The organism is Rothia nasimurium (genome assembly GCF_928381415.1).
In the GTDB taxonomy this organism is placed as follows: Bacteria; Actinomycetota; Actinomycetes; order Actinomycetales; family Micrococcaceae; genus Rothia; species Rothia nasimurium_H.
This window is the reverse complement of sequence record NZ_CAKMSF010000002.1, coordinates 1-57,671: the sequence shown is the minus strand read 5'-3', so window position 1 is coordinate 57,671 and position 57,671 is coordinate 1. Positions and strand designations below refer to the sequence as shown.

Annotated in this window: 53 protein-coding genes (1 of these 53 running past the window's edge); 43 read left to right on the top strand and 10 right to left on the bottom strand. The window is 57.3% G+C overall.

Going from position 1 to position 57,671, the window contains the following annotated elements; all coding sequences use genetic code 11:
• From L7A20_RS02135 to L7A20_RS02090, 10 genes are all read left to right on the top strand, one after another.
• Positions 1-366: the 3' portion of a DapH/DapD/GlmU-related protein gene (locus tag L7A20_RS02135; RefSeq protein WP_237222251.1), read on the top strand. Its footprint begins 177 nt before the window's first position; 366 of the gene's 543 nt are visible here — the last part of the coding sequence; its start codon lies beyond the left edge, outside the window; its stop codon occupies positions 364-366.
• 194 nt (positions 367-560) lie between these two features.
• The gene (locus L7A20_RS02130; RefSeq protein ID WP_237222250.1) at positions 561-1,691 is read left to right on the top strand and encodes a glycosyltransferase; all 1,131 of its coding nucleotides are present in this window, start codon (positions 561-563) and stop codon (positions 1,689-1,691) included.
• On the top strand, positions 1,691-2,971 hold the full coding sequence (locus L7A20_RS02125) for a hypothetical protein (RefSeq protein ID WP_237222249.1): 1,281 nt from the start codon (positions 1,691-1,693) through the stop codon (positions 2,969-2,971). The genes L7A20_RS02130 and L7A20_RS02125 overlap by 1 nt, the downstream gene beginning before the upstream one ends.
• Before the next feature lie 90 nt (positions 2,972-3,061).
• Positions 3,062-4,318 (top strand): nucleotide sugar dehydrogenase, encoded by a 1,257-nt coding sequence (locus tag L7A20_RS02120; protein WP_237222248.1) that lies wholly within the window; start codon positions 3,062-3,064, stop codon positions 4,316-4,318.
• Between the two features lie 28 nt (positions 4,319-4,346).
• A complete protein-coding gene (locus tag L7A20_RS02115) occupies positions 4,347-4,925 on the top strand; it encodes a hypothetical protein (protein ID WP_237222247.1) in 579 nt (192 codons plus the stop codon).
• Positions 4,926-4,956: 31 nt separating this feature from the next.
• The gene (locus L7A20_RS02110) at positions 4,957-6,495 is read left to right on the top strand and encodes a polysaccharide biosynthesis tyrosine autokinase (protein WP_237222246.1); all 1,539 of its coding nucleotides are present in this window, start codon (positions 4,957-4,959) and stop codon (positions 6,493-6,495) included.
• Positions 6,496-6,582: 87 nt separating this feature from the next.
• On the top strand, positions 6,583-8,010 hold the full coding sequence (locus L7A20_RS02105; protein WP_237222245.1) for a flippase: 1,428 nt from the start codon (positions 6,583-6,585) through the stop codon (positions 8,008-8,010).
• Between the two features lie 12 nt (positions 8,011-8,022).
• On the top strand, positions 8,023-8,901 hold the full coding sequence (locus tag L7A20_RS02100) for a glycosyltransferase family A protein (RefSeq protein ID WP_237222244.1): 879 nt from the start codon (positions 8,023-8,025) through the stop codon (positions 8,899-8,901).
• Between the two features lie 15 nt (positions 8,902-8,916).
• The gene (locus L7A20_RS02095; protein ID WP_237222243.1) at positions 8,917-9,930 is read left to right on the top strand and encodes a hypothetical protein; all 1,014 of its coding nucleotides are present in this window, start codon (positions 8,917-8,919) and stop codon (positions 9,928-9,930) included.
• A gap of 103 nt (positions 9,931-10,033) precedes the next feature.
• Entirely contained in the window at positions 10,034-12,163 is a 2,130-nt protein-coding gene (locus L7A20_RS02090) for an acyltransferase family protein (RefSeq protein WP_237222242.1), read from the top strand.
• Positions 12,164-12,219: 56 nt separating this feature from the next.
• Here the strand turns inward: L7A20_RS02090 and L7A20_RS02085 are convergent, their stop codons facing one another.
• Positions 12,220-14,163: a Rib/alpha-like domain-containing protein gene (locus L7A20_RS02085; RefSeq protein WP_272879204.1), complete on the bottom strand. Its 1,944-nt coding sequence runs from the start codon at positions 14,161-14,163 to the stop codon at positions 12,220-12,222.
• 206 nt (positions 14,164-14,369) lie between these two features.
• Between L7A20_RS02085 and L7A20_RS02080 the strand changes: the two genes are divergently transcribed.
• Positions 14,370-15,701 (top strand): M16 family metallopeptidase, encoded by a 1,332-nt coding sequence (locus L7A20_RS02080; RefSeq protein ID WP_237222240.1) that lies wholly within the window; start codon positions 14,370-14,372, stop codon positions 15,699-15,701.
• Positions 15,702-16,033: 332 nt separating this feature from the next.
• Positions 16,034-16,951 (top strand): DUF559 domain-containing protein, encoded by a 918-nt coding sequence (locus L7A20_RS12055; RefSeq protein WP_423817416.1) that lies wholly within the window; start codon positions 16,034-16,036, stop codon positions 16,949-16,951.
• A 156-nt stretch (positions 16,952-17,107) separates the two neighbouring features.
• Here L7A20_RS12055 and L7A20_RS02075 read toward each other — a convergent pair whose 3' ends face one another.
• Positions 17,108-19,066 carry an acyltransferase family protein gene (locus L7A20_RS02075; RefSeq protein ID WP_237222239.1) on the bottom strand — a complete coding sequence of 653 codons (1,959 nt, stop codon included), beginning with the start codon at positions 19,064-19,066 and terminating at the stop codon, positions 17,108-17,110.
• 337 nt (positions 19,067-19,403) lie between these two features.
• Here L7A20_RS02075 and dapB point away from each other — a divergent pair, with 337 nt between their 5' ends.
• The 12 genes from dapB (at position 19,404) to L7A20_RS02015 (ending at position 32,548) form a co-directional block, all read left to right on the top strand.
• The gene (gene dapB, locus L7A20_RS02070) at positions 19,404-20,159 is read left to right on the top strand and encodes a 4-hydroxy-tetrahydrodipicolinate reductase (RefSeq protein ID WP_237197216.1); all 756 of its coding nucleotides are present in this window, start codon (positions 19,404-19,406) and stop codon (positions 20,157-20,159) included.
• 3 nt (positions 20,160-20,162) lie between these two features.
• Positions 20,163-20,768 (top strand): hypothetical protein, encoded by a 606-nt coding sequence (locus L7A20_RS02065; protein WP_237222238.1) that lies wholly within the window; start codon positions 20,163-20,165, stop codon positions 20,766-20,768.
• Between the two features lie 95 nt (positions 20,769-20,863).
• On the top strand, positions 20,864-21,796 hold the full coding sequence (gene dapA / locus L7A20_RS02060; RefSeq protein WP_237222237.1) for a 4-hydroxy-tetrahydrodipicolinate synthase: 933 nt from the start codon (positions 20,864-20,866) through the stop codon (positions 21,794-21,796).
• Between the two features lie 103 nt (positions 21,797-21,899).
• Complete coding sequence (locus tag L7A20_RS02055) at positions 21,900-23,615, top strand: ribonuclease J (protein WP_237186852.1); 1,716 nt, start codon at positions 21,900-21,902, stop codon at positions 23,613-23,615.
• Between the two features lie 87 nt (positions 23,616-23,702).
• Positions 23,703-27,008, top strand: a complete 3,306-nt coding sequence (locus L7A20_RS02050; protein WP_237222236.1) for an FtsK/SpoIIIE family DNA translocase — start codon at positions 23,703-23,705, stop codon at positions 27,006-27,008.
• A gap of 81 nt (positions 27,009-27,089) precedes the next feature.
• The gene (pgsA, locus tag L7A20_RS02045) at positions 27,090-27,692 is read left to right on the top strand and encodes a CDP-diacylglycerol--glycerol-3-phosphate 3-phosphatidyltransferase (RefSeq protein ID WP_237222235.1); all 603 of its coding nucleotides are present in this window, start codon (positions 27,090-27,092) and stop codon (positions 27,690-27,692) included.
• A 6-nt stretch (positions 27,693-27,698) separates the two neighbouring features.
• The gene (locus L7A20_RS02040; RefSeq protein WP_237222234.1) at positions 27,699-28,241 is read left to right on the top strand and encodes a CinA family protein; all 543 of its coding nucleotides are present in this window, start codon (positions 27,699-27,701) and stop codon (positions 28,239-28,241) included.
• Between the two features lie 204 nt (positions 28,242-28,445).
• Positions 28,446-28,895, top strand: a complete 450-nt coding sequence (locus L7A20_RS02035; protein WP_237222233.1) for a helix-turn-helix domain-containing protein — start codon at positions 28,446-28,448, stop codon at positions 28,893-28,895.
• A 102-nt stretch (positions 28,896-28,997) separates the two neighbouring features.
• The gene (locus L7A20_RS02030; RefSeq protein ID WP_185173269.1) at positions 28,998-29,219 is read left to right on the top strand and encodes a DUF3046 domain-containing protein; all 222 of its coding nucleotides are present in this window, start codon (positions 28,998-29,000) and stop codon (positions 29,217-29,219) included.
• 204 nt (positions 29,220-29,423) lie between these two features.
• A complete protein-coding gene (recA, locus tag L7A20_RS02025; protein ID WP_185173268.1) occupies positions 29,424-30,530 on the top strand; it encodes a recombinase RecA in 1,107 nt (368 codons plus the stop codon).
• A gap of 94 nt (positions 30,531-30,624) precedes the next feature.
• Entirely contained in the window at positions 30,625-31,620 is a 996-nt protein-coding gene (locus tag L7A20_RS02020) for a regulatory protein RecX (RefSeq protein WP_237222232.1), read from the top strand.
• A 145-nt stretch (positions 31,621-31,765) separates the two neighbouring features.
• Positions 31,766-32,548: a GIY-YIG nuclease family protein gene (locus tag L7A20_RS02015; protein WP_237222231.1), complete on the top strand. Its 783-nt coding sequence runs from the start codon at positions 31,766-31,768 to the stop codon at positions 32,546-32,548.
• Positions 32,549-32,620: 72 nt separating this feature from the next.
• On the opposite strand, the gene L7A20_RS02010 is transcribed toward L7A20_RS02015, so the two are convergent.
• Positions 32,621-33,676 carry a hypothetical protein gene (locus L7A20_RS02010; RefSeq protein ID WP_237222230.1) on the bottom strand — a complete coding sequence of 352 codons (1,056 nt, stop codon included), beginning with the start codon at positions 33,674-33,676 and terminating at the stop codon, positions 32,621-32,623.
• A 34-nt stretch (positions 33,677-33,710) separates the two neighbouring features.
• Between L7A20_RS02010 and miaB the strand changes: the two genes are divergently transcribed.
• Genes miaB through L7A20_RS01990 form a run of 4 tightly spaced genes read left to right on the top strand, consistent with a single transcriptional unit; the run spans position 33,711 to position 37,826 of the window.
• On the top strand, positions 33,711-35,225 hold the full coding sequence (gene miaB, locus L7A20_RS02005; RefSeq protein ID WP_185173265.1) for a tRNA (N6-isopentenyl adenosine(37)-C2)-methylthiotransferase MiaB: 1,515 nt from the start codon (positions 33,711-33,713) through the stop codon (positions 35,223-35,225).
• A 3-nt stretch (positions 35,226-35,228) separates the two neighbouring features.
• Complete coding sequence (gene miaA / locus L7A20_RS02000) at positions 35,229-36,191, top strand: tRNA (adenosine(37)-N6)-dimethylallyltransferase MiaA (RefSeq protein WP_237222229.1); 963 nt, start codon at positions 35,229-35,231, stop codon at positions 36,189-36,191.
• A gap of 36 nt (positions 36,192-36,227) precedes the next feature.
• Positions 36,228-37,184 (top strand): diaminopimelate epimerase, encoded by a 957-nt coding sequence (dapF, locus tag L7A20_RS01995; protein ID WP_237222228.1) that lies wholly within the window; start codon positions 36,228-36,230, stop codon positions 37,182-37,184.
• Positions 37,185-37,826, top strand: coding sequence for a class I SAM-dependent methyltransferase (locus tag L7A20_RS01990; protein WP_237222227.1), 642 nt, complete (start codon positions 37,185-37,187; stop codon positions 37,824-37,826).
• Here L7A20_RS01990 and L7A20_RS01985 read toward each other — a convergent pair.
• Positions 37,803-38,408, bottom strand: a complete 606-nt coding sequence (locus L7A20_RS01985; protein ID WP_237222226.1) for a class I SAM-dependent methyltransferase — start codon at positions 38,406-38,408, stop codon at positions 37,803-37,805. The two genes, L7A20_RS01990 and L7A20_RS01985, sit on opposite strands and share 24 nt — an antisense overlap.
• A gap of 87 nt (positions 38,409-38,495) precedes the next feature.
• On the opposite strand from L7A20_RS01985, the gene hflX reads away from it, so the two are divergent.
• Both hflX and L7A20_RS01975 read left to right on the top strand, forming a co-directional pair.
• On the top strand, positions 38,496-40,100 hold the full coding sequence (hflX, locus tag L7A20_RS01980) for a GTPase HflX (RefSeq protein WP_237222225.1): 1,605 nt from the start codon (positions 38,496-38,498) through the stop codon (positions 40,098-40,100).
• The gene (locus L7A20_RS01975; RefSeq protein ID WP_237222224.1) at positions 40,097-42,133 is read left to right on the top strand and encodes an ATP-dependent DNA helicase; all 2,037 of its coding nucleotides are present in this window, start codon (positions 40,097-40,099) and stop codon (positions 42,131-42,133) included. Before hflX ends, L7A20_RS01975 begins: the two co-directional genes overlap by 4 nt.
• 14 nt (positions 42,134-42,147) lie before the next feature.
• Here the strand turns inward: L7A20_RS01975 and lexA are convergent, their stop codons facing one another.
• Entirely contained in the window at positions 42,148-42,864 is a 717-nt protein-coding gene (gene lexA / locus L7A20_RS01970) for a transcriptional repressor LexA (protein WP_237222223.1), read from the bottom strand.
• 218 nt (positions 42,865-43,082) lie between these two features.
• Between lexA and L7A20_RS01965 the strand changes: the two genes are divergently transcribed.
• The 7 genes from L7A20_RS01965 to L7A20_RS01935 all read left to right on the top strand — a co-directional run bounded on the left by L7A20_RS01965 (position 43,083) and on the right by L7A20_RS01935 (position 48,122).
• On the top strand, positions 43,083-43,676 hold the full coding sequence (locus L7A20_RS01965) for a LysM peptidoglycan-binding domain-containing protein (RefSeq protein WP_237222222.1): 594 nt from the start codon (positions 43,083-43,085) through the stop codon (positions 43,674-43,676).
• A gap of 75 nt (positions 43,677-43,751) precedes the next feature.
• Complete coding sequence (locus tag L7A20_RS01960) at positions 43,752-44,861, top strand: histidinol-phosphate transaminase (protein WP_237197186.1); 1,110 nt, start codon at positions 43,752-43,754, stop codon at positions 44,859-44,861.
• A 54-nt stretch (positions 44,862-44,915) separates the two neighbouring features.
• The gene (gene hisB / locus L7A20_RS01955) at positions 44,916-45,548 is read left to right on the top strand and encodes an imidazoleglycerol-phosphate dehydratase HisB (protein WP_237222221.1); all 633 of its coding nucleotides are present in this window, start codon (positions 44,916-44,918) and stop codon (positions 45,546-45,548) included.
• The gene (gene hisH / locus L7A20_RS01950; protein WP_237222220.1) at positions 45,548-46,228 is read left to right on the top strand and encodes an imidazole glycerol phosphate synthase subunit HisH; all 681 of its coding nucleotides are present in this window, start codon (positions 45,548-45,550) and stop codon (positions 46,226-46,228) included. The genes hisB and hisH overlap by 1 nt, the downstream gene beginning before the upstream one ends.
• Before the next feature lie 2 nt (positions 46,229-46,230).
• Positions 46,231-46,401: a hypothetical protein gene (locus L7A20_RS01945; protein WP_237206800.1), complete on the top strand. Its 171-nt coding sequence runs from the start codon at positions 46,231-46,233 to the stop codon at positions 46,399-46,401.
• Positions 46,402-46,470: 69 nt separating this feature from the next.
• The gene (gene priA, locus L7A20_RS01940) at positions 46,471-47,202 is read left to right on the top strand and encodes a bifunctional 1-(5-phosphoribosyl)-5-((5-phosphoribosylamino)methylideneamino)imidazole-4-carboxamide isomerase/phosphoribosylanthranilate isomerase PriA (protein ID WP_237206801.1); all 732 of its coding nucleotides are present in this window, start codon (positions 46,471-46,473) and stop codon (positions 47,200-47,202) included.
• A complete protein-coding gene (locus L7A20_RS01935; RefSeq protein WP_237222219.1) occupies positions 47,202-48,122 on the top strand; it encodes an SseB family protein in 921 nt (306 codons plus the stop codon). The genes priA and L7A20_RS01935 overlap by 1 nt, the downstream gene beginning before the upstream one ends.
• On the opposite strand, the gene L7A20_RS01930 is transcribed toward L7A20_RS01935, so the two are convergent.
• The gene (locus L7A20_RS01930; RefSeq protein ID WP_237197178.1) at positions 48,119-48,538 is read right to left on the bottom strand and encodes a DUF1844 domain-containing protein; all 420 of its coding nucleotides are present in this window, start codon (positions 48,536-48,538) and stop codon (positions 48,119-48,121) included. The two genes, L7A20_RS01935 and L7A20_RS01930, sit on opposite strands and share 4 nt — an antisense overlap.
• Positions 48,539-48,823: 285 nt before the next feature.
• Between L7A20_RS01930 and infC the strand changes: the two genes are divergently transcribed.
• The 3 genes from infC (at position 48,824) to rplT (ending at position 50,455) form a co-directional block, all read left to right on the top strand.
• A complete protein-coding gene (gene infC / locus L7A20_RS01925; RefSeq protein WP_423817200.1) occupies positions 48,824-49,558 on the top strand; it encodes a translation initiation factor IF-3 in 735 nt (244 codons plus the stop codon).
• 204 nt (positions 49,559-49,762) lie between these two features.
• Entirely contained in the window at positions 49,763-49,957 is a 195-nt protein-coding gene (gene rpmI / locus L7A20_RS01920; RefSeq protein ID WP_135011425.1) for a 50S ribosomal protein L35, read from the top strand.
• A gap of 114 nt (positions 49,958-50,071) precedes the next feature.
• Positions 50,072-50,455 carry a 50S ribosomal protein L20 gene (gene rplT / locus L7A20_RS01915; RefSeq protein WP_135011424.1) on the top strand — a complete coding sequence of 128 codons (384 nt, stop codon included), beginning with the start codon at positions 50,072-50,074 and terminating at the stop codon, positions 50,453-50,455.
• Positions 50,456-50,881: 426 nt separating this feature from the next.
• Here rplT and L7A20_RS01910 read toward each other — a convergent pair whose 3' ends face one another.
• The gene (locus tag L7A20_RS01910) at positions 50,882-51,547 is read right to left on the bottom strand and encodes an NAD(P)H-dependent oxidoreductase (RefSeq protein ID WP_237209424.1); all 666 of its coding nucleotides are present in this window, start codon (positions 51,545-51,547) and stop codon (positions 50,882-50,884) included.
• Between the two features lie 359 nt (positions 51,548-51,906).
• On the opposite strand from L7A20_RS01910, the gene L7A20_RS11970 reads away from it, so the two are divergent.
• Positions 51,907-52,041: a hypothetical protein gene (locus tag L7A20_RS11970; protein ID WP_272879203.1), complete on the top strand. Its 135-nt coding sequence runs from the start codon at positions 51,907-51,909 to the stop codon at positions 52,039-52,041.
• A gap of 397 nt (positions 52,042-52,438) precedes the next feature.
• Entirely contained in the window at positions 52,439-52,672 is a 234-nt protein-coding gene (locus L7A20_RS01905; protein WP_237222218.1) for a hypothetical protein, read from the top strand.
• A gap of 38 nt (positions 52,673-52,710) precedes the next feature.
• Here the strand turns inward: L7A20_RS01905 and L7A20_RS01900 are convergent, their stop codons facing one another.
• Both L7A20_RS01900 and L7A20_RS01895 read right to left on the bottom strand, forming a co-directional pair.
• Complete coding sequence (locus L7A20_RS01900) at positions 52,711-55,284, bottom strand: DEAD/DEAH box helicase family protein (protein ID WP_237222217.1); 2,574 nt, start codon at positions 55,282-55,284, stop codon at positions 52,711-52,713.
• A gap of 184 nt (positions 55,285-55,468) precedes the next feature.
• Positions 55,469-56,245, bottom strand: coding sequence for a transposase (locus tag L7A20_RS01895; protein WP_237222216.1), 777 nt, complete (start codon positions 56,243-56,245; stop codon positions 55,469-55,471).
• A 527-nt stretch (positions 56,246-56,772) separates the two neighbouring features.
• Between L7A20_RS01895 and L7A20_RS01890 the strand changes: the two genes are divergently transcribed.
• On the top strand, positions 56,773-57,066 hold the full coding sequence (locus L7A20_RS01890; RefSeq protein ID WP_237222215.1) for a helix-turn-helix domain-containing protein: 294 nt from the start codon (positions 56,773-56,775) through the stop codon (positions 57,064-57,066).
• A gap of 21 nt (positions 57,067-57,087) precedes the next feature.
• On the opposite strand, the gene L7A20_RS01885 is transcribed toward L7A20_RS01890, so the two are convergent.
• Positions 57,088-57,671 (bottom strand): IS256 family transposase (locus tag L7A20_RS01885; protein ID WP_237222214.1); only part of this gene is annotated, 584 nt, incomplete at its 5' end.

Sequence of the window (57,671 nt, the reverse complement as noted above, 5' to 3'; positions counted from 1 at the left end):
CGTCACGGTGTGACTATTCATTGGCCCTGGAAACTAGAGATCAAGAAGAACTCTTGGGTTGGCGTGGGCACCTGGATTCTGAACCTTGAACAGGTCACTATCGGTGAGAACAGCTGCCTGAGCCAGGACACCTATATCTGCACTGGCTCACATCTGTTCAACCACGATAATTTTGAGTTTGATAATGCTCCTATCGTGATTGGTGACCGTGTATGGGTTGCTTCACGCGCATCAATTTTGCGTGGGGTAACTGTGGGCGACGATAGTGTGGTCGGTGCTATGGCACTGGTGACTAAAGATGTGCCGGCAGGGTCTAAGGTGCTTGCGCCTTTGGGCGATGTAAGCCCTTACCAGCCTAAGAAGTAGGCTGTGTAGAAACATCTGTGTGGCTGCTCTGAAATGGGCAGCCACACTTGTCTAGCCGGTGAGAGCAAAAGCTCAGTGGCAAGGTATAGGAAATAGGCTGGCTACAAAATAGTATAGTCTAGATGATTCGGCGTTGCCCCGGTGGATGGGGCGTTCGTGAGCGCTGATAGATAGATTAGGGTAGGGAACCGTTTATGAGGATTCTGCACGTTGTCACTTTGGTGACTCCTGATGGCTCGTTGGGTGGGCCGTTGCGTGTAGCTGTGAACCTGATGAAGGCTTCGCAGAAGCAGGGGCACGAGGTGCTTCTTGCTGCTGGTACACAGAACTGGGGGAGTGAATTGCCCTCAGAATATGACGGTGTGCCGGTTCAGCTCTTTCCTGCCCGATCGGTCGTTCCTGGTACCGGTTTCGCTGGCTTGACCTCTACCGGTTTGCTATCGTGGCTGCGAAAGGTAGCTCAGACAGCCGACGTTGTCCACGTGCATATGGCACGTGATTTGGTGACTCTTCCTGCTGCTTTGGTTGCTCAGGCTACGGGCGTGCCTACGATTGTTCATACGCATGGAATGATTGATGCTTCTGACCGTCTTTTAGCGAAGCCTCTAGATGCTTTGATGACCCGCCGTGCTTTGCGGGGGGCTGCTCGAATTATTGCTTTGACGGAGCAGGAGAAGCGGGATCTGCAGGTTGTTGATTCTTCTTTGCTGGCTTCTGATATTGAGATTTTGCGTAATGGCGTTCCCTTGTCTGAGCTGCAGGCTGACCACGGGCAGGAATCTCCTGAGGTGCTCTTTTTAGCTCGTTTGCAGGAGCGTAAGCGCCCTACTGTTTTTGTTCGTGTAGCCCAGCAGCTAGCGCGTGAGTTTCCGCAGGTTCGGTTCAGCTTGGTTGGTCCTGATGAGGGCCAGGGGAAGGCTGTTCTTGAGTTGCTGGCTCATGATAATGCTGATGGTCGTATTCGTTGGCAGGGTTCTTTGCCTGCTGATCAGACGGTGGCCCGTATGGCCCAGGCCCAGGTTTATGTGCTTCCTGCTGTTGAGGAGCCGTATGGCATGACGGTGGTTGAGGCTATGACGGTTGGCTTGCCTGTTGTTGTGATGGACGATTGCGGTCTAGCCCCTGAGGTTGAGCAGTTTGACGCTGGGCTGGTAGCTCATAGCGATGATGCAGACAGCTTGGCTGATGCTGTGCGTTCTTTGGTTCAGGATGCGGACGCCCGCGCCCAGATGGGTGCTCGAGGCAAGGATTTTGTGGCTGAGTATTGCTCGATGCCGAAGATTGCTGACCAGCTTGAAGCTATTTACCGAAAGGTAAGTCGTTAATGGCTATGCTGGCTGTCTGGCTAGTGCTTTGTTTTGTGCTAGCTTCTGTTTTTGCGTCTCGTCCTGTTTGGTTGCTGTCAGCTGCCATTATTATCCGTATTTTGGTTCCCTTCTATGCCTCGAATGCATGGATGGTTGGTCTGCACATGGCGGGGTATCTTGTTGCAGCCACGGCAATTATGCAGGTAATTCTGTATCGTCCTCGCGTTGTTCGTGTCTTGCTGAATTCGAAGGCTGAGCTGGCTTTGTTTTCAGTCCTAGTGATTTTGATGATGGTGAACTCGGTGTCTGCTTATTCGAGTATCATCGAAACGCTGATGAACCTGGCGATTATTTACCTCACCCCGTTTGCTCTTTACCTTCTTTTGAAGATGGAGATTCATCGATTAGGGTTACGCGCTATCCAGGTTATTTCTGTGCCTTTCCACCTGACGATGCTCTATCAGCTATGGCTGGCAATGCGTCAAAAAGAAACGGGAGAGTTACTTGTATATGAACAGTACTCTCAGCAAACTGTTTGGTTTCAGACCACGGAAGAGGTCGGGCGAAGCTACGGGACATTGGAAAGCGGGCTTGAGCTAGCTACACTCTGTATCTTTGCTGTTGCAATGACCTACTGGGTAAAAAATAGTTTATTGCGGGTGCTATTGATTGTTGCTTACTTGTACACAGGGCTCCTGTCAAACGGACGTGCTGCGGTAGTTATTAGTATTATGGTCGCGGTTGCTGTGCTTCTACTGGCTCGCGCTGGACTAGCTAGTAAAATAGCAAGTGGAGTAATTGGTCTTATCAGTGGCGGATTCCTATATCTCTCTGAAGCGGGCCAGGAACTTATCTCAAAGGTTAACGATGATGGCGGTTCGAATCAGAAGCGTTTCGATGCGCTGACCTGGGTGAGCAATAATTTCCAGCACTTTATTATGACGGGGTACCCCGGTGACCGTGACCTGCGTGCTTCGGGGCAACTTTCTTCTTCGTTGGAAAATGCCTACCTCATCGCGGCAATGGGCTATGGTCTAATATTTTCAGCAGTTCTATTAGCGCTACAGTTCTTCATCGTTATTAGAAATATGCGGTCTGCGTCTGCTGTCGTTATGGGGCTAGCGGCGCTAGGCATTATCGCAGTAAATATGACTAACAGCGGATTTACCACAAACTCTACAAGCGCTTATCTCTTGTGGATTGCGTTAGGGCTTTGCTCGGTTGGAACCTGGATATCAACCAGCGGGTATCAAGCTCCTATTGATAAAAGATTGAATAGAGTTTCATCTGTATCTTAGAAATACGAAAGAGCAGATTCTAGAAAATCCAGACGAATAAATTTTACTTAATCACAATCACTCAACCACCTCCTAGAAGGAAAACACATCATGACCAAAGTTGTTGTTATCGGTCAGGGCTACGTAGGCCTGCCCCTCGCACAGGAAGCCTCACGCGCAGGCCTCACCGTCGTCGGCCTCGACCTATCACCCCGCATCGTTGACGGCCTCAATTCAGGCATCTCGCACATCGATGACCTCTCAAACGATGACATCGCAGAAATGCTGAAGAACGGTTACACCGCCACCAGCGACGCAACCACCATCGCAGACGCAGACTACGTTGTTATCTGCGTGCCCACCCCGCTGGGCCAGGACGGCAACCCCGACCTCACCCCTGTAGAGAAAGCTAGCGCCTCAATCGCCCAGCATCTCACTGCCGGTACCACCGTAATTCTCGAATCAACCACTTACCCCGGAACCACCGATACCCTCGTCGCTGGCATTATCAACGAAGCTGGCCACACCCTGGGCGAAGATTACTACCTTGCCTTCTCCCCTGAACGTATCGACCCCGGCAACCCCGTCTACGGCCTCAAGAACACTCCCAAGGTTGTTGGCGGCGTAACCCCTGAATCAACTGAAAAGGCCGTAGCGCTCTACTCACAGTTCATTGACACTGTGGTACCCGTACGCGGTGCGCGCGAAGCAGAAACCGCAAAGCTGCTTGAAAACACCTACCGCCACATCAACATTGCGCTGGTCAACGAAATGGCTAAGTTCTGCCATGACCTCGATATCGACCTCTGGGATGTTATCGATGCAGCAGCTACCAAGCCCTTCGGCTTCCAGGCCTTCTACCCCGGCCCCGGCGTAGGCGGTCACTGCATCCCGATCGACCCTAACTACCTCTCCTACGAAGTTAAGCGCTCACTGGGTTACCCCTTCCGCTTCGTCGAACTTGCACAGGAAATCAACCTGTCCATGCCCAAGTACATTTCGGAACGCGTCATGGAAATGCTCAACGAAGAGAAGAAATCCCTCAACGGGGCAAAGGTACTCCTGCTCGGCGTAACCTACAAAGCCAACATCTCTGACCAGCGTGAATCACCTGCAGTACCTGTAGCAGCTGAACTCGCTAAGCGCGGTGCAGTGCTCTCCTACAACGACCCTTACGTAGAGAACTGGACCCCGGGCATCGACGGCATCGAGAAGGTTACCGACCTCGACAAGGGCCTTGCAGAAGCCGACATCGTTATCCTGCTCCAGAAGCACCGTGACTACGATGTAGACGCTCTCGCAGGTAAGTCCAAGGTCTTCTTCGACACCCGCGGCGTTACCACCTCAGACAAGGCAGTTCGTCTCTAAACCTGCTACTCCTTCGGAAGGCTCCCCAATGGTACAGCAAGCACAACATTCCTGGTATTTCGTATGCACTGGCAATATCTGCCGGTCAGCATTCGCAGAGGCCTATCTTCAACGTCTCTTCAACGGAGTAGCAGCTGTAAACAGCGGGGGAACCGGGGTCAACCAGGCCCTGGCTCCTACTGAAGAAATCAAAACACTTGCAGCCCGCCAGGGACTCTCCCTCGATGAACACACCCCCCGGTTTATCGAGGGAGAGGAGCTCAAAGCTCACGACATCGTGCTGACCGCGACGGTAGCCCACCGGGCTCAAGTACTAGCAGAGGCACCGACCCTGCTCAATAGGGTTTTTACCATCAAAGAGTTTGCCCAGCTTCTACCCCACATCGACGTAGAAGAAATTCAGCAGGCAGACCCCAGCAAATGGTGGAGAGCTGCAGCCCGTAAGGCCTCCCAGCTCAGATCACGGGTCAACGCTCCCGGCAATGATCTAGATATCGTTGACCCCTTCAAAAAAGATATGGACGTCTACATCGCAAGTACCCAGGAAATCATGGATGCGCTCGATGTTATCGCAAACGTCGAACATATGAGAGCCTCACGGGCCTAATCACACAGCACAACTGAACGGAACAATCTCAATGAACGAATCGCAAGCAGTAGCCGACTCGGCTTCTGAAAAATCGAAAGGCGCCATCGAAGGTTTCCTTCGTACTCTCCGCCGCCAGTGGTACATCCTTATCATCGCCGCCGTTATTGGCGGCCTGCTAGGCTTCGGCTTCTCTATGATGCAGCCTAAGGTCTACGCATCTGACGCAACCGGCGTCGTCACCACCGGTGATACCGGGAGCGTGGCCCTGGCATCGGCCGCCGATACCCTCACCAAGTCGAAGGCTACCCAGTACCAGGCCCTAGCATCATCTCGCACTGTTGCAGAACGTGCTCTGGAAATCTCTGGCTACCAGATGACCCCGGAACGCGCTATCAGCATGGTGTCTGCTTCTGTTCCCCTTGATACTGCACAGATTAAGGTAACTGTTCGTTCACAGGATCCCGAGCTAGCTAAGAACCTTGCTGACGCTTGGATTCAGGCCCTGGGCGAGAACGTCCAGACCGTTGAAAACTCCGGCAACAATGCCACTACCGGTGAAGGTAACTTTGCAGTCCAGTCTGTCATGCAGTTCTCTGCTTACGTGCCGGCTAATCTTCCTCAGTCACCGGTTTCACCCAACGTTAAGCTCAACACCCTGCTAGGCATTGCTCTAGCTCTGATCGTTGGCGTGGTCTACCTCTTCATCCGTTCAGTTCGCGACCGATCAATCCGCTCAATGGATGCGCTGGTGGAAGTAACCGGCTCAGAAATTCCCGTTCTGGGCACCGTTCCTTTCTCCTCATCATTTGCCAATTCACGTCTAATCACTCCGAACGATGCAGCAGAGAATACCCGACGTGCTGATTTCCGACTCGTCGAGTCCCTCAAAGAACTCCGCACCAACCTGCAGTTCAAGAACCCCGACAACCCCCCTCGCCGTATCGTTATTACCTCCTCACTTCCTTCAGACGGTAAGTCAACCGTTGCAGATAACCTGGCGATTATTCTGGGGCAGTCAGGCAAGCCCGTATTCCTCGTCGATGCCGACCTCCGCCGTCCTACTGTTGCTAAGAGCTTCGGCCTCATCGAAGAAGTCGGCGTCACCGACGTCGTCATCGGCCGTGCTGACGTAGAAGATGTACTTCAGACCGTAGAAGGTTACCCCAACCTCTACATTCTGGCTGCTGGTCGTATTCCTCCGAACCCCTCTGAAATCCTCAGCTCAGATGCCTTTACTCAGATGATTGACCGTCTCGCAGAAGAAGGCATGGTTATTCTGGATGCGCCCCCGCTTCTGCCCGTTACTGACTCGGCTATCTTGGCTACCAAGTTTGACGGCGCCCTTGTCGTTGTAGAAGCAAATGGTACTAAGCGTGAGGAGCTTGCGAAGTCCATCAGCAACCTGAACCGAGTCAACGCCGATATTCTCGGTACTGTGCTCAACAAGGTTCCTGCAACCGGTTCTGAAGCAGGCTACTACCAGTACTACGGCCGTGAGTACTACTACGACAATGAAGGCAAGCGTACTGGCCAGAAAAGTGAGAAAAAATCACGCAAGGCCAAGAAAGCTAAACGCAAAGAGAAGTAGTAGCACGTAATCGTTCATTGAGTAATGAGGGTGGGAGGAACAACCTCCCACCCCTGTGCTATACCGACCGGGCACGAAGAAAGATTTATGGCTAAAAAATACCAACCGAGGCATTTGGCAACCGACTTCACGGAAAAGTATGAGAGCCACACCGTTGAAGAGCCGATACAAGAGACCCCCCAACCGAGCGTGCGAAAGAGCATGTTCTACTCGTTGCTGGGGAACCTTATTGCGCCTATCGCGGGTCTTGCCATTGCGCCTATTCTTTCTAACTCTTTGGGCGATGCCGGGCGCGGTGCCCTTGGCGGCATCACATCTTTAGTGCTTGTAGCAACTGCGGTTGGTGCATTTGGCATGCCAGAAGCACTGACCTTTCACGCTGCACGATTTGTGAGGCGTACCGGCTCAGTTCTCAAGCTTGTTGTAGGTGTGCTCGTACTTTTAGGAGCCGTATGTGCAGGCGTGATTTATGTACTTGCACCTTACCTAGCAGCAGACCACGGGCCCTGGTACGCACAGCTCGTTGTTCTGACGGCATTAGCGGTTGTGCCCAACATGCTGATTCTTATTCCGCGCGCCCTCGTAGCGGCCACCCACCAATGGCACCTGCAAGCGCTGGAACAGGGCCTCTTCTCGTTGCTACGCCTCGGAGCCATTCTTGTACTTCTCTGGACTGGGAACCTTAACGTTCTCAGCGCCGTTATCGTTACCCTCGTAACTCCGGTACTGGGTGCTCTTGTATATGTGCCAATGCTGGTGAAGATTCGCCAGCAGAAGTACCGCTACTCGGGTGAAAAACAACCAGTAGGGGAAGCTCTGGGGTACGGCGGCAAGGTCTGGTTTGGCTCCCTTTCTGGGATTGTGCTTTCACGTATTGACCAGACCCTCATGATTAAGCTGACCACTCTTCAAGAGCAGGGGCTCTACGCTGTAGCTGTGACTATCGGCGAAGTACCTTCGGTTATCTCAAACGCTATTCGTAACGTGGTTTTTGCCTTAGACTCACGGGATAGTGGCGATGAAGATAGCGCAGCGGCAGCCGATCAACGTTTGACAATGACTGCCCGAGTCACCACCCTCATCACGCTTCTTATCTCGCTCCCGATTGCTCTGACAGCTCAGTGGTGGATTGGTCCTATCTTCGGCCAAGAATTTGAAGCAGCAGTACCTATGACCTGGGTTCTGTTAGGAGCCGCGGTTATTGGTTCCGCAGGGTCCGTAGCGGGCGCTGGTCTCTCAGGGCGCGGCCACCCCGATCTGCGTAGCTGGTCTATGGCTATCGGTGCAGTGTTTAACCTGCTTGTGCTTATAACCCTCACCCCGCATATTGGAGGTATGGGTGCAGCGCTATCGACCTTGGTAGGTAGCGGTCTAGCTGGTTTCAGCAACATTGTTTTCTTGAAACTCAAGTTTGGGTTCAAGATTCATGAATTTTATGTCGCCCGAGGAGCAGATTTTGCGCTTCTTGGACGAGCAGCTCGAGCAGTGCTGCGCAAAGCAAAGATTATGAAGTAGAAAGAAATACACATGGTTTCGATGGATCTAACCTACAGCCGACCGGTAAAAATTATTCTTAAATCAGCAGCGATGGGGCGGCTTCGCGCTCTCAACGCTGTGAGCAAGAAGAGTATTGTGGGCAAAGCCCCGATTACTCTGTCGCTCACTTCGTACGCAGACCGCCTGAAAACAGTGTGGTACACCATCGAATCATTGGCTCAGGGGTCGGTCTTGCCCGCGCGGTTTATTCTTTGGGTTGATGAAGAAGACTTTTCTGTCGACAACTACCCCGAGCTAAAACGACTGCAGAACCGCGGTCTTGAGATTCGGTTTACGAAGAACTACGGCCCGCACAAGAAAGCCTACCCCTACTGCCTTGAGACCGGGGGAGAAGAAAACCTTCTGGTCACCGCAGACGACGATATTCTTTACCCCAAGAACTGGCTACGCTACCTGAATGAAGCTGCTGCCCAGTACCCGGGTGAATTTCTGGGCTACCGTACGCACCGTTTCACTTTGGATGCTCAGGGTAAGGTCGCGCCCTACAAACAATGGGTATACGGTTCGGTGAACGATGCACTGTACTCAAACTTCATCACAACAGGTGCAGGCACTATCTTCCCTGCCGCCCTGCAGAAAGCTCTGAAAGAAGCTGGCGAAGACTTCCTTGAAAAGAGTCCGAAAGCAGACGATATCTGGGTCAACGTTATTGCCCTGCGGAATGGCTTGAAGGCACGCAAGATTGACCACAGGGGAATGACCTTTATTTCTATTCCTCGTACCCAGAAGAACGCTCTGCACCACCAGAACGTTGCTGAAAACCTGAATGATAAGCAGCTGGCTGCAAGCATCACTCAGCATGAAATTGATCTGATTGCCCAGGACGCACCTCGCGTCTCAGAAAACTAGAAGGGGGACCTCAGCATGACTACAAAATTTTCACGTCGTCTTTTCCTATCGGGTCTTTCTGCCGGTACTGTCGCTGGCTTCTCTGCCTGTGGCCAGGAGAAAATCGAACGAATTGTGCCTACTGAAACCGCTACAGCGGCTACTTCAAGTGCAACTGCATCAGGCTCGGACCCGCGGAAATGGTCACATTATGGCGATTCATTTACTGCTTCTGGCCTACTCGCACAGGAGCTTGAAGCACTTACGGGATACACTCATATATCTGCTGGAGTAGCTGGCGATACCTCTATGGCTGGTGCATTTAGAGCAGGCGCTTTAGAACTAGAAGTAGGATTTGAGAATAATCTGATTCCTGCAGAGGGACCTGCCTTAGTTACTGCTATGAGCATAGAGCCTAACCCAGTTGCAGCAAATTACTGGCATTACCCTTGTGAGGTGCTGGGAATCAATGGGTACCTTATGCGTGAGTATGGTGTATTAGAAACGTATTTCTACCGTGATTCTCCCGGCAATGAAATTCAAGCAGAGCCTATGAACGCTGTATACCTAGACCCGGCTACACCTACTAATACTTTGACCGAGGGAACCCGCGGGAAATATTCACTTATTGTAGGTTTCGGTCGTAACGATATTGATACAAGAGTTACTAGTGAGCAAACTATCCAGTATATTCGCGATATTCTAGAGACAAATACAGATACCGGTGCACGACACCTGGTATGGGATGTTCCACCGTGGGTTTCAGAGCCTTTAGGCTCAGAGGCCCGGCAACCAGTGGACGAGATTAATTCTCTGCTTGAAGAATCTTTTGGTGAAATTTTTATTACGCCTGTGAGGTGGATTCTTGAAAACCCGGGTGAAGCGTTTAGCGCAGCTAAGGTTGGTATGACTGAAAGAGATCAGACTGATATTGATAATGGAGTAATTCCGGAGTCATTTAGGATTGACGATATGGGGCATTTTAATGAAGCAGGCGCTCGGGCCTGGGCACATGCCGTTTACCAAGAAATAAAGAAGCGCGGCTGGTAAACCATCTTTAGCATTGCATAAAACTTCTTTATCGATGTAAATAATAATTTTTTCCTGGGGAGGGGTAGCACCTCTCCCAAGGTTTTTACATGGCAAGGGAACCATGAACACAGCTACCACATCACATGGCTACCGGCATAGAGCCACCGGCACACAGCGAGCCGATATCCAGGGCCTGCGGGCCGTAGCCGTCCTACTCGTCATCGCCCAGCACTTCTGGAATGTACCCCAGGGCGGTTTCATCGGTGTTGACATATTCTTCGTGCTATCTGGCTTCCTCATCTCAGGAATTATCCTACGAGATATCCAGCAGCATGGACGGGTGCGATTGCCTCGTTTCTACGCTCGCCGTCTGCGTCGTATTATGCCTGTAGCTCTATTCGTCTCGGCCATTACCGTTGTTCTTGCCTGGTTCACCTGGTTCACCCCTCAGGCCTTGCAATACACCCTTGATGCCATCTGGTCGAATCTCTGGGTAGCTAACTGGCATTTCGCAGGAGCTGGAACAGATTACCTGGCTCATTCCGCTAACCCCTCTCCCTTTCAGCATTATTGGTCTCTGTCTGTTGAAGAGCAGTTCTACGTAGCTTGGCCTCTGGTGCTGACTTTGGCCTGGGCTATAGGTAGCAGGTTCAAAAAACCAGAACGCGCGGTTGATATTGCAATTATCGCGACTATTATTCTTTCTGCGCTATGGGCAGTTCTCTTCACAGACTACCGAGCACAGTGGGCCTACTTCGATACCATTTCACGAGCCTGTGAATTCGCGATTGGTGCCTTGGCCGCACGACTAGGCGCTAGAAGGAAATACAGCCAATACCTTGGCCTAGTGGGGCTTGCTCTGCTCCTCGTCTCTGCATTTACTATTACTGCTGCAACTCCTTTCCCCGGACCCTTCGCCCTTGTCCCTGCGATTGCAACAGCCTTAGTGCTATTGCCTCAACAGCAGACAGTTCCCGTGGTGATTGGACTTGAAAATCCTGTCATGCGATGGATCGGTGATATCTCATATTCGCTCTATTTATGGCATTTTCCCGTCCTTATTTTCATGACAACCTGGTTCAGTAACTCCAACCTGGTTCTGCTGGGGTGCCTGGTGTTGACATTCGGACTCTCAGCGCTCTCTTACTACCTTGTAGAGAACCCCCTCCGCCATTCGAACCTACTTCGTAGCTGGGAAAAGCAAGAGCGAAACCAACTGCCCTCAACCTGGATTAAGGCTGGAAACCTGGTATCTGCCACTATCCTGGTTGCCATTGCAGCTATGACCGTATGGCAGTTTATGCCCTCAAAATACGCTGTGCTTGCGCCTCAGACCATGAACGTAGAACGAGCGTCAGCAACAACTACTTACAACACACTGGAAGAAGTCGAGAACGCTATTGCAAACTCAACTCAATCAGAGTGGAGTGACCAGCTTATCCCTTCACCCAACCAACTCACCCAGGAGCAGATGGGCGAAGCAATGGCCCCATCGACTTCCTGCGCTGTAGGATTTGGAGCCACAGACTTAAAGCTCTGTGAATGGGGTGCAAGCGAAGAGTCTGCTCAACGCACAATACTTGTTATTGGCGACTCAGTCGCAATGGCCTGGACTCCAGCAGTTGTTGCAGCGAGCGAGGCAACAGACCGAGTCGTCGCTGCTGGTGTAGGCTCTTGCTCAATTATGTCGATTCGGCAGGAAGCTGATTTTGAAGCAAGCGGATTTGCTGAAAAATGTGCAACCACACGTGAAGCCATGTTCGGTCTCGCTGAAAAGGTGCAGCCAGACCTCATCGTGATTGCGAGCGCAACAGGTGGCTATGAGTATCAGCTCAATGAAGCTGGGCAGATTATTACCGATGCAACTCAAAAGTCAGAGAACTGGGAGCAAGCAACGGCTCAGACGCTCAAGCAACTTGCAAACTACACCAGCCATATCAGCGTGCTTGGTTCCCCTGCGCTTACCGGTGATCCACGAAGCTGTATGACTAAGACCGGGACAACAGCAGATTGCTCTGCTGAGCTACAAAGCTACCAACAGGAAAAGGAAGCAGCAGAACAGCGTGCTGTAGATGCTGCCGAGCTCGGGGCAACTACTGTGACTCGTTTTGATGCACTAGCTGTAACATGCGTCAATGGTACGTGCCCTGTAGTTATTGGGGAATATCTGACTCATACAGACCCCACACATATCACTCAGGCATTTGCTGAAAGCCTGGCACCGCTTATCAAACCGGTACTCCAGCCATAAAAAAGAAGAGGGGCAGGAACTTTGAGTTCCTGCCCCTTGCCTTTATGCTCTGAACTTTACTTTGATCTAGCCTGGCGACGTACTGCAACTAATGCCATGCCACCTACAAAGAACAAGCTTGCCCCCACCATAGACAGAATGGTCAAACTATCCCCAGCTCCGGTACGGGCCAAAGCAGGCTGAGCTGACTGCTGAACAGAACTCGATGGCGAAGCCGCCGCCTGCGATGAGCTTGCTTCACTCAACTGAGCAGTCTGCGATGCAGCATTTGCTTGCTCCACCCGAGGGCCCTGCAGAGGCAGACCATGGGTAGGCAACTGACCTACAGACAACTGACTAGCTGCTAACAAGGTAGGTTCTACAAACGGTACAAAGGTGGGCGATGTCGCAACTGCAGCGGTCGTAACAGGAGCCACCACTGACTCGGTGACTTCCGGAAGAGCAGCCGCAGCATCAGTAACGACGGGAGCGGCGGTAGGCTCAGCTGTAGCTGTAGCTGATTCTGCCGGAGTAGGAGTCGCGGAAGGTTCCGCAGATGCTGAGGGAACAGCAACGGATTCGGTTGGCGTAGGAGCTACGGAGGGCTCCACAGAAGACGTGGGAGCAGCCGTAGGCTCAGCTGAAGCTGTAGGAACAGCTACTTCTGAGGTCTCCTCGGGGGTAGGGGCTACGGGCTCCGAGGAAGGCTCCGGAGTTGCCTCTGGAACGGGCGGGGCAACAACCTTATAGTGCGCTTCGAGATTATCGTGTGACCCATCAGGGTAGGTGAGTTGCAGATAGGCTGTATCCGACCAAGGGGTGGTTGACACATGAGCATCAGGGGATATCAGAATCTGAATCTGCCGCCCGTCGTCACTCAGACTAACTGCTGCAATATCAGTGTCTGAGTATCTCAGAGAAAGAGTGGTGCCAGTGGGTAAAGCGCCGCCGTTGCCTATGACTACTAAGTTATTGCTGAACGATCCACCCGGAACAATTTTTGTCGCCGAGATTTCCTCTGTAGATACAGAGATAACGTCGCTATACTCCGCTACTTCCACGGCCAGATGGACTTCGCGCTGCACCCCGTCCTCTCCAACGAAGTTCAGGGGAATCTTGTGGTGGCCACTCGGCACTCCACCACCGGGGGTAAGCACCACAGAGCCATCGCTGGCAATAGCTACCCACGACGGGGTTTCGGCGGTCGCAGAGAAAACTCCCTGTGCCTTAGACCCGTTAGCAAAAGTAGGAGGAGCCAGCTCTAAGCGGCCATTTGGTTCAACAGAAAGATTCTCTGGATACCACAGACCTTCTTGCCCGGCAGGCTCGGTAACAATAATAGACCCGTCGTACTGCAACTGAACATTGTAGTTACCGTAGCCAGTTACTCGATAGTCATAGCGACCAGGACGAGTTCCTGCCGGGACTGAGCCAGAAATCCACCCTGAGCTAGAAACAGAAATCCATTCGGGGTTTGAATGCTCTCCTAAGTAGAAGGCCACTCCGGGCTCCCAGGGCATCTGTAAATCAAAGGAAGGGAGCTCCTGCCCCCAAGAGAGCTGGGTTACGGGGAAATAATCACCTGTAATGTGCGAGCTGTAGTAATCGTTGATGACCGTTATGGGCTGAGATAGGGTATCAACTGACCCATCGGGGTAGGTCACAAGAACGTTTATCGTGTAGGTGCCCGGTTCTACATCATAGGTAGGCGAGGCAGATATATCCCCGTAAGGGCCAATAAAAATCCAGCTTGGGGTGTCCGGGGCAGCTGAAAAGCGAGTTCCCTCAGGCAGCTCCCCAGAATAATCTACGGGCGGGTAAAAAGTTCGCTCGTCAGGAACCACAACTAAGTAAGAATCGCTCTGATCATACTGGGGCGAATAAAGCGACGCCTGGGTCTGCGTTGCAGGAGTAACCTGTTGTGCGGTGGTCTCTGCGACAGCTTGGGGGAGAGCAACAATGGGGAGCGTTGCAACTCCGCACGATAGCAGAGTGGCCGCGATGCGAGTGTGGTGTTTCATAAAAACTAAAGGGCCTTCTGATAAAAATATGTTTCCTTAGTTATCTAATCAAAAAAAGACTAAATAATAAAATGCCCCTAATCCCTTCAGCTATTTTTGTCTAAAAAATATAGTCATATTTTGTGATGGTAAAGCGTTTCCCCAGATTCTAAACTGAAAAATCTGGCATACTAAACAGGTATTCCAGAACAGCAGAAAGCAGGCCCATGCCCGTCCTTCTACCCCTTGAAACCGCTGACCTCACCGACGAGCTCAACTACCGCACCGGCCGTCTCATCTACGCCGGTGGGGGAGGCAACGAAGTGCGCCGATCCGTGCTACCGGGCGGCGTCCGCGTCATCACCGAACGCATGCCCTCCCAGCGCAGCGTCTCCATCGGCTTCTGGGTAGGGGTAGGCTCCCGCGACGAACAGCCCGGCATGCTGGGCTCCACCCACTTCCTCGAACACCTGCTCTTTAAGGGCACCGAAAGCCGCACCGCCCTCGACATCGCCCACGCTTTTGACCGGGTAGGCGGCGAATCCAACGCCCTCACCGCTAAGGAGCACACCTGCTACTACGCCCGTGTGCTCGATGAGGACACCCCCATGGCTATCGACGTTATCGCCGACATGGTCACCGGAGCCAAACTAGACCCCGCCCTGCTTGAACAGGAACGCGGCGTCATCCTCGAAGAAATCGCCATGGACCAGGACGACCCCACCGACGTCGCCTTCGAATCCTTCATTGAACAGCTTATGGGCAGCAACCCCCTGGGGCGCCCTATCGGTGGTACCCCGCAGGAAATCACCGACGTCGCCCGCGACAAGGTCTGGGAACACTACAAGAAGTTCTACACCCCCGACCGCTTAGTCATTTCCGCAGCAGGTAGCCTCAACCACTCAGAAATCGTCAACCTGGTCCTTGACTCCCTGGCCAACCGCGGCTGGGACCTGACTGAAGGTGCCCTACCTGCCCCGCGCCGCGTCCGTCAGCAAAGCCAGATTGTTCCCGGTGCCCGCGAAAAAACCCTCGACAAGGGCTTTGAACAGACCAACATCGTGATGGGCTGCCCCGGCCTCATCGCCGGCGACGAGCGCCGCTACGCCATGAGCGTGCTCAACTCCGCTCTGGGCGGGGGAATGTCCTCCCGTCTCTTCCAGGAAATCCGTGAGAAGCGCGGCCTGGCCTACTCCACGTTCTCGTTCACCGGCTCTTACTCAGACGCCGGCTACTTTGGCATGTACGCCGGTTGCCTTCCTGCCAAGGCCGAGCAGGTTACCGAGCTCATGCGCTCTACCTTCGACGATTTTGTGCGCGACGGTATCACACAAGAAGAACTTGAGAAGGTCGTTGGGCAGTTGGGCGGTTCCACCGTGCTGGGAAGCGAGGACGCCGGCTCCCGCATGAGCCGCCTGGGCCGGGCAGAGCTAGACTCGGGTAAGTTCCTCTCGATCGATGAGCTGCTCGATGGGGTTCGGTCAGTTACCGCTGACCAGGTCAACGACCTGGCCCGCTATCTGGCAGACCAGGAATGGGTCACCACCATCGTCAAATAAACTTTAGGGAGGGCGCCTGCTTATCTGCGGGCGTCCTTCTTTTTTGCGCTCTCTACGGGCAGCTCGCCGCTTTGTACCGCGCCCTGCCCACTTTTGGGGCTAAAACTGGGCAGTACGTGGTACAAAGTGAGGGGAAAGCAGGGCAGGCGGATGCCCCCCGAAGCGAGTAAACGACAGCCGGTCAACCCCTGTGGATAGAAGGCGAAACAAAGCGTCTTCACTGCACCAAAAGAACGCCCCAAAGACCCCTGGCTAGGCACAAAATTCCTATCAGCTATCCACAAGCTGCCGTATGGTAGAAAACCTCAGACACGGTGAGCCAAACTCACCCTATGCGGATCGCTGAACCTCTAACCTTCGTTTCCACCCGTGCCGAACTTGTAGCCGCCGGCCTATGCAACTCCACCATCACACGCAAAATGCACCGCGGCGAGCTCGTGCAATTACGCCCCGGCATATTCTGCCCAAGCTCTATCTATAACTCTCTGCGACCAGCTGAGCGATACCCCTACGCCATAGCTGCCTATGCAAAACAGAACCCTGATGCTATCTTCAGCCACAGGAGCGCTGCCTGGCTCCATGGCCTTAGCGTCATTGCTTCAGAGAACCTGGTCGATATTCTGGCTGGCTCGAATACCCGAGGCCGCGCTCAAGGAATCATCAAACATTACACTGTAAAACCTTCTGTGCCTATCGCATACATATCAGGAACAGTGCGAGCAACTAGCCTGCTACAGACACTCGATGACTGTGCGAGATACCTGGAGCTGAGCGAATCGGTGTGCATTATCAACTCGGCTTTGAACCGGCAACTTACAACGAGTGAAGCTGTAGAAGAGCGGCTGTATAGGCTCAAGGGCCGGGGAGCACGCCGAGCGCGGGCTACACTTCCGTATCTCAGTAGCCTGTGCGAAAGCCCCGGTGAAACTCTTCTATTGATCGCAATTATTGACGGTGGCCTACCGAGACCTGCACAGCAAGTAAATGTAGTGGTTGGAGGTAGGGTATATAGACCTGATTTTCTGTACGAGGATGAGAAGGTCATTGTCGAGTTTGACGGCCACATCAAATACACGGACTACGGGCCTACCGATCGGGCTGTTATGTCAGAGCGCAGGCGTGAGAAACAGCTGCAGAATCAGGGCTGGATTGTTCTTCGGTATAGCTGGGTGCAGGTGAGAAACCATCCGGAGCAGGTAGCCAGTGAAATTGCTGCAATGCTTGAAGTGCGCAGAGGGGCACCACTCTAGCTACTTTGTACCGCGCCCTGCCCACATTTGGGGCTAAATCTGGGCAGCACGTGGTACAAAGTGAGGGGAAAAGCGGGCAAACGAGGGAAGGACGCCAGGAACCGGGGAACAGCCCGTGACACGGCACAGACCTGACGGCCCGGCCCTGCAACGACCTTATCCTGCCAGCGCCTTCGCCACCGCGTCCTTGACGGTCTGAGCATAGACGGTCAGGCCCTCGCCCTGAGGGTGCACGCCGTCGGAGACCAGGTACTCGGGGTGGCCCTTGGCAGCGGCCTGCCAGTCAGCGATAAAGACCGTGCCGGGGTTCTGTGCCGCGAACTCGCGAATTACCTGGTTAGAGGGCTCAATCCAGGTCAGGTTTGCCGGGCCAACGCCGGTGACCAGCACAATCTTGCGCTCACCATTCGGCGACACCGAAGCCTTGAGCTGTTCAAGCTGGTCGAACGTAAAAGTGGAATTAGCGGTCACCGAGAGCACCAGCACCTCGCGCATCTGACCCGAATCCACCAACTGCTCAATGATGGGCAGGGCAGCGGAGCTGGTGCGCGAAACCTCAGCGTTGACCAGTGCCTGGGGCATGGCTTCCCCCAGGGCAATGGACGACGCCAGCGTGACCGAGTCGCCAACAATCGTCACCTGGGACCCGTCAACAGCGGCCGCCTTCGAAGCGGAAGCGCTGGGGGAGGGGCTGGGGCTTTCCGACGGTTGGCCGGACGTGCTGGGTTCTGCTGAGGCGGTAGGGACGGCAGAAGCGCTGCTGGGTTGGGGAGCCGGTGCGGACGCCTGCGCATAGTTGGCACCGGCAGCCACCACAGCTTCGGCTTCGGTCATAGCCGGTGCGGTGCGTACCGCAAAAACGGTGGCAATCAGGGTTACACCGGCAAGGACGGCTGCGCCCACCGGTAGGGCCCGGCCAGCGGGTGCCACCATGGCTGAGAACCAGGCTGATAGTGCCCCGCGGAAGCCCAGCTGGCGCACGGGCTGCTCCACATACATATACGACAGACCCGCAACAATCAGGGTTAAGAACAGCACACCGACGTTCACCCAGGGGGAGCGCGCCGCACCAAAGGTGTAGTGGGCCAGCACCATCAGGGGCCAGTGCCAGAGGTAAATACCGTAGGAGCGCTGGCCGATCCAGCGCAGGGGAGCTAGGGACAGCAAGCCCCGAAAGAGCCCGGAGGTGCCGCCGCGGACGTCCGGAAGCAGGGCCTGAATAATGCCCATACCCAAAAGAGAACCCACCAGCAGGCCCCAGGGCATGAGCCAGGAGCTGTGGTCTGAAAGAGTCAAGGCAAAGGGCAGAACGGCGACCAGGCTCACCCAGCCGACCAGCTGGCGCAGCCAGCCCCAGATACCATTGCCGTAGCCGACCAGGGGGTAGAGACGGTCATCAACGGGCGGGTACATGGACCAGGGAATCATCATGGCCAGCAGGACACCCAGCATCAGGCCGTAAAGGTGGGTATCGGTGCCGTAGTAGAGGCGGGTGGTGGAAGCACCCAGTAGCCCCAGCACGACCGCAGCTAGCAGTGATAGGGCACCCAAAACGCCAGGAACAAGAGCCCGTTGCCACCACTTAGCGGTAAACATAAAAACAAAGACCATCACCACGGGCCAGAACAGGTAGAACTGTTCTTCAACCGCCAGCGACCAGAAATTGGTCATGAGCTCAGGAGAGGTTTGCGTGAAATAGTCGTTACCGGCCCAGATCAGCAGCCAGTTCGACGAGTAGGTAAAAGCACCGAGAATCTGGCGGCCCAACCCCACCTGGGCGTCCCCACCCACCAGCAGAGCCAAGGACCCCACCACCAGCGTCAGCAGGGCAAAAGCCGGCACCAGACGGCGTAGACGCCGCACCCAGAAAGAAACGATATCCATCTTGCCGGTATAGGCACCCTCGCGCAGTAGCAGGGCAGTAATCAGATAACCCGAGATAACGAAGAAAATATCAACGCCAATCATGCCCCCGGGCAGGTACTGGGGCCAAAAGTGGTACACGAGCACCAGCAGCACCGCGATAGCGCGTACGCCGTCGAGACCGCGCAGGACAAAGCGTCGCTGCCCCTCGTGGGGGTGCACGGCAGAGTAAAAAACGTGATCGTCTTTCATAGTTCCCTTGGGTCGGTGAGCTGGGGTGCAGGCGCACCTTTCTAGTGTAAGAGCTGGGCGGGTTTTCTTGTGTCGCACCCGCCGGGTCTTTTAGCACTCAGCGGGCCGAAACCGGTTTCGGATGCTGAAATGCCCCCGCCTACTTTCGGGTATTAGCGCAGGTGAAAGGACGCTTGGGCGCAACAGGGCGTGCAGTGGGGCTACCCCGTTCGCTAGAGTAGTGTGATGTGGCTTGTTGATGCGATACCTGCGCCAGCCGGTGCTGTGCGTGTGAGCGAGTACCGCCAGGTGCCGCCCGGCACCCAAGCTAACGACTATCTAAGGGGTATATAGAGGCATGAGCAAGATTTGGAAGGTCGCTGTTGTCGGCGCCGCAGGACGTATGGGCTCAGAGGCGGTCAAGGCCGTCAACACCGCAGAAGACATGGACCTGGTAGCTGCCCTGGGCAACGGAGACTCCCTAGATCTCTTAGTCGAGTACGGCGCGGACGTCATGATTGACCTGACCGTTCCCTCCGCTACCGAAGCCAACGTACGCTTTGCCGTTGAACACGGTATTCACGCGGTGGTCGGTACCACCGGCTGGAACGAAGAGCGCCTAGCCTCCCTCGAAGCCCTGCTTGCCGAGCATCCTCGGGTGGGCGTACTCATCGCCCCCAACTTCGCCATAGGCTCCATCCTGGCTACCGAATTTGCCGCTAAGGCAGCAAAGTTCTTCGAGTCAGTAGAAGTCATCGAAATGCACCACCCCAACAAGGTCGATGCGCCCTCGGGCACTGCCGTCCACACCGCCCACAAAATTGCAGCAGCCCGCGCCGAAGCCGGTGTGCCCGCCTCACCCGACGCTACCGAAACCGATGAGGGCGGCTCCCGCGGTGCCAAGGTCGCCGGCGTCAACGTGCACGCCGTCCGCCTGCGCGGCTTGACCGCCCACCAGGAAATCCTGCTGGGCGACGCCGGCCAGCAGCTGGTCATCCGCCACGACTCCTTTGACCGCACCAGCTTCATGCCCGGCGTCCTGCTCGGCGTCCGCCAGGTCGAACAGCACCCCGGCCTGACCGTGGGCCTTGACCGCTACCTCAACCTGGACTAGCCCGTGACCTCGCTGCGCGCCTTCACCGCCGGGGCAATCACCCTGGCCATCCTCACCGTGCTCATCCTGCCCCTGCCGCTGGGAACCCGCCTTTTCCTGCTGGCAGTAGGCGTGTTCTGCGCGGTCTTCATCGCGGTGGACGCCGGTGGGCGAGGTAAAGCCTTCGCCGCCCTGGTGACGGTAGCCCTCAGCCTCTACCTGGTGCTCACAGCCCAAAGAGGCTTCATCTTCCTGCAGAACGCGGGGGCACTAGGCGCCCTGCTGGGTGGGGCCCTCATCGTCCTACCCGTCCTGGGTGCCTGGGCTATGATCCGCGAAATCATCTTCGGCTCCCGCACCCAAGCCCTGGGGCAGGAACTCGCCGCAGCGGGGGAGCTACCCGAAGATACCCTGCCCCGCACCGAAGCAGGCCGCATCGACCGCGCAGCAGCCGACGCACAGTTCACCCACTACGCCACAGCCACCGAGAAAGACCCCACCAGTTGGAAGAACTGGTTCCGTCTCTCCTTGGCCTATGACGCCTCCGGCGACCGAAAACGCGCCCGCAAAGCCATGCGCACCGCCATAGCCCTGCACCGAGGCAAAAACCCCACCCAGGTCACCATCTAAAGCCAGGCTGCCCACCGGCGTCCGCCCCGGAATAACGCAGGCCTTTAATCAAACTCACCCCACCCCACCCAGCCAGATAAGGTAACGTAGTAGATATGTCTGAGACCGTACAGAACACAACGACCGCAGCAGAACCCATCTTCGGGCGCCTGCTTACCGCCATGGTCACCCCCTTCACCGCACAGGGAGAAGTTGACGAGCAGGCAACCGCCGCGCTCGCCACCAACCTGGTGGACCGCGGCCACGACGGTCTCATCGTCTGCGGCACCACCGGCGAATACTCCACCATGACCGATGAGGAAAACGAAAAGGTCTTCCGCATCGTCAAGGAAGCCGTGGGCGACCGCGCCAAAATCGTAGCTGGTGTAGGCTCCAATGACACCGCCCATACCCTGCACCTGGCCTCCCGCGCCGAAGCTGTTGGTGTGGATGGCCTGCTTGTGGTCACCCCCTACTACAACAAGCCCACCCAGACCGGTCTTGAAGCCCACTTCCGCACTGTCGCTGACGCGGTTAAGACCCCCGTCATGCTCTACGACATCCCCGGTCGCGCCGGTATCCCCATCACCCCGGCCGTCTACCGTGCCCTGGCAGACCACGAGAACATCGTGGCAGTCAAGGACGCCAAGGCCGACTTCACCGCTGCCACCGAGGTCATGGAAACCACCGACCTGGACTACTACTCAGGCGACGATGGGCTGACCCTACCCTGGCTGGCTATGGGAGCCGTCGGCCTCGTCGGCGTTACCTCCCACGTAGCCCCCGAACACTTCCGCCAGCTGATCGACGCAACCGTCGCCGGTGACCTGGCAACCGCCCAGAAACTGCACCTGGACCTGGCCCCGGTCGTCCGCGCCGCTATGAGCCGCGTACCCGGCTGCGTCGCCGCCAAGCAGATTCTCACCTGGCAGGGCATCCTCGACTCAGCTACCGTGCGCCTGCCGCACGTACTGGCTACCGACGAAGAAGCCGCCCTCATGCGCTCCGACCTCGAAGGCTCCATCATCGCCTCAACCCTGGTCAAGTAAAAACGTACTGCGGGTACCCGGCGGGCCCACCCAAAATCACGGCGATTTTGGGTGGCCCGCTTTGCCCGTATTCAGAAAAGAAAAAATAAAAGAAAGAGAAACTATGCAAACAGTTGAAAGCCCGCACCTTCCCCCCAAACTGAAAAAAGACACCCTGCGTGTAGTACCCCTGGGCGGTCTCGGCGAAGTCGGCCGTAACATGACCGTCTACGAAATCAACGGCAAACTGCTCGTGGTCGACTGCGGCGTGCTCTTCCCCGAAGAGTCCCAGCCCGGCGTAGACCTGATTCTGCCCGACCTCAACTACATTAAGGACCGTCTGCAGGACATCGTGGCGATCGTGCTGACCCACGGCCACGAAGACCATATCGGCGCTGTACCCTACCTGCTGCGTATGCGCCCCGACATTCCCCTGGTGGGCTCCCAGCTGACCCTGGCCCTGGTCGAAGCTAAGCTCCAGGAACACCGCATTAAGCCCTACACCATGGACGTTGTTGAGGGCCAGGTTGAGCGCTTCGGCCCCTTCGAATGTGAATTCGTAGCCGTTAACCACTCCATCCCCGATGCCCTGGCAGTCTTCATCCGCACCAAGGCGGGCAAAGTCCTGCACACCGGCGACTTCAAGATGGACCAGCTGCCCCTGGACGGCCGCATCACCGACCTGCGTCACTTCGCCCGCCTGGGCGAAGAGGGAATCGACCTCTTCCTGCCCGACTCCACCAACGCTGAGGTTCCCGGCTTCACTCCGACCGAAAAGAACATCGGCCCGGTGATTTCCAACGTTATGCGCGATGCTAAGCGCCGCGTCATCGTTGCTTCTTTCTCCTCGCACGTGCACCGCGTCCAGCAGGTGCTCGATGCTGCTGCTGAACGTGGCCGCAAGGTGGTCCTGGTCGGCCGCTCCATGGTGCGCAACATGACCATTGCAGAGAAGCTGGGCTACCTGAACGTACCCGAAGGTATTCTGGTTGACCTCAAGAAGGTCGATGACTACCGCCCCGAGCAGATTGTCATGATGTGCACCGGCTCCCAGGGCGAGCCCATGGCGGCTCTCTCCCGTATGGCCAACGGCGACCACAAGATCCAGGTCGAAAAGGGCGACACCATTATCCTGGCCTCATCCCTGATTCCCGGTAACGAAACTTCTGTCTACCGCGTGATCAACGGCCTGATGAAGCTGGGCGCCAACGTGGTTCACAAGGGCAACGCTAAGGTACACGTCTCAGGTCACGCCGCTGCCGGTGAGCTGCTTTACTGCTACAACATTCTGCAGCCTAAGAACGTTATGCCTGTGCACGGCGAAGTCCGCCACCTGCTGGCCTCAGGCAAGCTGGCCATCGAAACCGGAATCAAGAGCGATCGGGTGATCATCGGTGACTCCGGTACTGTCGTTGATTTGCGTGACGGCCGCGCTGACATTGTCGGTCAGGTACCCTGCGAATATGTCTACGTTGACGGTAAGTCTGTAGGTCACGTTACCGAAGATGACCTCAAGGACCGCCGCGTCCTGGGCGAAGAAGGCTTCGTCTCTATCGTCACCGTAGTTGACCGCGCCACCAAGCGCGTGGTCACCGGGCCCGACATCCACGCCCGCGGTATCGCCGAAAATGATTCCGTCTTCGACGACATCACCCCCAAGATCACCGCAGCCCTTGAGGACGCCCTGCACCGGGCTCCTGAGCGTGTGCACACCACGCATCAGCTGCAGCAGATCGTCCGCCGCACCATGGGGGCTTGGGTAGCCCGCCGCTTGCGTCGCAAGCCCATGATTGTGCCCGTGGTCATCGAGACCCACACCCCCGAGGCTGACGGCAACTAGCAACCTCTGAGCATACCCGGCGGCAGTTTTACCTGCCGCCGGGTAAGCTATTTAAACGCAACCGATCATCAAGCAGTATTGGGAAGAATGGCTCCGCGAAAGTCTGCATCGAGTAAATCAGCCCCCCGCGCCGCGGGGAGCCGCTCCAAGACGTCCTCACGTCGCTCAACCTCAGCTCAAGGTAGAAGCCGGAAGGCCTCGTCAGCACCCCCGCAGGAAAGTAACGCCTTTGTGCGTGCCCTGGTAGGAGCCTGGCAGGCCCTGGCCTTCACCGTGGGCGGTGCCGTACGCCGAATGGGCGAGCTCCGCACCGATATTGAACTCCACGAACGCCGCGACGGCGGTGCCCTGCTGGTGCTGGCTATCGGCCTGCTGACCGCCGGCGTGGAATGGTGGGGCTGGCGGGCGGACCCCGCTAGCCTGTCGTGGTACGAGTGGCCCCTGCACCTGTGGCACATCGCTGTGGGCGGTCTCTTCGGCCAGGGCTCCCTGCTGATTCCCATTCTCTGCCTGATTTTTGCTATCCGTATCTTCCGCCACCCGCTGGAGGTGCGAGCTAACAACCGCATCGCCATTGGCTTTACCATCATGACGGTCTCTGCCTCGATGATGGGGGCTAAGGTGGCGGGCTACCCCTCTTTCTCATCGAGTTTTGATAAATTCTGGGGCGGCGGCGGTACCGTTGGTGTGCTGATTGGCACCCCTGCCAGCCGTATCGTAGGCGGCGTGAATGTGCTGGAATGGCTTTTGATTGCCCTGGTTTTCCTGGCCGGTTTGCTGGTGGCCACCGATACGCCCCTGCGTCAGATTTGGCCTAAGATAATGCATATTTTCGGTCTGATGCTGGGGGAGAAGCCCCACGGTTCGGTCGCTGATGCCGGGCGTCCTTCCCGTGCCTCCCGTTCTCAGGACGAGGCCGAAACTCGCGTGCTAGAGGGCGACCACGACCGCTCCTATCTCTACGAGGACGCCCCCGCCCCGGCTCCCCGCCGTCGCGGTGGCTTACTGGGCTGGTTGGGCTTTGGCCCCCGTACCGAGAGTGACCGCAGGTTAGATCGCTACGAGGCGGACGAGGCCTACCAGACCGCTGTGATCGATGACGGCTCTGAGGCTGACCCCGAGACCGCCCGCGTTGAGCAGGTGGCCCCGGCACCCCGCCGTGCCGCCAAGACGTCAAACCGACCTGTTGAGGCCTTTGACGTAGAAGCACCCCGCAAGCAGACCCGCCGCGAGAAGAAAGCGGCGGCTAAGGCTGCCAAGCAGCAGGCCCAGCTCTTTGACCAGGGCCTGTGGGAGAGCGAGGACGAGCTTTCTGCCAGCTACCCCGACGAAGACCGTTCGGACGCCCCGGCCCAGCGACTGGACCAGGCCCGCCAGGCTGCCGCGGATCACGGCTATAGCCCTGAACCGGTAGAAGCAGACCGTGACGGCTTTGAGCCCGAGACTGTTGCACCTCAGCCTGTTAGCCGACCGGCTGCTGCTCCTGCATCAGCACCCGCCCCCGCATCAGCCCCTGCTGTGCCCCGCCCCGGTAAGGGCAGCTCTTCTGCTGCCTCGCTGGGCGCTGCCCTGACCGGAGCTGCTGCTGGTTCAGCCGCTGCTGGTGCCGCTTCGTCAGCCAAGGCATCTGCCCCCCAGCCTGCTACCGCAGGTTCCGGGCAAGTACCCACCGCGGCTCGTCCTTCTGCTGACCGTCCTGCTGCCGAGCGCCCGTCCGCCCGCCTGCAAAACAACACCGTTGCCGAAGCCAGCGAACAGCCCCGCGGCGAACTGGTCGTGGAATCCTCCACCGGCTCCTACACCCTGCCCACCGAATCCATGCTTGAGGCCGGCCCACCCGCCAAGGAGAGCTCCGAAGCCAACGAGCAGGTGGTTGACGCCCTGACCAACGTGCTCCAGCAGTTCAACGTTGACGCCGAGGTCACCGGCTTCTCCCGCGGCCCCACGGTCACCCGCTACGAGATTGAGCTGGGCCCCGGCACCAAGGTGGAGCGCGTCACCGCCCTGTCCAAGAACATTGCCTACGCTGTGGCGTCTGCCGACGTACGCATCCTCTCGCCTATCCCGGGTAAGAGTGCTATCGGTATCGAAATTCCCAACACCGACCGTGAAATCGTGGTGCTGGGCGACGTGCTGCGCTCGGCTAAGGCCCACGCTACCGACCACCCCATGGTCATGGGTGTGGGTAAGGACGTCGAGGGCGGCTTCGTCATCGCTAACCTGGCGAAGATGCCCCACATGCTGGTGGCCGGTGCCACCGGTGCCGGTAAGTCCTCCTTCGTGAACTCCATGATTACCTCCATTCTTATGCGCTCCACCCCCGACCAGGTGCGCCTGATCATGGTGGACCCCAAGCGCGTGGAGCTCACCGCCTATGAGGGGATTCCCCACCTGATTACCCCCATTATCACCAACCCCAAGAAGGCCGCCGAGGCCCTGCAGTGGGTGGTGCGAGAGATGGACGCCCGCTACGACGACCTTGCCCACTACGGCTACAAGCACGTGGACGACTTCAACAAGGCCGTCAAGGCTGGCAAGATTCAGCCGGAGCCCGGTTCCAAGCGCCAGATTAAGGCCTACCCCTATCTGCTGGTGATCGTGGACGAGCTTGCCGACCTGATGATGGTTGCCCCGCGTGATGTGGAAGAGTCCATCGTCCGTATCACTCAGCTGGCCCGCGCTGCCGGTATCCACCTGGTGCTGGCGACCCAGCGTCCGTCCGTTGATGTGGTCACCGGCCTGATTAAGGCCAACGTGCCCTCCCGCATGGCCTTTGCGACATCCTCGGTCACAGACTCCCGCGTGGTGCTCGACCAGCCTGGCGCTGAAAAGCTCATTGGCCAGGGTGACGCCCTCTTCCTGCCCATGGGCGCCTCCAAACCCATGCGTGTGCAGGGCGCCTGGGTGGGTGAATCTGAGATTCACGAGGTTGTTGAGCACGTCAAGAAGCAGGCCCCTGCGGTCTACCGCGACGACGTGATTGCCGCAGCACCCTCCAAGAAGATTGACGATGACATCGGGGATGACCTGGATGACCTGCTGCGGGCAGCCGAACTGGTGGTCAATACCCAGTTCGGTTCGACCTCCATGCTGCAGCGCAAGCTGCGCGTGGGCTTTGCTAAGGCAGGGCGCCTGATGGACCTGCTCGAATCCCGCGAAGTCGTTGGCCCCTCTGAGGGATCGAAGGCCCGTGACGTGCTGGTTCAGCCCGATGACCTGCCCGCCGTCCTCGCTAAGATCCGCGGTGAAGAGCCCCCGGCCCCTGTAGACAGCGACCCCTACGGCGGGGATCCTGTAGCCCACATGAACGATGGGGTGCCGCAGGCCGTTGACTACTACGACGAGGCGGACGACCCCGACAGCGAAGACGCCTGGAACCTGACCGGCCGCTAGCCGGCCTTCCCTGCCAGACCCAACCGACGGCGTCCGCCCCGCTTATCGCGAGCGGGGCGGAACCACCCTAAGGAGAACACCGTGGCCGACCAGACCGCAACCGCTTCTAACTGGAACATCCCGAATGCGCTGACCGCCCTGCGTATTGTGATGGTTCCCCTGTTCGTCTGGGCCCTCTGGGCCGGCGGGCCCCACGGCGAGGCCAACCTGAGCCTGCGCTGGTGGGCAGCCGCCGTGTTCGTACTGGCCATGATTACCGACTGGCTCGATGGCTACCTGGCCCGCAAAAACAACCTGATTACCAGCTTCGGTAAAATTGCTGACCCCATCGCCGATAAGCTGCTCACCGGGGCGGCCTTCGTGGTGCTGTCCATGCTGGGGGAGCTGTGGTGGTGGGTCACCATCGTCATTCTGGTGCGCGAGTGGGGTATCACGGTGATGCGCCTGTTCATCATCAAGTACGGGGTCATGGCGGCCTCTAAGGGCGGTAAGCTCAAGACCGTGCTGCAGACGGTGGCGCTGGTGCTGATGATTCTCCCGCTGGGGCAGCTGGGTTCCTGGGCTCTATGGCCCGGCTACCTGGTGATGGCCGCTGTGGTGGTCGTGACCGTAGTAACCGGTATCGACTACGTCATCAAGGCCATGCAGCTGCGCCGCGACTTCTTCGCGGCTCAGGGGAAGTAGCCCGGCATGGTAGAGATGATGGCTCAGGACCTTGAGCGCGCAGCTGCCCGCCTGGTTGCCGCTGCTGTAGCTCGCGCAGCCGATGGGGCGCAGAAGGGGGCGGACGCCGGTGCTCAGCTGGCAACGGCAGAGTCCCTGACCGGGGGTATGGTAGGCCAGCTCATCTGCACCGTTCCCGGGGCATCTGCGGTGTATCGGGGTGGCGTTATCTCCTACGCCACCGAGGTCAAGGCTTCTGTACTGGGGGTACCTGCCGGTTTGCTGGCTGAGCGGGGAGCGGTAGATCCGGACGTCGCAATCGCCATGGCACAGGGAACCGCCCGGGTCTGCGAAGCTGATTTCGGCGTAGCCACCACCGGGGCTGCCGGGCCGGAGCCCTGCGACGGTAAACCGGTAGGGCGCGTCTACCTGGCCGTAGCGCACCCGGCGAGCGGGGGCGGCCGCGTGCTTGAAAAAAACTATGCGGGCAACCGGGCAGAAATTCGTGCCCAAGCCGCCCACGATGCCTTGAACCTGCTTGCAGAGTTTCTTGCTGAAACCGCTAAGTAAGCTCCCAGAAAATTTTCAGATGAATTTTTCAGCTAACAGGGAATGAAAACACAGCCCTGTGGGTTTAGATAGATGTAACAAGAAAAAGTCGTAAGTAAACGAAATATTCTTGAGGTCAGCTGACGAAAGCGCGAACATGCGATAGGCTGATAACACCCGCTCCTGATATAACGGGAGCATGACAACCAGGAGATTGGTATAAAAATGACTAAGCAGCCCGTATCCGTGAACGGTGTCGTCCGTTGGAAGGATGTGGGTCAGACCGAGAACGCTGCCCCCGCCCAAGACACCGGTAAAGTAATCCTGCTCCGCCACGCTATCGGCGAAGTTCTGCGCGATGTTCGCCAGCGCCAGGGCCGCACCCTCCGCGAAGTTTCCCACTCAGCCCGAGTATCACTGGGCTACCTCAGCGAGGTCGAGCGCGGCCAGAAGGAAGCCTCATCAGAGTTGCTGGCTTCCATCTGCCAGGCACTGAACATCTCCCTCTCAGCTATGCTGGCTGAAGTCTCAGCCCGCATGGCTGTTGAAGAAGGCTTCTCGGTACCCGATACCGTACCCGCTGAGTTCTCAGAACAGTTCAAGCGTGAATACGGTATCGCTGCAACCTCAAGCCGCGATATTCCCGCCGTCGAGCGCCCCCTGGCAACTCGCTAGACGATTCGCTCTTTAGGTAACTAAGAGATGGAGCCGGGCCCCGCAAGGGCTCGGCTCTCTTCGTGTTCTGTGGTGTCTGTGTACTGTGGAGGAAGGAATAAGATGAAGCTCAGCGAATTTTGGGCGGCGATGGATCATGAGTTTGGTCCGGTCTATGCCCGCCATCTAGCCCGTGATCTGGTGCCCGGGGACTTCGGTGATTTGACGGCCCAGCAAGCCCTGGACGCCGGCGCCAACGTGCGCGAGGTATGGCTGGCTATCTGCCGGGTGCAGGACGTTCCTGTGGAACGGCAGCTGGGTCCCGATATCGAACCGCGACCCTAGGCTAGAAAGTCGTTCGTACTTAATAGAAAATGTGTTCGAATTCCTGTAGGATTGTGAACAAACGACCGGCAGCCCGCGACACATAACCGGGTTATCCACAGATTTTCAAAATCTTCGCGCTGAACCCTTAAAGTGTCAGCCCTAGGTATTACCGTGGTAGCCAGAGAAGAACTCTCGTACCGCGATAAGAAATGAGGAACATACATGGCAGCGAAAACTCGCATGCAGTCAGTAGGTCAGGTGCCCGCCGAAGGGCGCGAAAAGGCACTTGAGGCCGTCCTTGCCCAGATCGATAAGAACTACGGCAAGGGCTCCGTCATGCGCCTGGGAGACCGCGAGGCCAGCAAGGTCGAAACTATTTCAACCGGTGCTCTGGCCCTGGACGCCGCCCTCGGCATTGGCGGCCTGCCCCGCGGCCGCGTGGTAGAAATCTATGGCCCTGAATCTTCCGGTAAGACTACCGTCGCCCTCCACGCTGTGGCTAACGTGCAGAAGGCCGGCGGTATCGCAGCCTTCATCGATGCTGAACACGCCCTTGACCCGGTCTACGCAGCCAAGCTGGGTGTAGACACCGACGCTCTGCTGGTCTCCCAGCCCGATACCGGTGAACAGGCCCTGGAAATCATGGATATGCTGGTGGGCTCTGGCTCCATCGACATCATCGTGGTTGACTCCGTTGCCGCTCTGGTGCCCCGCGCCGAAATTGAGGGCGAGATGGGTGACTCCCACGTGGGTCTGCAGGCCCGTCTGATGTCCCAGGCTCTGCGTAAGATTACCGGCCGCCTGTCAGCAACCAACACCACTGCTATCTTCATCAACCAGCTGCGCGAAAAGATTGGCGTTTTCTTCGGCTCACCCGAAACCACCACCGGTGGTAAGGCTCTGAAGTTCTACGCCTCGGTACGTATCGATATTCGCCGTATTGAGACCCTCAAGGACGGCGCTAACCCCATCGGTAACCGTACCCGCGCCAAGGTCGTCAAGAACAAGATGGCTCCGCCCTTCAAGCAGGCTGAATTCGATATTCTCTACGGTGAGGGTATCTCTGTTGAAGGCGGTATTCTTGACCTTGCCGTCGAGCACAACGTGGTCAAGAAGTCCGGCGCCTGGTTCACCTACGAGGGCGATCAGCTGGGCCAGGGTAAGGAAAACGTGCGCCGTTTCCTCAAGGACAACCCCGAACTGACCGAAGAGATCAAGTACAAGACTATGGTCAAGCTCGGCATCATTGAGGGCGAAGAGGAAGAGCTGGACGAGGTAGAGCCCAGCACCTCTGTTGACCCGCTCGATGATATCTCTGAGAACTTCTAAACTCATAACAGCGAGCTAGTAGCCGCCACCACCGGGAAAAGCCCCGGTAGTGGCGGCTTTCGACATGACACGATGTAGGTAGTAGGAGGGGAATGTGAGCGCAGAAAACCCACGAGTCGAAGATTTTCTTGCCCCTGAGGAGTACCCGGCCTGGCACCCGGCGGCACAGGGCCTGGTCCAGGACCTCCCGGGGGAGTCTGGCGCCTACGCCAGTACGCAAACCGCTACCCCCTATACCGGTAAAGCATCAGCCGCAGCGGCCAGTAACCGGGACGGTGGGGAAGCAGCCGAGGCTGCGGAACCAGCCCGTCAGGGCAAATACACCCGCCGTCGCAACCCCAACTTCAAAAAAGGGTTCCGCAAGCCGCCCGCCAAATACGCTGCCCGCTCGCCCTTCGCACCCGCCATCGGGGCGGCGTCCGCCCCAGAGAACGAAGCTCCCCAGCGCAAGCGCTCGCAGCCCCTCTTCCGTGAAGGCTCAGCCCTGAACGAGCCGGTCACCGACGAAGAGATGCTGGTGCAGGGGGTCACTCCCATGCCCGAGAAGAGAGGCCGCGCCGGTAAGGAGCCGGAGAGCGAATTTACGCGGGCTAAAAATATTGTGCTGAATCAGCTGGCTGCCTCGCCTAAGTCCCGAGCCATGCTGGAGAAAAAGCTGGTTGAGAAAGAAATTTCGGCCGAGGTTATTGAGGATATCCTGAACCGTTTTGAGGCGGTCAACCTGATTAACGACGCTGAGTTCGCCGACATGTATGTGCGTACTCGAATGAACGTGAAGAAGCTGTCGCGGTCGGCTATCCGGCGGGAGCTGAAAACCAAGGGGGTTGAGGGTGAGCTTGCCGAAATAGCTCTGGAGCAGCGCACCGAGGAGGACGAGCGCGCCGACGCCCACGAGTTGGTGCGCAAAAAATTGCGCCCCTCAATGGATCTGGGGGACAGGGCTGAGAAAGAGAAGGTTATGCGCCGCCTGGTGGCTATGCTGGGCCGTAAGGGCTACCCGGCGGGCCTAGCTTTTAGCGTGGTGCGCGAAGAGGTCGAGAGCTACGCGCAGGAGATGGGTATGAGCAGTGACTCTCCTTACTATGATTAGCTGATGAAAAGCACGTAGAAGGGAAACAGCAAAAATGCGCAGAGGGAAAAGTATCAACCTGTACCTAATGGACGGTACACCCAGTGAACGGGTCAAATGTACTTTGGCTAACTGGACAGGGGTTGCCTACAAAATACCTCGCACAATGCTCGACCAAGCGCAACGGATAGAACATCTAAACCAAACCGGTGTATATATTTTGTTTTCTGGGCGGCAGGCGGACGCCGGGGAATCCGCTTATATAGGGCAATCGAATCTACGCAGCAATGGTCGAGGCCTCATCGGACGTTTATTTGAACATAGGGCTGACCCGGAGAAAGACTACTGGAATGAAGCGGTTGTCCTAACGACCTCAAATAACTCTTTCGGTCCGACCGAGATTAGCTATCTTGAAAATCGTTTCTATAACATTGCTCGTGAGACCGGTCGATACGACATACAGAATGGGAATAACCCCAACTCTGGGCATGTAACAGAAGAAAAAGAGTCAGAACTTGAGGACTTTATCGACTACGCAAAACTTGTAGTAGGAGCTTTAGGGTACGACATCTTTGAGCCGCTGATTAGAGAAAACGCCCCCTCTGCTGTCGAAAGCACTTCTCAAGACACGGCACCCTCTGACTATTTCCTGGCAGGGAATGGCTACCTTGCGAAAGGGCGGCAGACTACTGAAGGTTTTGTTGTGCTGAAGGGTAGCTCTATTAGTTCTGTGGTTTCATCTTCTGCTCCCGTCATCGTCCGTCGTGTGCGAGAAGAGCGAGTAGCTGATATCTCAAATACATACGAGTTGCTGGATAACTTTAAATTTAATAGCCCTTCGTCAGCAGCTTCTTTTGTTGCTGGCAATAGTAGAAGCGGCAACGCTTCGTGGAAGAATCAGGCCGGAGACACTCTGGGAGAGGTTGAATCCCGAGTTTCCCCAGAGTGAAACAAGTTATCTGCGGAAATTATGAACTATACCCATGCCTGTGGTTATACGGGGTGAGGGAAAATCCAACATTTATAGAACATTTTGTTCTGCCATAATCGCCTGCACCGCTACCTTTGCTGCAGCTACCTGGGCGTCATCGTGTGCGCTCCCGCGGGGGCTCGGAGCCACCTGCTCATAGAAACGCTGTACGGCCCCCTGCCACAGAGTGTTCTCCACAAGGCCCGCTGAAACCGGCCCCTCAGGCCAGGACGGGAAGCCCAGCATGAGTTTAGCAACCGGTAGCGCCCAGTGGTGCCAGCAAGTTCCCTCAGCGTCGATACCGCGAACCCCCGACCCAGGGGCCGCCTGCCACAGCAGGTTGGCCGGAGAAAAATCGCCGGACGACAGCACCCTCTCACTCGGCGCCGGGTAGATAATTCCCTCCACGGCCTGCTCCATCTGCGTAAACTCAACCGACCCCACCGGCACACCTTTTCTCTCGGCCAGCCGGCGCAGGCCCTTGAAGGCAAGCTGGGGTGAGGGTAGGGACCCCGGTGCGGACGCCCGCGCGTCAGCGCTCGCAAGCTCAGCGGCAAAAGATACCTGGGCGGCAGCCTGGGCGGGGGAGCCCAGAATACTAGCCCAGGTATTCACCCAAGCGTCCAGGGCCTGCCGGGGTGCGGCGTCCGCCCCGGACGACAGCAGCAGCTCACCCAAGCTGATAGCAGACGAGAAGCCGCCGGTGACATCCTCAAGAATCAGCAGACGGGCAGCGTCGTCAGCAGCCAGCAGGCGGGGGTAGAGCCCCGGTGCGACCTGCTCCAGGGCAGCAAGGCCGTGTTTTTCGCGAAGGTAGCCAAAACCGCCAGAGTTGCGGGCTGAGTCCTTGCGGCGAAAATACTTGAGCACACAGCTCGCCCCGCGATGACCCCGCACCCGAACAACCACCGACCGCATCCCGCTCGACAGAACCTCGACATCAGCAACCTGAACGCCGGTCAGCTCCACAGACCGCTCTAAAAGCCCGGCCAGCAGACGCAAAAAAGCGGGGGAATCTACGGGCTGCTCCACCGCACTAGGGGAGTAGGCGCTCGCAGCCTGGGCGGCACGTGATGCAAAGAATGAGGGAGAAGGGCGAACCGGCATAGAGCCCAGAATAGCAACCTAGTAGACTGTACGGGTGAGTATTGACGTGAACACCGACAAGCCCGTGGCAGCACCCAAAACCCGCACCTACGAAGTGCGTACCTTCGGCTGCCAGATGAACGTACACGATTCAGAGCGCATGAGCGGCCTACTTGAGGCATCAGGCTACGTGCCCGCAGAAGAGGGAACCACCCCCGACCTGGTCGTTTTCAACACCTGTGCCGTGCGCGAAAACGCCGATAATAAGCTCTACGGCAACCTGGGCCAGCTCGCCCCGGTCAAGCGTGAGAACGAGGGCATGCAGATTGCCGTAGGTGGCTGCCTAGCGCAGAAGGACCAGGACGTCATTCTGAAGAAGGCCCCCTGGGTCGACGTAGTCTTCGGTACCCACAACATTGGCTCCCTGCCTACCCTGCTGGAGCGAGCCCGTCATAACAACGAGGCCCAGGCTGAGCTGCTGGAGGCCCTGGAGGTTTTCCCCTCCACCCTGCCGACCAAGCGCGACCACGTGTACTCCGGCTGGGTCTCTATCTCGGTGGGCTGCAACAACACCTGTACCTTCTGCATCGTGCCCTCTCTGCGCGGTAAGGAAGAAGACCGCCGCCCCGGCGAAATCCTGGCAGAAGTACAGGCCCTAGTCGACGACGGCGCTATCGAAGTGACCCTGCTGGGCCAGAACGTCAACTCCTACGGTGTGGGCTTTGGCGACCGTCAGGCCTTTTCGAAGCTGCTGCGAGCCTGCGGCGAGATTGAGGGGCTGGAGCGCGTCCGTTTTACCTCCCCCCACCCGGCCATGTTCACCGACGACGTCATCGACGCAATGGCTGAAACCCCCAACGTTATGCCCGTACTGCACATGCCCCTGCAGTCCGGCTCTGACAAGGTGCTCAAAGACATGAAGCGCTCCTACCGCTCCAAGAAGTTCCTGGGCATCCTGGAGAAGGTGCGCGAGCGCATCCCCGATGCCGTCATCACCACCGATATTATTGTCGGCTTCCCCGGCGAAACCGAAGAGGACTTCCAGGAGACCCTGCGCGTGGTGGAGGAGTCCCGTTTCTCGTCCGCTTTTACTTTCCAGTACTCGATTCGCCCCGGCACTCCGGCAGCGACCATGCCCAACCAGGTGCCCAAGGCTGTGGTGCAGGAACGCTACGAGCGTCTGATTGCCCTGCAGGACCGCATTGCCGGTGAAGAAAACCGTAAGCAGCTGGGTAAGACCGTTGAGCTGATGGTTACCGCAGAGTCAGGGCGCAAGGCCGAAGAAACCGGCCGCCTGTCGGGCCGTGCCCGCGACCAGCGCCTGGTTCACTTCACCGTTCCCGAAGGCTGCGAGGTGCCCCGCCCCGGCGACCTGGTGACCCTGCCCATCACTGAGGCTGGCTCCTTCCACCTGATTTCTGACCCCACTGCCGACCAGTACTCGGTGCGCCGCTCCCGCGCAGGTGATGCCTGGGACCGCGCCCAGGCCGACTCCTGCGGTACCGGTACCACCCAGGTGCCCGGTACCCCGGTTTCCCTGGGCTTCCCCACCTTCAAGCCCGCTCTCTAACCCATGGCAGAGAAGGACGCCGCCAGCAGCTCCCTGCCCATCATCGCTGTGGTGGGCCCCACCGGCTCAGGTAAAAGCGCCCTCGCTATCGAGCTGGCACGGGCTGTGGGCGGGGAGTGTATCAATGCCGATTCCATGCAGTTTTATCGGGGTATGGATATCGGCACCGCCAAGGTCACTGCCGAAGAAATGCGGGGGGTTCCCCACCACTTGCTCGACACCCTCGATGTCACGGAGGAAGCCTCGGTCGCTACCTTCCAGTCCCAGGCCCGGCAGGTTTTTGATGAGATTCGCACTCGCGGGAACTACCCGATTCTGGTCGGTGGGTCTGGCCTGTATGTGCGTGCCGCCCTGGACGTTTTGGAATTTCCCGAAACCGACCCGGTGGTGCGGGCTCGGTTGGAAGCTGAGCTGGCGGCGTCCGGCCCCGGCTCCCTGCTTCAGCGCCTGCGCGCGGTTGACCCTGAATCAGCTGAGCGGGTGAAGGACGACCGCCGCCTGGTGCGCGCTTTGGAGGTCTTTGAGGTGACCGGCCGCCCCTTCTCGTCCTTTATGCCCACCCGCACCTACCACCAGCCCGCCCTGCAAATCGGGCTGAACGGCGACCGTGCCCAGCTGCACCAGCGGCTGCACCAGAGGGTAGTTGCCATGGAAGAAGCCGGGCTGCTGGCCGAGGTAGAAGCCCTCGAAGCCAAGGGCCTGCGCCGGGGCAAAACAGCCCCGGCGGCTATCGGCTACCGGGAATTTCTCAAGGTTCTGGACGCCGCCCGCGGCTTGCTGCCTGCCGGTGAGGAATATTCTGTCGCCCAGGCAGTTGAAGATACCGTCACCGCCACCCGCCAGTTCGCCCGCCGCCAGCTCACCTGGTTCAGGGCAGATGAACGGGTGCACTGGCTTGACTGGTCCAGCCCCGATCTGCTTACCGAGGCCCTGGCCATCATCAAGGGCTACCAGGCACTAGACTAAGAAGAAAAAGCGCCCCACAACGGAAAGGCAAAACCCGTGGCAACCCACACCGTAGAAACCCCCGTCTGGGGCGATTTGACCGGCAAGACCCTCACCAAGGGGCAGGCAACCGGTAACGACTTCATCTTTGTCACCGACCCCGAAGCTAGGCTCGACCTGCCGGCTGAGCTGATCGCCAAGGTGACCGACCGACACTTCGGCATCGGCGCTGACGGCTTTATTCGCGCGGTCAAGACCGAGCACCTGGATTTTGCCTCTCACCTGCTGGAAGAGGCCCCCGATGCTATCTGGTTCATGGATTACCGCAACGGCGACGGCTCAATCGCTGAGATGTGCGGTAACGGGGTGCGTGCCTTCGTTGACTACTTGCTGACCGAGAAACTGGTTGAGCTTGAAGAGGGCGGACGCCTGCTCATCGCCACCCGCGCCGGTATCAAGGCCGTGGGTCGTACCGAAGACGGCTACGCCATCGACATGGGCCCGTGGGGCTTCATCAACGGTGACATGGCCCGCGATAACGGCACCGACGCCCAGGTGACCGCCAAGGGCCTGCGCACTCCCCGCGGGGCACTTTCCATCACCATGGGTAACCCCCATACCGTTGTCATGCTGGGCACCGACGGCAAGCTTGACGGGCTGAACCTACACGAGGCCCCCAAGGTTTCACCCAACCCGCCTGAAGGCACCAACGTAGAGTTCGTCGTCCCCGAAGAAATCTCAGCAGAGGACGGCGACCCCGCCACCGAAAACATCGGTTCCATCCGCATGCGCGTACACGAACGCGGAGTTGGCGAGACCCTTTCCTGCGGTACCGGCGCCTGCGCAGCTGCCGCCGCCACCCGCTTCTGGGGAGGGGAGGACGCCCCCGACGAGTGGCTGGTACGCGTACCCGGCGGCACCCTGGCCGTCACCTTCGTTCTGGGCCCCGACAACCTCGAACACGTCGTCCTGGCTGGCCCCGCCGCCATGACCGGCAAGGTGCTGCTGGGCTAAATGACTGAAACGAAAGAAAATACCCGGGAACTCTGGAACGAGATTTACTCGGAGCGGGAACAGATGTGGTCGGGCAAGCCCAATGCCTCACTGGTTGCCCTCATCGGAGATCGTACCCCCAGCACCGTCCTTGACCTTGGCTGCGGCGAAGGTGGGGACGCGCTCTGGCTGGCAGCTGGTGGCTGGCAGGCCACCGGCATCGATATTTCGGACGTCGCGGTGGGGCGCGCTCGCGCCCGCGCGGCAGCCGAAGGGTTGGAGACCAGCTTTATCGACGCTGATCTCACCGACTGGTCTACCGACCAGCATTTTGACCTGATTGTCACTAGCTTCTTGCAGTCCTACGCTGACTTTGACCGCCTGCCCCTGCTTGCAGCGGCCCTGGACCTGCTGAAACCCGGTGGGGAGCTCATCTCGGTGGCTCACGCAGGTGCTCCCTCCTTCACTGACCCCGAGGACGCCCGCAAACACAGGGCCCGCATGGTACAGGCTACCGAAGAGGCCCGAGCCCTCACCCACAGCCGTGACGATATTGAGATTGTGCTAGCTGAAGAGTGGATTCGGGATATCACCTCACCCGAGGGCGAGCCTGCAACCATACCCGATGCGGTGATGGTGCTACGCCGGGCGGTGCACCTCTAGAATGCGGAAGCCCTTCGAGGTAGCGTAGCGGGCTACCTCTAGGTCGGGGAAAGTCTCAGCCAGCCACTTCTGTAGGGAATCTGAGCCCAGGTTTTTCTGCACGACCAGGTAGGCGGTACCGCCGGGGGCCAGGCGGGGGAGCCAGGTGCGCATGATGCCGTGTAGAACGTCCTTGCCCACGCGAATGGGCGGGTTAGACCAGATGGTATCGAAGGTCAGCGACTCATCGAGGGCATCGGGGGCAGCTACCGTCACGTTGGTGAGACCCAGGCGCTCAGCGTTCATCTCGGTGAGCCGGGCAGAACGGGAGTTCACCTCGACCCCGTAGACCTCAGCATCAGGCGCTGCCATCGCCAGGGTCAGGGTAATCGGGCCCCACCCGCACCCGATATCGAGCATGCGCGCCCCCTGCGGGGCGGGGGCCTCATCGAGGAGAATACGGGTTCCCTTATCAACCCCACCCGGGCTAAAGATGCCGGAAGCGGTCAGAACCTGCACCCGGCGTCCGCCCAGCTCAACAGTCACAGGCTGGGGCGAAAAATCGCCGGTGGGGTTTTCAGAAAAATAGTGCGCGCTACTCATAGACGTTCATTCTACGCTAAGCCCCTGCCCTTACCGCCCCGGAAAAGCTAGAATAGAAGGACGCCTCAACCCACCTCGAAAGGTACTATGACCGAGACTTCAACCCCCAGCAATGACCCCAAACTTCCCTCAGATGAACAGCTGAGACGTACAGTAGACCGCGTGCTGGGGCGGGCACAGGGCAACGGTAGTGTGCTCGATGAGAGGGCCCGCGAACTCTCAGATAACCAGCGTGAACATTCCGAATACGATGGTGACCAGCAGGACCTTGAAGAGCGCCGTGCTCTGCGCCGAGTGGCCGGTCTATCGACCGAACTCGATGACGTCACCGAAGTTGAATACCGCCAGCTGCGCCTTGAACGCGTTGTGCTGGCAGGTGTTTGGTCTGAGGGCACCCTGGAAGAAGCCGAAGATTCCCTGCGTGAGCTGGCCGCTCTAGCCGAGACTGCGGGTTCTGAGGTTTTGGACGGCCTGGTACAGCGCCGCCTCAAGCCCGACCCGGGCACCTACCTGGGCTCAGGCAAGGTACTTGAACTCAAAGACATCGTTGAAGCTTCCGGCGCTGATACCGTGATTGTGGACGCCGAACTGGCTCCCTCCCAGCGCCGCGCCATTGAAGATATCGTCAAGGTTAAGGTCATTGACCGTACCGCCCTGATTCTTGATATCTTCGCCCAGCACGCCAAGTCCCGAGAGGGTAAGGCCCAGGTCGAGCTGGCCCAGCTTGAATACATGCTGCCGCGTCTGCGCGGTTGGGGTGCGTCCCTGTCCCGTCAGGCCGGTGGCCGAGCCGCCGGTGGTGAGGGTATTGGCTCCCGCGGCCCCGGTGAAACCAAGATTGAAATGGACCGCCGCCGTCTGCGCGCCCGCATGGCCAAGCTCAAGCGAGAAATCGCTGCCATGGCTCCTGCCCGCGAGACCAAGCGCCTGAACCGCAAACGTAACCGGGTACCGTCCGTTGCGATTGCCGGTTATACCAACGCCGGTAAGTCCTCCCTGCTCAACCGCCTCACCGACGCCGGCGTGCTGGTTGAAAACGCCCTCTTCGCTACCCTGGACCCCACCGTGCGCAAGGCCCAGACTCCGGACGGCGTGGGCTACACCCTCTCTGACACCGTCGGCTTTGTGCGCGCCCTCCCCACCCAGCTAGTGGAGGCCTTCCGCTCAACCCTTGAGGAAGTTGCCGACGCTGATGTGATCGTTCACGTTGTGGACGTCTCCCACCCCGACCCCGAGGGGCAGATCCACTCTGTCCGCCAGGTCATCACCGAGGTTGACGCTCAGAACATCCCCGAAATCATCGTGCTCAACAAGGCCGATGCCGCTGACCCCTTCGTGATTGAGCGCCTGCGCCAGAAGGAACCCAACCATGTGGTTGTTTCAGCCCGCACCGGCGAGGGAATCGAAGAGCTACAGCAGAAAATTGCTGACACCATTCCTCGCCCCTCCATCGAGCTCAACATGCTGGTGCCCTACTCAGCAGGCAGCGTTGTCTCCCGCCTGCACGAATGGGACGCTGAAATCCTGCGTACCGCCTTTGTCTCTGACGGCACCTACGTGCAGGCCCTGGTGCGTGATGAGGTAGCCTCTGACCTGGCCGAGTACGTTTTGGAAGAAGACCTGCTCGAGGTTCTGCAACCTGAAATCGATGAAGCTATCGCCTCTGGGGCGGTTGAAACTCAGCGCGCATGAAGGAACACGTCACCGCACCCACCGGGCAGGAGCTAGAAACCCTGCCCGGTGCCCAGCCCGTCCTGCACCTCTTGGACACCGTGGTGGAACGCTCCGGTGGCCAGAGGCGCGATGGTCAGCGGACCATGGCGGCCCACGTTGCCCGCGCCCTGGAGACTGAAAAGCACCTGCTGGTGCAGGCAGGTACCGGCACCGGTAAGTCCCTGGGCTACCTGGTGCCCGCTATCTATGCCGCCCAGACCGCCGAAAAGCCCATCGTGGTGGCAACCGCAACCCTGGCCCTGCAATCCCAGATTGTCAACCGCGATATACCTCGCCTGCTGGAATCACTGGGAGATGAGCCCGAACATGAAACCGATGTGGCCATCCTCAAGGGCCGCAATAACTATGTCTGTCTGCACAAGCTGGAAGGTGGTTACCCCGAGGACGACGGCGACGCCCTTTTCGATATAGATGCCACTACCGGCGCCACCGGCCCCGCCGGAAAACTGGGGGAAGAGGTTGTGCGCCTTCGCGAATGGGCACAAACCACCGACACCGGCGACCGCGACGAGCTGCTGCCAGGCGTAAGCGATAAGGCATGGCGGCAGGTAGCCGTCACAGCCTCAGAATGCCTGGGCAAAAAATGCCCCCTGGTCGAAGAATGTTTCAGCGAGATGGCCCGAACCAGAGCAGCTGAATCAGATATCGTCATTACCAACCACGCCCTTCTCGCTATCAACGCCTTTGAGGGCGCTGCGGTGCTACCCGACCACGACATCGCCATCATCGACGAGGCCCACGAACTGGCTGACCGCGTCACCGGTGCCGTCACCGGGGCACTATCACCGGCCGCTATTACCAAGGTTGCCCGCAGCCTCAAGCGGCACACGGACGCCGACCACAAGGCACTCGAACAGGCAGCGCTCGCCCTTGACGACTCTCTCAACGGGGTACCCGCCGAGATGATGCCCAAGGGCTTGCCTGACCGGGTTGCCGCTGCCATGGAACGCGTGCGCGATGCGGCGCGTCAGGCCCTCACCGATACGAAGAGCGGGGACAAGGACGGCGACGCCGGCCGCCAGATGGCGCGTGCTGCCCTGACCGAGGTGCACGAAACCTCAGAGAAGATGCTGACCGCTGACCCGCTTTATCAGGTCATCTGGGTTTCTCGTACCGGCTCTTGGGAGCCCGGCAGGGGGTATGTGGCGGCAGCCGACGATGACCCCGCCACCCTGAACATCGCACCTATCTCGGTTGCCGGTTACCTGCGAGAAGGTCTTTTCGAAAACCGCACCGTGGTGCTGACGTCTGCGACGCTGACGGTGGGAGAAAGTTTTGACGCCGCCGCTGGTGCCCTGGGGCTGATGGGTAAGGACGCTCCGCGCTGGGACGGTATCGATGTGGGGTCTCCCTTTAACTACCCCAAGCAGGGCGTGCTGTATCTAGCCTCTGACCTGCCTAAACCTGGGAGGGGAGTTTCGGTAGAACAGCTGGACCGTATCGTTGAGCTCGTGACCGCCTCGGGTGGCGGCACGCTGGGGCTCTTTTCCTCTAAGCGCGGGGCCGAGCTGGCTGCCGAGTACGTGCGGGAGCGCACCGACCTGAACATTCTTCTGCAGGGAGAGTCGTCTCTGCGCGCCCTGGTGCAGGAGTTCACCGAGGACACCGATTCCTGTCTTTTCGGCACCATGAGTCTCTGGCAGGGCGTGGATGTTCCTGGCGACTCCTGCCGCCTGGTCATGATGGACCGTATTCCCTTCCCCCGCCCCGATGATCCGCTGTCGCAGGCGCGTACCCGGGCGGTAGCAGTTGCTGGCGGTAACGGCTTTATGGCTGTTTCTGCCTACCACGCTGCGGTACGCATGGCCCAGGGTGCTGGCCGCCTGGTGCGGTCGGTCGGTGACAGGGGAGTTGTGGCCGTCCTTGACTCCCGCATCGCTACTCAGCGCTACGGTTCCTACCTGGTGAAGTCCCTTCCGCCCTTCTGGACAACAACCCGCAAGGACGTTGTACTGGGAGCGCTCGAGCGCCTCAAACAGTCAATCGACTAGTGAGAGACTAGGTCTTAGAGACTGCGCAGTACGGAGACGACCTTACCCATGATGGTGGCTTTATCGCCCAGGATGGGCTCGTACTGGGTGTTCTGGGGTAGTAGCCAGGTGTGACCATCGCGCTGGCGGAAGGTCTTAACGGTGGCCTCGTCGTCGAGCAGGGCCGCGACGATGTCACCGTTCTGGGCGGTGTTCTGGGCACGCACTACCACCCAGTCGCCATCGCAAATCGCAGCATCGACCATGGAGTCTCCCTTGACTCGTAGCATAAAGAGGTCACCCTGACCTACTAGCTGGCGGGGGAGCGTCATGACGTCTTCGATTGCCTGCTCAGCGGCAATGGGTGAACCCGCAGCAATACGGCCTACCAGGGGAACGGTAGCGAGGTTATCGTCGGTCTGCGCGAAGGTAGGCACAATCGGTAGCGTGATGACGCTGGTTTCAGGCTTTACTTCTTCGGGGGAGGTCTCGCCGGTGAGAACCTCAATAGCGCGCGGACGCTTGGGGTCGCGCCTAATATAGCCCATCTCTTCGAGGCGAGAGAGCTGATGGGTAACAGATGAGAGTGAAGCGAGACCAACGAGGTCACCGATTTCACGCATAGACGGCGGGTAGCCGTGCTCATCAATAGCGCTTGAAATGGCGCTCAAAATTTTTTTCTGGCGGGCAGTGAGGGGGCGAGAGCCCTTGTGGGGCGGGCTTGCCGGAGTCTGCGGAGTTCGTTCGCTCACGGTATCTCGTCTCTGTTGGTTCTTAAAATGTCAGCCACCCGGTGTTCACTATCAAGTGGTCTTCTAAGACTATGTCAAGCAAACAGGTTATTCAAACATTTGTTCTAATTTTTCTCGACTATGTTCGATTTTTCTGATAGAACATAGATACGAAGAAATTTTAGAACAAAGATTCGACTTTTGGTTGAATGTTTGAGCGTGAATCAGGAGAAAGACTTATGAGCACCATCGCCTTGCCCGAGTTTATGGCTCGTACTTCTTTGAAGAAGCCCCTTGATCAGGCTGCTACTTTTACTGTTCGCCACAGGGCCCAGCCTGCTATCTCGGCTGGAGCTATAAGGGAACCTCAGTACCGCATTCGCTTTGCGGCCCCGGCTCCCACTAGCCCTACCTCTGCCCCGCGTAATGCTGGGCAGACCGCAGTAGTGTCTGTGCCCACCCGCCAGGTGCGTGCTGACAGTGCACCCCGTACCGCTGCTGCTCAGCGCCAAAAAATTCGGCTCACTCGCCGCGGCCGCCTGGTCTTTAGGGGCCTGCCACTACTTACCCTCCTAGCCCTGGTGGTACTCGGTGCCTTGACCTTTATAGCTCCGGGGGAAGCTAAGAGCGCTACTTTTGACCCGGTCGCTCCTGTCAGTCAGACAGTGACCGTGGTGCACGGTGACACCCTGTGGTCGATTGCAGCGGAGGTTGCCCCGGGCGAAGATAACCGCGACGTCATCAATCGCATCATGCAGATTAACGACCTCACCAGCGCACAGCTGGTTCCCGGTCAGGTTCTTGAGGTGCCTGTCTACGCTCAGTCACAGTAAGAAAAAGAGCGGTGCCCTATGCCAGACTGCGAAACAAGAATGCAGCGTACGGGGCTAGGTCGCTACACTAGGGGGGTGACCGAAACTACCACAGCACTCGAAGCCCTGCCCCTGCGCGAAGATTTGCGGGGCCGTTCACCCTACGGCGCACCCATGATTGATGTTCCGGTAACCCTCAACGTTAACGAGAACACCCACCCCATGCCGCAAGAAGTCATCGATGCCATCACGCGCGATGTAGCAGAGGCCGCCGTAGCCCTGAACCGCTACCCCGACCGCGAGTTCGATACCCTCAGAGCAGAACTCGCAGACTACCTGGGGCACGGTCTGACCCCCGAAAACATCTGGGCAGCTAACGGCTCCAACGAGATTCTCCAGCAACTTATGCAGGTCTTTGGCGGCCCCGGCCGCTCGGTCATGAGCTTCGTGCCCACCTACTCTATGTACCCCCTGCTGGCAGACGGCACCAATACCGCTTTCATCGCGGGTACCCGCGCAGCCGACTACTCCCTCACCGCAGCTTCAGCAGTTGAACAAATTGAAGAGCACAAACCCTCTATCGTTATTCTCTGCTCACCCAATAACCCCACCGGCACCGGCCTGGGGCTGGACGTTATCGAAGCGGTCTACGATGCGGTGGCAGCCTACAACGGTATCGTCGTGGTCGATGAGGCCTACGCAGAGTTCGCCCAAGACCGCACCCAGAACGCTCTCACCCTTCTACCTGGCCGCCCCAACCTGGTTGTCTCCCGCACCATGAGCAAGGCCTTCGCACTTGCAGGTGCCCGTCTGGGTTACTTCGCAGCAGATCCCGCTGTTGCCGACGCCGTCCGCCTGGTTCGCCTGCCCTACCACCTCTCAGCCGTCACCCAGGCAACCGCGATTGCAGCCCTGCGTCACCGCACCCAGCTGCTGGCTAACGTTGACGACATCCGCGCCCAGCGCGACCGCATCGTGGAGCACCTCACCGGCCTGGGACTAGAACCGGCTGTATCGGATTCTAACTTCGTGTTCTTCGGCGGGCTCAAGGACGAAAAAGCTGCCTGGAACTACCTGCTAGAACGCGGCGTCCTGGTGCGCGATAACGGAATCCCCGGCTACCTGCGCGTCACCGCCGGAACCGAAGCCGAGACCAGTGCCTTCTTAGACCACCTCACCGACTACGTGCAGACTTTCGAGCGCTAAGCGCAGCGCGTAGCCCCATCAACACCGGCAGATACCTTAGAAAAAGAGACAGACATGGCAGTACCAACCGGATCATCCACCGGCATCGGCCCCCGCATTGCAAAGATGGAGCGGGCGACCAGCGAGTCGTCCGTCAGCGTCGAAATTAACCTCGACGGCACCGGCGTATCAGACATCGACACCGGTGTGCCCTTCTACGACCACATGCTCACCGCCCTGTCTAAGCACTCCCTGATTGACATGACCATCAAGTGCTCTGGCGATACCCACATCGATGTGCACCACACCGTTGAAGATACCGGCATCGTGCTGGGCGAGGTGCTCCGTCAGGCACTGGGTGATAAGGCGGGCATCCGCCGCTTCGGTACTGCCACCGTGCCCCTCGACGAAGCTCTGGCCTCTGCCGTGGTCGATATTTCTGGCCGCCCCTACCTGGTCCACACCGGTGAGCCCGAAGGCTTCGAATACCACCTCATCGGTGGGCACTTCACCGGGTCAATGGTGCGCCACGTCTTTGAGGCTTTCGCCTATCACGCCGGTATCTGCCTGCACATCACCCTGCTAGGCGGGAGGGACCCCCACCATATCGCTGAAGCCCAGTTCAAGGCTCTCGCCCGCGCCCTGCGTCAGGCAGTAGAGCCCGACCCCCGCCACGCCGGTATCCCCTCGACCAAGGGAGCTCTATAATGAGCGAAGCTGTACAGCAGAAGCCCACCGTCACCGTCCTTGACTACGGGGCAGGGAACGTGCGCTCAGCCGTCCGCGCCCTTGAAGAAGCGGGAGCGCGTGTTGTGCTTTCCCGCAAGGAGTCAGACGTCCTGGGTGCCGATGGCCTGGTTGTGCCCGGCGTGGGCGCTTTCAAGGCCGTCATGGACGGTCTGAAAGAAGCAGACGCTATCCGCATGATTGGCAGGCGCGTTGCGGGCGGACGCCCCGTGCTTGGTATCTGCGTGGGTCTGCAGGTTATGTTCGAAAAAGGCGTTGAGCACGGAGTTGAAGCCGACGGCCTGGGCGAGTGGCCCGGCACCGTTGAAAAGCTCAAGGCTGAAGTTGTACCCCACATGGGGTGGAATACCGTTCGCGCCCCCGAAGGCTCCAAGCTCTTTGCCGGTATCGAGAACGAACGCTTCTACTTTGTGCACTCCTACGGTGTGCAGGAGTGGACCTTCGACCAGAACAACGAAGCGATGCTCCCGCCCCAGGTTACCTGGGCCAACCACGGGGGCGACTTTATCGCCGCCGTAGAAAACGGGCCGCTGGCGGCTACTCAGTTCCACCCCGAAAAGTCGGGTGAAGCGGGCATTCGCCTGCTCAAGAACTGGATTGACTCCCTGCCTGTGACCGGACGCTTGGACGGGGGCCAGTAGCGATGTCTGCAACAACGTCCGGTCTGCTATTGATGACCGTGGGCATGATGTTCATTGGCGGAGCCTACTCCTTTTACAGGCAGAAAATTACCTGGGTAGCCCAGCTGGTTCTGCTCCTGGTGGGTCTTGCCTTCGCCGGCTATGGCCTGTACGTGGTTATGAACTACAGCTAGGCAGCCAGCAGCGTATACCTAGCCCCTCCTAAAACTTCACTCTTACCCCATACTCCCAAGGAGAGAATAATGACTGATCGCCTCGAACTGCTGCCGGCAGTCGACGTAGCCAACGGCCAGGCAGTGCGCCTGGTGCAGGGCGAAGCTGGCTCTGAAACTAACTACGGTTCCCCCGTCGAAGCTGCTCTGGAATGGCAGAATGCCGGTGCTGAGTGGCTGCACCTGGTCGACCTCGATGCTGCCTTTGGCCGCGGCGATAACATCGCAATTCTGACCGAGGTAGCCCAGGAACTCTCCATCAAAATCGAGATGTCAGGTGGAATCCGCGACGACGAGTCACTGGAACGCGCCCTATCCCTGAACCCAGCCCGCATCAACCTGGGCACCGCTGCCCTGGAAAACCCCGAGTGGACTCGCAAGGTTATCGCCGAGCACGGCGATATCATCGCTGTTGGTCTAGATGTACGCGGGGAAACCCTGGCAGCCCGTGGCTGGACCAAGGAAGGCGGCAACCTCTGGGAGGTTCTCGACCGCTTGAACGAGGACGGCTGCGCTCGCTACGTGGTCACCGACGTCACCAAGGACGGCACCCTGCAGGGTCCCAACCTGGAACTTCTGCGCAAGGTCGCTGAGCGCACCGATAAGCCAGTGGTCGCCTCCGGCGGTATCGCAACCCTGGACGACATTGCAGCCCTGCGCACCATGGTGCCCCACGGAGTTGAGGGCGCTATCACCGGTAAGGCCCTCTACGCCGGCAAATTCACCCTCGCCCAGGCACTCGACGTCGCAGGTCGCCCCTAGTGACTGACTTTTCAGATCGCGTGCACCGCGCCCACACCCACGGGCACGGCAACCCCGGAGACCCCAGCGCACCCCGCCGGGAACTCCCCGCACATATTGCTGCCCAGCTGGCGTCCGCCGGTCAAAAAACCGATACCGGCGGGCAACCCTGGGAAGGGCGCAACCTGGGGGAAGGCACCAGCCACACCCACCAGTTCCCCGGCGATGACGGAAAAACTGACCCCGCCCTGCTCAAAGTTCTTGAAGCTTTCAAAGCCGGTGAGGTCGATGAGGTTGCCGTGGTTGATGCCCTGCGCTCGGTGCGTATTTTCGCACCCGTGGTAGCTCAACTATCGCAGGCAGAAATTACCGAGCAGGGGCTAGTCTCCGACAAAGAATCGGATATGGCCCTGGTGAGTATTCAAGCTCCGGACGGACGCCGCGCCCTGCCGATCTTCACCAACGTGGACGCGCTCACCGCCTGGCACGACCTAGCCCGCCCGGTTGCCGCTGACATGCGTAAAACCGCCCTGTCAGCCGTAGAAGATGACAACCAGCTCATCGTGGTAGATCCGGGCGCTGACCTCACCTTCGTACTGCGCCGCCCCGCCTTCTGGGCCATTGCCAAGGGCGAAGAATGGGTGCCCTCCTACCGTAACCCGCAGGTTGCCCAGGAACTCAGCAACATTGCTGCGCCCCTGTCAGCTGTAGTCGCGGTTGAGGCAGGCCCCGGCACCGGGGTCTACTCGCAGACTGCGAGCGGACGCGTGCTCGCAGGCGGCGGGCACGGGCCAGAACTCAAGATTATGCTCAAGCTCCGGCCCGGCCTTACCCAGGAACAGGTCAACCAGACCGTGCACACCTTCCAGCAGGGGCTCGCCCTGAACCGGGTTATCGCCGAGCAGGCTGACTCCGTACAGATTGCCTTGGCATCGGCTTAGAAGACCGGCCCGGTGAACTTTTCGCCGGGGCCCTTGCCGGGGGCGTCCGGGTAGGGGGAGGCCTCGCGGAAGGCCAGCTGGAGGGAGCGTAGACCGTCGCGCAGGGGAGCGGCATGCTGGGAGCCAATTTCGGGGGCCGCTGCGGTGACGAAGCCGGCGAGGGCTGTGATGAGCTTGCGGGCCTCGTCAAGATCCTTGAGGTCTTCGGCGTTCTCTTCAGCAGCCAGGCCGCACTTGACGGCAGCAGCGCTCATCAGGTGAACAGCAGCGGTAGTAATGACCTCAACGGCGGGAACCTCAGCGATATCGCGCATCTGGGCGTTAACTTCTTCAACCTGCTCGGCAGTCAGGCCTTCAGGCAGTGCCTCGCCGGGCTCAGCGGAATCTTCAAAACGGTAGCTAGTTTCGTTGCTCATGGTTACTAGAATCTCACACCAACCCTACCGAGCGTGAATCGCCCGTCACACTCAACCCGGCCACCGGCGTCCGCCCCAAGAAAAACAGCCAAAACCCTTGAAAAACCGCCCCTAACCCAGTAATGTTAAGAGCTGTTTGCAAGTGGAACTTAAGTTCCCACCCGCTGCCGCCGACTCTGGCAACCGGGTCAGCCCCAGGCTCCCGCAAGGGAAACCTTCGAAGGCTCACAGCGCCGACTACCGGCGTCCGCGCCTTCAGCCTGGGTAGGTAACCTAAGCCTCCGCTTGCCAAGCCGCAACCGGGGGCTTTTTTCAACCCCCACAGAAATTCACGGGGACACCCCCACCACAAGCAACAGGAGCTTTGTCATTAGCGATCCACGCATCAACGACCGCATTCGCGTTCCGGAAGTTCGACTCGTCGGCCCCGGCGGTGAACAGGTCGGTATTGTCCGCGTAGAAGATGCACTGCGTCTTGCTCAGGAATCTGACCTCGACCTGGTTGAGGTTGCTCCCAACGCTAAGCCGCCTGTGTGCAAGCTTATGGACTTCGGCAAGTACAAGTACGAAGCCGCAGTCAAGGCACGTGAATCTCGAAAGAAGCAGGTCAACGCTTCTTTGAAGGAAATCCGTTTCCGCCTCAAAATTGACACCCATGACTACGAAACCAAGGTAGGGCACGCACGTCGTTTCCTCGCCGGCGGTGACAAGGTCAAGGCTATGATTCAGTTCCGTGGTCGTGAACAGCAGCGCCCCGAGATGGGTGTGCGTCTGCTTGAACGCATGGCAAACGACCTCACCGAGGTTGGCACCGTAGAGTCCAACCCCCGCGTCGACGGTCGCAACATGGTAATGGTTCTCGCTCCGCTCCGCGGCAAGCAGGAAGCCCGCCGTGAAAGCCAGAAGTCAGGTGGCCGCAAGGGTCGCGAACGCGTCAATACCACTGAGGCAACCCCTGTAACTAACTCCCTGGCAGATGCAATGCCCGAGGAACTCAAGGCACAGGCGTCAGCCGAATAGGAGCTGTTTAGACAACCAGGCGCGAGCTCGTGTAGGGTTTCGTGCTTGGTCGTCGTTCGCTCTACCGCTGTTTTTATTGAAAGATAAGGGCACCGGTGAGCGGGCAGAACACCCTTAAAACTTCCCCGCCCGCCGGGGTCGTTGAGTTTTTCAGTTCCTCACCCTGTAACCGGGGCGAGGGTAGAACGTAAGGAGAATCGGCTCATGCCGAAGCAGAAGACCCACTCTGGTGCTAAGAAGCGCTTCAAGCTCACCGGTACTGGCAAGGTTAAGCGCCAGCAGGCCAACCGCCGCCACTACCTGGAGCACAAGTCATCCCGTCTGACCCGTCGTCTGGCATCTGACCAGATCGTAACCGGCGGCCAGGCTAAGGTCATCAAGAAGATGCTGGGCAAGTAAGCTCCTTCTTTTTGAAGCTTCGCCCCCTGTGGGCGCACCAAAAGTAGATATTTTCTCTCCTGCACCAGCGCTAGATTTTTAGCTGGGTAGGACACAAGACGTTAGGAGACACACGTGGCACGTGTGAAGCGCGCGGTTAACGCGCACAAGAAGCGCCGAGTAATCCTTGATCGTGCATCAGGCTACCGTGGCCAGCGTTCACGCCTTTACCGTAAGGCTAAGGAACAGGTCACTCACTCACTGGTATACAGCTACGACCACCGTCGTAAGAAGAAGGGCGACTTCCGTCGTCTCTGGATCCAGCGTATCAACGCAGCTGCACGCGCTGAGGGCCTGACCTACAACCGTTTCATCCAGGGCCTGAAGGCTGCTGAGGTTGAGGTTGACCGTCGTATGCTGGCTGAGCTGGCTGTTAACGAGCCTGCTGCTTTCTCAGCTCTGGTTGAAATCGCTAAGAACAACCTGCCTGAGGACACTTCAGCTCCCAAGGCTGCCTAAGTCTTTTTAGGTTTGTCTTTCCCCACCTAGCAGGTGGGGTGCGGACGCCGCCTCCCGCTTTCCTGCCACCGGGCAGGGTAGTGAGGGGCGGCGTCCTTTTTGTGGTCTTACTGGGGCTTGGAGTGCCGGGCAGGAGGAGCGGGGCTGGGACGTCGCGCTGGGGCATCGGGCTGGGGTGCCGGGCGCACATCGAATGCCCACCAGACTCTCGCAGTGTCTACGCTTTTGATGGGCGCAGCGAGAGTCTGGTGGACGGTCCAGGCGTAGCGGGTGTGAGCTACTGAGTAAAACCAGCAGAAGGAATGGGCAGAGGCCTTCCAAGCGTAAATTTTGGGTGGAGAAAAGCCCACCCTGCTTCCGTCCTGATGCGGACGGCGGCGGGGTGGGCTTCTGTGCTACCTGAAGTTGCAGGTGGGGTGGGGCCTGCTACTCAACCCAGGTGATGACCTCTTCGGCGGGCTTGCGGGTCTGGGGCCAGGGCAGCTCTTCAGCGCGGTAGCCAAGGGCAAGCATGGTGACGATGCCTTCGGTTTCGGGGTCGATGATGCCGTGATCGGCTAGCAGGGCGTTGACCTTGTCGGCGTTGAATCCTTCGATGGGGCAGGAGTCGATACCGATGAGGGCGGCGGCGGTCATCATGTTGCCCAGAGCGATGTAGGTTTGCTTGGCGGACCAGTCAAAGAGGGTGCGCTCGTCGGTGAGGCCCATGTCGTTGACCTGGAAGCTCTTGTAGGTTTCGAGGGCTTTGGCGTGGTCTTCGGGGGAGAGATTGCGGGAGGCAAGTGAGGCCTGCATATGGGGGCCGTCGTGCTGCATGTTGCGCTTAGCTAGGATCAGGACGAAGTGGCTTGCGCCGCCGAGCTGGCGAGCAGCTCCCCAGCTGAAGGGTTTGAGGGCTTCGCGGATCTCGGGGTTTTGCAGGACGACGAAGCGCCAGCCCTGAGCGCCGACGGAGCTGGGGGAGAGGCGAGCGGTTTCGAGGATGTAGGTGATGTCGTCGTCGCTGATTTTCTTCTCGGGGTCGAAGAATTTGATGGCGCGGCGGCGCTGGGCGGCGTCGAGGACGAGCTGCTTGATGGCTTGATTCTGCACGGGCTGTGCCTTTCGTTGTGGGGCTGAGGAGAGCTTACAAGTCAACAAGAGCAGGGGAGGGGGTTTATTCCGGGAAAAATAAGAGGAAAAGTAGTGTAGATACAATGGGTTAATGGGTATCTGAATATTCTAGGTTGTGAACCGTTGAGACTTATTCATAAGGGGCTCCGTAGACTCACTCTCGTTGCCGCCCCTCACGCCTGGTTCGCTTCGCTCACTAGGCGATTCACATCAGCCCCGAGCCAGCAGCTTCGCTGTGAGCTTGTTTCACTCCAGACTTTTGAATATGCCTCTTAGTCTCATGAGCCCTTTTTATGGTCACTGATGAAACGTAAGCAACTGGTGATTAATAGTAGAGCATGGATGAAATTTATGCTATTGATGGATTCTATGCCAGGGTTGTGTATCGTGGCGTGCCTATTAAAACTTTGGGGGACAATGTGGGTATTGAATTTATAGTACCGGAAGGCGTTATGAATTGGAGCAAGTATTAGGTAGTCTGCGGTAGGGACACCCTCTAATAACTCTTCTGACTTGGTTTCAGGTCGTTTAGTCTTGAGGGATTTTTGGAGAGGGATATCAGGAACAAATGTATTAATAAATTTTTCAAGAGTCACAGCAAGCAATGTCTGGGCCGCAGTCGGATGACCAGACCTAAAAGCTGATATGGATTCTAGGGCGAAATTTTTAATTTCAGAATAATCTTCATCCTTCTCTAACTTATTTAAAATTATTAAGCATTCATCAATGAGTTCATCCTTGTGCTGTAGAAGCACACCGGCAACTTCATTGTTATTCGCAGAATTGATTAGTTTGCCGAGAACGTCAGATTTGGGTACCTGGTAAATACCAATGCTATACTCTTCAATAAAGTTCAGTAAATCATCTACGGTGAATATTTCATTGTTTAAGCATGTTCTAATATTTTCAGGAAATATAAACCTGAATGCAGATGCAATATTTTTAATTGCTTGCTTTAGAATTGGTGAATCTAGAAGGGAGTTAACCCTGTGGAGTGAATCTTTTATCTGCGGGTTGACGATAGCTAATGCAGGTGGTGTGTTTTTAAAAACTGAATTAATTCTATTGTTTAATTCAAGATTTTTTAATAATGCATTCCTGTAGTTCTGATTAATTCTTTGAATTGTTTCATCGCTAAATTATTATTTTGCAATTTGTTCACCTTCAAGACTTATCACAGTATCGTACAAACCTATCTGCCGGAGGTTCTTATGGTTACGGATACCTGTATAGGTGAGTGAGGCATCTTCATAGCGGCGGAACGCAAAAACTGCCTGATTCATATGCACCGAATTGAAAACCCTCAAACTAACCAGTAACTCGAAATCAGCAACGCTCAGGCCCGTAACTGTCTTAAACAAGTCTGGTTCAATCCTCGAAATAACGTCCTGCAGGGTATTTTCGCGGAAATCGGTGAGATACATGAAAGCAGGAATGCGAGTTGCAAACTTGATGAGCTTTTCTTGAATCTTCTTTCGCTTATCTTTATATTCTTTCTCTTCCGCAGATAGTTTCTTCTTCTCGCGTGCAGACAAGGAAGCACCTTTAGACTTCTTCGTCTCAGAAACCTTGTCACTCTTATTTACTACAGTTTCAATGACATCAGTGCCCAAGGCACGGAAGCCCTCAATCTGCATGATAGCTTCCATCGCAGCCTCACTATTCATGACCCTACGAAGCGTCGCATTATCAACATTTACCAAAACAGCTGACTCCCATTTACGAGCCAAAAGCGTCGCAGAGGTACCAGCCATAGCAATATCAAGAATGCTCCCAGCATCAATCTGAGTCATTTTCGCACCGTCATAGGCAAGCACGGGCAAAAACTTAACCAACTCAGCCACCGAATTCTCAGGGTTAGACTCTGACGGGCTCAGCTTTTGGCCATACTCAGCTATCTGACGCAAAGCCCGCGTCGGTGCAAAATCAAAGACAAAAGCAACAGGCTTCAAGATATCTTCTCTGCTGGGATCATCACCATCAGGATTCCTAATTGACCAGGGCGATTGAACCCGGAAAGCAGCCTGAAAATATGTTTCAGGGCTCGACAAGTTCCTCAACATTAAAATCGAAGACCATTGCTTAACCGTCACACCCGTGGTGAGCTTTCCACACGATAGCGTAATCGTCTTAGAGCTATAACCATCACCAATAGCGTTACGAACGGGCGGTAAAGCCTCAACACCTACCCCAGCTTCGGCACCAGCAACAACCAAAACCTGATAATCATGCCAGTAGGTATTGTGCCTGGCCTTCAGAAGCCTAGCCATAGCATGACAAGCTGAAACATTAGGCAGGAACCAGAATGAATGCTGTAGATATGGTAAGAGTCTAACGTCGGCGTAGGGGAAAGGCGGACGCGAACCTGAACGGAGAGCGTCTAGCTGAGTTGGTGCATGTTCACCACGAATCAGGTCTAACCATTTCTGCACATCTGATTCATGCACAAACCTAGCCTCAGCCCCAGTTCCTGTTGCTTCAAAGAAACTGTTGAGGTCGAACTCGTCAAACTCGCCTTGACTTGCAATCGATAGAATGTCGTCAGGCATTTGATAGGTCATCAGGCGCATTTCAGGTAGAGAACCGTAGGGGTTAAACTCGCCGGGGTGCTCCTGTTCCCAATCAGTTTTTGCCTGCTGCTCATCTGTGTAGGTCCAGTTAAAGATTTGCTCTTCGATGAACTCACCACTGGTTAGAGCTTTAAAAGGTGTACCTGAGAGGTAAAGGTAGGCCCTGGTAGTGATAGGTAGGAAGTCCTCTTCGGAATTGTCGAGTTCATCTAATTCTTCGTCAAAAGTCCTAAGCGAGTCGTGAAATTCAGCCTTAAATTCTGCCTGACGTTCCTTGGCTTCTTCGCCTTCGAAAAGTTCCTTTGCTTTATCACGCCAGGCACCGAAATGGTACTCGTCAAAAATAACAAGGTCCCAGTTAATGGTGTGGAGCCACTCATTTTTAGCTTTGATGAGCCCTGTTGCTCTGTCCCGGCCCATTAGGTCTTGGAAAGACCCAAAATATACGAGTGGCCGTGAGGGGTCGTATTCTTCCTGGGCGGCTTTTCTCGACGCGTTGAGGTATTGCCATCCCTCAAAATCAATGTGAGATTCAAGGTCCTCTTGCCAGGCTGACTGTACTGCTGGTTTGAAGGTAACAACCAGAACGCGCTGTGCATTCATTTTTTGGGCCAGCTTATAAGCGGTAAAGGTTTTACCGAAACGCATTTTGGCGTTCCACAGGAATCGGGGCGTAACATCGGGTTCTTCGTGCCAGAGTGAAAAATAGTAATCGTAGGTAAAATCTACGGCACGTTGTTGTTCGGGGCGGAGCCCAAAAGTTTGGTGGCGCTTACCTGAAAAGACCTGGCCTAAACGGATTTCCTCAATGGCTGTTAATACATCGGCAACTGTGCAGCGAACCCACTCACGCGACGACCCAATAGCGGGGTTATCGAACCCTTTAGCCTTGAGAAGGTTAATGACATCTTTATCCCTGAAAAGACTGCCATCCTGACGCTCTGCTAGGACATCTATGTGGAGGGTGTATTCCTGCTGCATTTGCCCTTGAGACTGCCGAATACGGTCATTGACATCGGCCTGGGTGGTCTGGCCAATCTTGATGAGACCCTCATAACCAGCAGGAGGGGTATTCGGCGTCCAAGCGTAGACCTTGAGACGGGCTGAGGGCTTTTCAGGGAGGAGCGCTTCAATCTTTTGACTCACCGCAGCTCTTCCTCCATGGGACGAACAACAGACTGGATATAGGAGATTTCTTCATCCGTTAGTCCATATTTGATATATAGGTCTTCATCTGTCCAGATACGGTCCCAGGCCTGTAACGGAACGAAGCCATATACGTTCTTTGAAGCATGTTGAGCTACTTTGCGTAATGAAACAAGAAAGAGGCTTATTCAAAAGTCCCACCCGCAGCCAAAAACACCAACCCCCGCACCACCGAAAACACCCGCCCATACAACCCCAACGGCCGCCTAAACCCCGTGTGAAGAATCCGCCAAGTCTTGATATGAGCGATAACCCGCTCCACCACCGACCGCAGCCGATTCAGCACCCGATTATTCCGCCTCTGCTCCCGACTCAGCCGCTGACCCGGCTTACGCCTGGCCGGGGTAGCCAACCCCAACCCGATATAGCCCTTATCAGCCACAGTGCTCTTATCAAGATATCTTTCCAAGCCATGATGTTTGAAGGCGTAAGCATCATGCCTGGCCCCGGGCACCGGGTCTGTGATAGCCAGCAACTTTCCATCCAAGGTGCAAATGACTTGGTGGTTGAATCCGGCTCGTTTGTGCTTTCCAGAGAAATTTGTTTTACCAAGTGATCGCCAATTCCACGTGGGTATCAGAGTCCCGTCAACTACTAAGGACCCGGGTGCTTTGAGGCTTTCTTTCAAAGGCTGAGTCAGCGGAGTGAGAATCTTCTCCAGGGCCTTTTCGATGGTGTTGATAGCTCGTGAGACTGTCGATTGAGAGACAGCAAAAAGTTCTGCGAGGAGTTCTTCGGTGAGGTTGTGGCGGTGGTAGAGCAGGGTGATTTTGAGGGCTTGGGTGAGGGTTAGCGCTGGTGGTCTTCCGCCTGGTTTTGACCAGGTGAGGTGATGGGTGAGGGCTGTGATGAGTGTGGCGAATTGCGTGGCTGTGAGGCCGGTTGTACGCTGGTGTAGCAACGGTCTTGTCCGGTATGGCTTGAGGTTATTTGTAGAGATTTAACGCTCATATTTTTGCCGCGGGTGGGGCCGTTGTCTAGTTGGTGGGTGTGGGGTGCGTGTCTACTTTTGAATAAGCCTCATAGATTTTGGTGTGCATGATGTTTATGGTTCCTATGATGTTGCAGGGCCCGGTTCCGGGATAGGTGGGATATTTCGGAGCCAGGGATTCTTCGATTTTCTTCTAGGCCCTGAGAACTAACACTATTCGGCGATTGCTTATTTCGGCGAAATCTGGCTCGCAGCGAAGCTGCTGGCTCGGGGCTGGCGTGAATCGCCCAGTGAGCGCTAGCGAACCGGGCGGTTGCTTGTGTTCGCCCGAGGTTGCAAGCCTCAAGACCAGGAATCAAGAACCGTAAAGTAAGAACATCTTCCTGAATGGATATATAAATATCCATCAATCATAAACAGTACACCATGACGGAAATAGAACCATCTCTTATTGCTCAGTTCTGGCAAAAATATATCCACTAAGGCAAAATAGAACCATGACCCTACCAACCTTTACCATCCTCGACCGCCTACGCAAAGCACGAGAGCACGTCGACCTTACACAAGCGGCGTTCGCAGAAAAGGTAGGCGTATCAACAGTCACATACTCCCGCTATGAATCAGGTGCTCGCAGTGTGCCCGACGAGCTAATCGAACGAGCCGCTGAAGCTACCGACATCCCCCTTGAATGGTTCTATCAGGACGACAATACCCAACCCTCTGCCGCACCCATGGGTGACCTGCCCACCTCTCTCACAGTCCAGTGGACCCCCGGGGGACTGTCAGATTAACGGTGTAAACCCACAACAAATCTAGCGACCAGCCACCTGCGGCAACCGATCACCAAAAACAATAGCAAAAGCATTCAACGCCGGCTTCCACCGACTCATCCACCGCCGAGCACCAGCACCTGAAGGATCCAAAGACCGAACCGTCAAATACATAAACTTCAAAGCCGACTCCTCAGACACAAAATGCCCACGCGACCTGGCAGAACGCCGCAACCTAGCATTCAAAGACTCAATCGCATTCGTCGAATACAACACCCGACGAACCTCCATCTCATACGACAAAAAAGGAATAAATTCCTCCCAGCGACGCCACCACAAAGCACTAATAGCCGGGTACTTCTCATCCCACTTCTGCCCAAAGGCCTCCAAAGCCGCCTGCGCAGCCTGCTCGGTCACCGCCTGATAGACCGGCTTCAAATCCCGGGAAATCGCCTCCCAGTGCTGCCTGGGGGCGTAATGCATGGAATTGCGGATCATATGAATGACGCAGTTTTGCACAATCGTGCGTTCATAGACCGCATTCACGGCCTCAGGCAGGCCGGTGAGCCCATCACAGACCAGGTAGAAGATATCAGCGGTGCCACGGTTCTTCAGCTCGGTCAGGA

What these genes read in the sequence shown, in the direction of transcription:
- L7A20_RS02130 (WP_237222250.1), top strand. Translation starts at nt 561, where the DNA reads ATGAGGATTCTGCACGTTGTCACTTTGGTGACTCCTGATGGCTCGTTG.
- L7A20_RS02125 (WP_237222249.1), top strand. Translation starts at nt 1,691, where the DNA reads ATGGCTATGCTGGCTGTCTGGCTAGTGCTTTGTTTTGTGCTAGCTTCT.
- L7A20_RS02120 (WP_237222248.1), top strand. Translation starts at nt 3,062, where the DNA reads ATGACCAAAGTTGTTGTTATCGGTCAGGGCTACGTAGGCCTGCCCCTC.
- L7A20_RS02115 (WP_237222247.1), top strand. Translation starts at nt 4,347, where the DNA reads ATGGTACAGCAAGCACAACATTCCTGGTATTTCGTATGCACTGGCAAT.
- L7A20_RS02110 (WP_237222246.1), top strand. Translation starts at nt 4,957, where the DNA reads ATGAACGAATCGCAAGCAGTAGCCGACTCGGCTTCTGAAAAATCGAAA.
- L7A20_RS02105 (WP_237222245.1), top strand. Translation starts at nt 6,583, where the DNA reads ATGGCTAAAAAATACCAACCGAGGCATTTGGCAACCGACTTCACGGAA.
- L7A20_RS02100 (WP_237222244.1), top strand. Translation starts at nt 8,023, where the DNA reads ATGGTTTCGATGGATCTAACCTACAGCCGACCGGTAAAAATTATTCTT.
- L7A20_RS02095 (WP_237222243.1), top strand. Translation starts at nt 8,917, where the DNA reads ATGACTACAAAATTTTCACGTCGTCTTTTCCTATCGGGTCTTTCTGCC.
- L7A20_RS02090 (WP_237222242.1), top strand. Translation starts at nt 10,034, where the DNA reads ATGAACACAGCTACCACATCACATGGCTACCGGCATAGAGCCACCGGC.
- L7A20_RS02085 (WP_272879204.1), bottom strand. Translation starts at nt 14,163, where the DNA reads ATGAAACACCACACTCGCATCGCGGCCACTCTGCTATCGTGCGGAGTT.
- L7A20_RS02080 (WP_237222240.1), top strand. Translation starts at nt 14,370, where the DNA reads ATGCCCGTCCTTCTACCCCTTGAAACCGCTGACCTCACCGACGAGCTC.
- L7A20_RS12055 (WP_423817416.1), top strand. Translation starts at nt 16,034, where the DNA reads ATGCGGATCGCTGAACCTCTAACCTTCGTTTCCACCCGTGCCGAACTT.
- L7A20_RS02075 (WP_237222239.1), bottom strand. Translation starts at nt 19,066, where the DNA reads ATGAAAGACGATCACGTTTTTTACTCTGCCGTGCACCCCCACGAGGGG.
- dapB (WP_237197216.1), top strand. Translation starts at nt 19,404, where the DNA reads ATGAGCAAGATTTGGAAGGTCGCTGTTGTCGGCGCCGCAGGACGTATG.
- dapA (WP_237222237.1), top strand. Translation starts at nt 20,864, where the DNA reads ATGTCTGAGACCGTACAGAACACAACGACCGCAGCAGAACCCATCTTC.
- L7A20_RS02055 (WP_237186852.1), top strand. Translation starts at nt 21,900, where the DNA reads ATGCAAACAGTTGAAAGCCCGCACCTTCCCCCCAAACTGAAAAAAGAC.
- L7A20_RS02050 (WP_237222236.1), top strand. Translation starts at nt 23,703, where the DNA reads ATGGCTCCGCGAAAGTCTGCATCGAGTAAATCAGCCCCCCGCGCCGCG.
- L7A20_RS02040 (WP_237222234.1), top strand. Translation starts at nt 27,699, where the DNA reads ATGGTAGAGATGATGGCTCAGGACCTTGAGCGCGCAGCTGCCCGCCTG.
- L7A20_RS02035 (WP_237222233.1), top strand. Translation starts at nt 28,446, where the DNA reads ATGACTAAGCAGCCCGTATCCGTGAACGGTGTCGTCCGTTGGAAGGAT.
- L7A20_RS02030 (WP_185173269.1), top strand. Translation starts at nt 28,998, where the DNA reads ATGAAGCTCAGCGAATTTTGGGCGGCGATGGATCATGAGTTTGGTCCG.
- recA (WP_185173268.1), top strand. Translation starts at nt 29,424, where the DNA reads ATGGCAGCGAAAACTCGCATGCAGTCAGTAGGTCAGGTGCCCGCCGAA.
- L7A20_RS02015 (WP_237222231.1), top strand. Translation starts at nt 31,766, where the DNA reads ATGCTCGACCAAGCGCAACGGATAGAACATCTAAACCAAACCGGTGTA.
- L7A20_RS02010 (WP_237222230.1), bottom strand. Translation starts at nt 33,676, where the DNA reads ATGCCGGTTCGCCCTTCTCCCTCATTCTTTGCATCACGTGCCGCCCAG.
- miaA (WP_237222229.1), top strand. Translation starts at nt 35,229, where the DNA reads ATGGCAGAGAAGGACGCCGCCAGCAGCTCCCTGCCCATCATCGCTGTG.
- L7A20_RS01990 (WP_237222227.1), top strand. Translation starts at nt 37,185, where the DNA reads ATGACTGAAACGAAAGAAAATACCCGGGAACTCTGGAACGAGATTTAC.
- L7A20_RS01985 (WP_237222226.1), bottom strand. Translation starts at nt 38,408, where the DNA reads ATGAGTAGCGCGCACTATTTTTCTGAAAACCCCACCGGCGATTTTTCG.
- hflX (WP_237222225.1), top strand. Translation starts at nt 38,496, where the DNA reads ATGACCGAGACTTCAACCCCCAGCAATGACCCCAAACTTCCCTCAGAT.
- L7A20_RS01975 (WP_237222224.1), top strand. Translation starts at nt 40,097, where the DNA reads ATGAAGGAACACGTCACCGCACCCACCGGGCAGGAGCTAGAAACCCTG.
- L7A20_RS01965 (WP_237222222.1), top strand. Translation starts at nt 43,083, where the DNA reads ATGAGCACCATCGCCTTGCCCGAGTTTATGGCTCGTACTTCTTTGAAG.
- hisB (WP_237222221.1), top strand. Translation starts at nt 44,916, where the DNA reads ATGGCAGTACCAACCGGATCATCCACCGGCATCGGCCCCCGCATTGCA.
- hisH (WP_237222220.1), top strand. Translation starts at nt 45,548, where the DNA reads ATGAGCGAAGCTGTACAGCAGAAGCCCACCGTCACCGTCCTTGACTAC.
- L7A20_RS01945 (WP_237206800.1), top strand. Translation starts at nt 46,231, where the DNA reads ATGTCTGCAACAACGTCCGGTCTGCTATTGATGACCGTGGGCATGATG.
- priA (WP_237206801.1), top strand. Translation starts at nt 46,471, where the DNA reads ATGACTGATCGCCTCGAACTGCTGCCGGCAGTCGACGTAGCCAACGGC.
- L7A20_RS01930 (WP_237197178.1), bottom strand. Translation starts at nt 48,538, where the DNA reads ATGAGCAACGAAACTAGCTACCGTTTTGAAGATTCCGCTGAGCCCGGC.
- rpmI (WP_135011425.1), top strand. Translation starts at nt 49,763, where the DNA reads ATGCCGAAGCAGAAGACCCACTCTGGTGCTAAGAAGCGCTTCAAGCTC.
- L7A20_RS11970 (WP_272879203.1), top strand. Translation starts at nt 51,907, where the DNA reads ATGGATGAAATTTATGCTATTGATGGATTCTATGCCAGGGTTGTGTAT.
- L7A20_RS01890 (WP_237222215.1), top strand. Translation starts at nt 56,773, where the DNA reads ATGACCCTACCAACCTTTACCATCCTCGACCGCCTACGCAAAGCACGA.